Origin of the sequence: Halomonas sp. AOP22-C1-8 (assembly GCF_052378905.1) — a bacterium.
Lineage (GTDB): Bacteria > Pseudomonadota > Gammaproteobacteria > Pseudomonadales > Halomonadaceae > Vreelandella > Vreelandella citrativorans.
Map to the genome: position 1 here is coordinate 1 of NZ_JBQSYD010000027.1, position 56,469 is coordinate 56,469.

The following is a 56,469-nucleotide window of genomic DNA, read 5'->3' on the forward strand; positions in this document are numbered from 1 at the left end:
CGTGGGGAGGGCTTAGCGCCAGCCGACGCGGTCAAAAATACGAATGGCTTCGGGGTTATTCTCACCCAGCACATTAATATTCAGCTCATCCTTTTTGAAGTCACCCCATGACTCTAATACCGGGTCTTTCTTGACACCGTCGACGACCGGGAACTCATAGTTACGCTCGGCGAAGATTTCCTGGGCGCCGTCAGATGATAAGAACTCCAGGAATTTAATGCCGTTTTCCGGGTTTTGCGCATTGGCTACCAGGCCTGCACCGCCAACGTTAACGTGGGTGCCACGGTCGTTCTGGTTGGGGAAAATTACTCCCACCTTGCGCGCTGCTTCACGGTCAGACTCGTTGTCGGAATGGAGCATGCGAACATAGTAGTAGTGGTTGGCAACGGCCAAGTCACACTCGCCACTGGCGACCCCAAGAATCTGGTCAGTATCACCACCTTCCGGGTTACGTGCCAGGTTGTTAACCACGCCCTGGGCCCACTCTTCTGCACCCTCTTCACCGTGATGCTCAATCATGGAGGCAAGCAGCGACTGGTTATAGATGTTGTTGGAGGAGCGAATGCACAACTGGCCTTCAAACCGAGGATCGGCTAAATCTTCGTAGCTTTCGATCTGGCTGGGGTCGAAGTTATCGCGGTTATAGAAAATTACCCGTGCACGCTGGCTAAAGCCAAACCATAAATTGTCAGGCTGGCGCATTGACTCCGGCAGACGCTCGCTCAGTACCTCAGAATCCACGCTTTGGAACAGGCCGTCCTGCTCGGCGCGCCATAAACGGCCCGCATCGACCGTCAGCATGACGTCGGCGGGGCTGGCAATGCCCTCACGCTGCATGCGCTCCATCAGTTGGTCGGAGTCGCCTTCCAGAACGTTCACTTCGATGCCCGTCTCGTCGGTGAACGCTTTATAGAGGATTTCATCCGAATCGTAGTGGCGGGCAGAGTAAATGTTAACCGCATCGGCAAGTGCTGTACTTGATACAGCAGCGCCCGCAAGAATGGCGGCGATAGAGACTGAAAGGCGTGTTGTTTTCATATAGTTAGCGTCCTAAATGATTATGAGAATAAGTTGCATTAAGTTTTAGTATTGAATACTTTCACAGTACCCGCGTCAAGGGAAAAAAGAACAAGGTGTTCGTGGTTGTGCAACCCTGCGTGCATATCAAGCGAATGAAAAATACAATGGTGTTGATATTCAACGCATCCTGCCGAGCAGCACGCCAAAAGTGCTGGCTAAGTGAGACGCTGGTTAAATGAGACGCTGGTTCAACGAGAACATGGTGACATTATGGCAGTAACCGTATCAGCTCCCGATAACGCCACGCTACAGGCTCTTTCGCTACACGATGTCCACCATACGTATGCGGCAAACCAGGTGGTGAAGGGGGTCTCGTTAGAGATTTCCCCTGGAGAAGTCGTGTGCCTGCTGGGGCCATCGGGATGCGGTAAAACCACGCTATTACGTATTGCCGCAGGGCTGGAAGTCCTTCAACAAGGAAGCGTTAGCCTGGAAGGGAAGGCCGTCGCATTACCTGGCCAACGCCACCTTCCGCCGGAAAAGCGTAATGTCGGCCTGGCATTTCAGGACTCGGCGCTTTTCCCGCACTTAAGTGTGCTGGAAAACGTCACCTTTGGGCTCAAACAGATGCCTGTGCGCCAGCGTCGTGAGCGCGCGGTCGAGCTGTTGACTCAGTTGGGGATGGCGGATTACATCGATACCTACCCGCATATGCTGTCTGGCGGGCAACAGCAGCGCGTCGCCTTGGCCCGCGCGCTGGCACCCATGCCCAAACTGATGCTGCTCGACGAACCCTTTTCAAGCCTGGATGCACGGCTGCGTGATCGTATTCGCGACGATACGCTGCACGTGCTGAAAAAACTGGGGTCGGCCACGTTATTGGTAACCCACGACCCGGAAGAAGCCATGTTTATGGCTGACCGAATTGCCCTCATGCGCGATGGCCGAATTATTCAAACGGGCACGCCGCGTGAGCTTTACTGCACGCCAGTCGACCCGTTTGTGGTGACCTTTTTTGGTGAAGTAAATGAACTCAGTGGCACGGTAAAGGGTGGCCGTGTACAAACTCCGGTAGGTGAAATAGATGCCAGCTGGCTGCCCGAAGGCAGTAAGGCGCGGATTATGATTCGCCCTGAGGCGTTGCGGCTTCAGGAACGCGGCTTGCCCGCAGCCGCCCACCGCCATAGCCATGTCGTCATGGCAAAGCTGCTGGGGCGTTCCAGCCTCATTCATTTGTGCGCCCACGGGGCTGATGGTCAAGAGGCGCATCTACATGCCCGCGTGCCCGGCGTTTTTCTACCCCAGGAGGGCCAGCCGATTGATATCGACCTGGACCACTCTCAGGTGTTTGTTTTTCAGGATGAAGCCTAGGTAGACTTATTGAGCATGGCTGCCGGGCCGCGCCCGGCGCATGGCCAGGCTAAGCAGAATCACCGGCAAGATGCCGACCACCACAATAGCCAGCGACGCGGTGGAGGCCTCAGCCAAGCGCTCATCAGACGCCAGGCTATAAGCACGCACCGCCAGAGTATCGAAGTTAAACGGCCGCAGGATAATCGTCGCGGGCAGTTCTTTCATCACATCCACAAACACGAGAATTCCGGCGGCCAGCAGGCTGCTACGCATCAGCGGCGTATGAATACGGCGCAGCGTGCCACCTGCGGTTTGGCCCAAGGTGCGCGAGGCAGCGTCCATATTGGGGGTCACTTTGCCAAGGCTTGCCTCAACCGCATTAAATGACACGGCCAAAAAGCGCACGACATAGGCATAAATTAAAATAAACGCCGAGCCGCTAAACACCAGGCCGATAATTTTTCCGTAGTGGGCGTGTAGCCACGTATTCAGCGTGTTATCCAGCCAGGCAAAGGGAATCAAGATACCTACCGCCACCACCGAGCCGGGAATGGCATAGCCCATCGCGGCGACCCGGGTAAATAGCCGGGCACCGGGTGAGTTATGTAGCCGAACGCTGTAGCTCAGCAGTACCGCCAGGCCCACGGCAATCAGCGCCGCGACCATGGCAAGGCTTAAGCTGTTGGTAGCGAAGCGGATAAAGCGCGTGCCCAGCAGGGCGTCGCCCTGCTGAATGGCAAGGTTCAGCAAAATGCCGCTGGGCAATAAAAAGCCGATGACGATAGGCAGCAAACAGGCGAGCGTTGCGCCGAGGGCGCGCCAACCGTGCAGGCGATACTCAGGCAACTGCTGGTAGCGGTTGGTGGTATGAAAATAGCGCCGCTTCCCGCGCGAGAAGCGCTCCAGCAGCACCAGTACAATCACAAACGTCAGCAAACAGGCCGCCAACTGAGCGGCTGCCACGGGTTCGCCCAGCCCAAACCAGGTGCGATAGATGCCGGTGGTAAAGGTATCCACGCCAAAAAACTGCACCGCGCCAAACTCGTTGAGGGTTTCCATCAGTACCAGCGAAACGCCGCCCACCAGGGCGGGGCGCGCCAGCGGTAGAGCAACGCTTGCAAACAGATGCCAAGGGCCACGACCCAACGTGCGCCCTACATCGAGTACGCATACCGATTGCTCAAGAAAGGAGGCGCGGGCGAGCAAATAAACGTAGGGATACAGCACAAACGTGATCAGCGTTGCGGCGCCGCCTAGCGAACGTACATTGGGGAAGTAGTAGTCGCCATACTGCCAGTTAAACCATCCTCGAAGCGCACTCTGTAGCGGCCCTGCCACCTGCAAAAAATCCGTGTAAGCGTAGGCGATAACATAGGTCGGCACCGCCAGCGGCAATAAAAGCGCCCATTCAAAGATTCGTTTGCCTGGAAAGCGACACATCACCACCAGCCAGGCGCTGCCGGCGCCCAGGATTAACGTACCCAGCCCCACCCAGAGCACAAGCCAAAAGGTATTCGACAGATAGCGGCTCAAGACGGTGCTCGCCAAGTGCTGCCAGACGCCTTCAGTCGGCACAAAGATATAGCTCAAGACGACCAGAATCGGCAGTGCCACCGTCAGCGCAATCAAGAACAGCGCACATGACCAGGGTGTGAGTGATAGCCTAAAGCGGGATATACCGTCAGCGAGTAGCGCCAATCGTGAACGGCGAGCGGGAATGGGCACGTCGTTGTCTCCTAAGACGAGGCTGGCAGGCTGACTCGTCAATGCGAAAAAATAACAGCTGTAAATGGTATCACTTGAGTGAAGGAGTGTGGCTCATCAATATCGAGCAATGTCTGTTGAATAGGCAAAAAAATCCGGCATCCAATGAAGAATACCGGATTTTCTTAGAGCCTTCGGTCATAACCGAACAGCATTACGCCTAAGAGCGGGTTGGCCGGTTAATAGCCGACCATCAAGCTGGGTAAGCCCGTGACGAGCCAGGGGAAAGAGGCCATCAGCAAGCAGGCCAACAGGATAAGCGCCACAAACGGCACCACGGCTTTATACAGATCGACAATCTCCACACCGGGCGGAGCCACGCCTTTCAGGTAGAACAGGGCATAGCCAAACGGCGGGGTAAGAAACGAAGTTTGCAGCACCACGGCCACCATGACGACAAACCACAGCGGATCAATGCCCATCTGCTGGATGATCGGCAGCATGATGGGAAAGCTCAGCAGTACGATGCCGGTCCAGTCCAGGAACATACCCAGCACAAATACCAGCAGTAGCATCATGATCAACGCGCCGGTATTGCCGCCGGGCATGGCCAGCAGCAGGTCTTGAATAACCTGCATGCCGCCACCGCGCGAGAACACGCCGGTAAACGCGGTCGCGCCGACCAGCACCAGCATTACCATGGTGGTGGTTTTACCCGCCTCCAACAGCGTTCTAAAGCAAGTGGAAAGCCGTCTGTCGCCAAAGATTAAAAACAAAATGAATGCGATAAAAACGCCAATTGCTGAGGCTTCTGTGGCGGTGGCAATCCCGGTAAACAGCGCGCCAAGCACTCCAAGGATTAGCGACATGGGGGGCACCACGTACTTGCCTAGCATGATAAGAAGCTGCCGGGTGCTCACCTCGGCGCGTTCCTCCTTGGGCACTGGCGGGCCGTAAGACGGTTTAAAGTGGCAGATCAGCAGTACGTAAAGTGCATACATAGCGCCCAGCATTAACCCTGGCACCATGGCGCCCGCAAACAGTGCGCCTACCGATACCGGCGAGTAGCTAGCCATCAGGATCAGCATGATGCTGGGCGGAATCAAAATGCCCAAACAGCCGCTGGCCATGATTACGCCTGCGCTTAGCTCCTTGTTATAGCCGTACTTGAGCATCGGCACTAAGGCGATCATGCCCATTACCGCGATGGACGCGCCAACAATGCCGGTCGTCGCGGCCAGGAGTACCGACACAATTACCACGGTCAGCGCCAATCCGCCACGTAGGTTGGCCAGCAGCAGGCGCATGGCATCAAACATTCGCTCGGTAACCCCGGAGTCGTTTAGAAAGCGCGCCATGAGTATAAAAAGCGGTATCGCCACGAGTACGTAGTTATCCATGGCGTTACCATAGATATTGTTGATCAGCGTGCCCAACACCCGCTCTCCGGGGCCTAAAAACGCGCCAATCACTGCTACACCACCTAACACAAATGCCAGTGGGTGACCCATGAAAAGTCCCACCAGCAGGCCGCCAAACATCACCAGGGCGAGTAATTCAGGACTCAGGTTCATGCCGGAGCCTCCTGACGCAACTGTATAATAGCGCGCAGTACAATAGCGATGGCCTGCAGGAGCAGCAGCACTGCCGCCAGCACAATCACGCCTTTAATGGGATACACCGGAATCGATACCATACCGTAGGTGGTTTCGCCGCGGCTAAAAGCGCGCTCGAAAAACAGCCATCCGTACTTGAGCAGCATCCAGATAAAGGGCACAAAGAAAATTAAATACCCGAATAGAGTGAGCAGCGCCTGCTTTTTGCGCGATAACAGGCGCTTTAAAACGTCGACTTCTACATGGACGTGGTGGCGCAGACCATAAGCCGCCATCAGCATAAAGTGCGCCCCAAACAGCATTTTGGTGATATCAAATGCCCAGTCGCTGGGTCGGCCAAACAGGAAGCGCGAGGTAATGTCATAAAGCACGATAAGGGTAATGACGGCGATCAAGGGGGCTATCAGGCGTCCAAAGGCTTCGTTAATCGTATCAATGGCCTGGGCAATCGCATTCATGAAAGATCTCCGATCAGCACAACAAACGCCCCGGCATGGCCGAGGCGAAACATGAGCGCCTTACAGGCAGGCTTCGATCTCTTCCAATGACGGCAAATTATCCATGGTTCGGCTCATATTGAAGGGGGCGGAAGCGTCACGCCACGTCGCATAATCCTGCAAATAGGTAATCATGGAGTGATAGACCTTGGCATGATCGGGGTTTTCACAGGCGCCTTGCACGATCACCTGATTGGTCACTTCCTGAATGCGTGCAAGATCTTCTTCTGAAAACTGGTTAATGGTCACCTCGGCATCAATAAACTTCTGGGTAGCCGCGTTGGACTCAAATTCAGACCAGGCCAGCGACCAAGCCATTGTGGCATCCGCGGCGATACGTAATTTCTCTTGGGTTTCCTCGGAAAGTGCATCCCAAGCATCTTTATTAATCATTACGCCAAAGACGCTGGCCGACTGATGCCAGCCCGGCGTGGCCCAGTTATCGGCGACTTCGGCGAAGCCTGCATTGTAGTCAACACCGGGTGTTGAGAATTCACCAGCGTCAATCACACCGCGCTCTATCGCCTGGTAAATTTCGCCCCCTGCAAGCGTTACTTGAGAGCCACCCAGCTGTTCCAGTACGCGCCCTTGGTCACGGCCTGAAAGACGCAAACGCTTGCCCTCAAGGTCAGCAATACTTGCAATGGGGGTGCGGCCCATAAACCCGGACTCGTTGTTAGTAATACCGTAGGGCAGATACATCATGTTGAACTGGCCATAAATATCTTCATAGAGTTCACGCCCGCCCCATTGCTGAATCCAGTTAAGGTAATCAACGCCGTTAAATAGGCTTGTAGTAGTGGCTAGTGGTGAAAAAGCAGGATTTAAGCCTGCCCAGTAACCTGGCCAATCGCCTGCAGCTTCTATGCTGCCGGTTTCAGTCGCATCAAACACTTCGGTGCCAGGCATCAGAGTGCCTCCGGCCCGGAAACTAATTTGTAGTTCATCACCTGCCAATTTATTCACCAGCTCAACCCAATGCTGGTCAATCTTGATGAGATCAAGGTTGTCAGGCCATGTGGAAGTCATTGTCCACTGCTCTTGTGCTTGTGCTGTCGTAGCGAGTGCGGCTAACGTCACGCTTGCCGCCAGACTGGTAAGGCTGAATCGAGTGATCATTTTCATGTTATTTTTCCTGGTTGGCATAAGGCATTGTTAGTATTTGTTACCGTGATGCAGGAAAGCGTAGCTAAGAAGTTGACGCGTACGTAAAGTGGCGATGCTTCAAGAGTAAGTTAGCATACTCTCCCCGCTGCGGCGCAATATCAGTAAGCCAAGTAAATAAACACTAAATTTTTCATTTATTAAGACAATATTTTATTTTAAATCAATTGCTTGCTGTTTTTGTTTGCACATTTTGTAAAACGTGTTGAGGCTATAAACGTTGAAAATAGATATTTTGTTCAACCAAAGTCTTAACCAAGGGGCGTGTGCCAGGAGTCGTGATGCCAGGGTTGTCATCACCAGCCGGATTGACGAGAACGTTAAGCATGATTAGTGAGCGACCAGTTCAAATGCTAGTTGCCCATTCCAGGCGGCTGGAGAGGAGGCGTTGGCGTCAACTGGTATGGCTAACCGGTAGGCCTTGCGAATGCCGTGCCCACGCGCATCGGCTATGGCAGGCTGCTAACTGGACAGCACCTTTATGGGTTGCTCATCAGGCCGATGATGTGCCCGTTGCGCCTTGGATAACGCCCCGTAAGGCGCGCACGCGTTTAGGTGCAGAGCATCAGCTCATCGTGCTGGATGCCAGTGGCGAGGCGGGCTTTGATCCTGACGCGCTAGGCGCGCTGGCAGGCACGTTGATAGCGGGCGGCTTGCTGGTGCTTATGACTCCCAGGCCTTGGGGTAATCATCCGGATCCGGATTACGCGCGCTTTGCTGACTACCCTTGGCACTGGGAGCAGTTAACGTCGCACTATCTGGCGCGATTGGCTCGCCTGCTTCATGAGCGTACAGATGTCATCACTTGGCATGCCTCCGGAATGCCAGCGCTTCCCCGTTTACCCGCCAGCACGAATTGTCCACAGAGCGTTAGCGATAGCGCATGTCTCACGACGGATCAATCGGCTATCGTTGCCCAGCTTGTACGTTTAAAACGCCGCCGCCCGGTGGTGATTACCGCTGACCGCGGGCGGGGAAAAAGTGCCGCGCTTGGGATCGCTTGCGCACGGCTTTTAGAAAACGGAACCTCGAATATCATTGTGACGGCTCCCAGGTTAAGCGCCGTGGAGAGTCTGTTCGCTCGGCTTGAAGCCCTGTGCCCTGACGGAGCGCGCATCGCCCCAGGACGTTTTCAACTCGCAGATAACCGCGAGCTGAGCTTTTTGCCCCCGGATGTACTTACCGAGCAGGTTGCGGCCAAACAGTTGGGAGGTGATGGCAGCTATTTAATGGTGGATGAAGCCGCGGCGATTCCTGCTGCCTTGTTGGGTCAGTGGCTGGCGGCGTTTCCACGTATTGCGTTTGCGACCACCGTTGATGGCTACGAAGGTTCGGGGCGAGGGTTTGCCTTGCGCTTTAAAGACGTATTGACCCGGCTGACGCCGCAATGGAAAGCCTTGACGCTGGACACCCCCATCCGTTGGAATGCCGGTGATCCTCTTGAAGCCGCCATAAACCGGTTGCTGCTACTCAAGGCGCCTTTGCCAGCCTTGGGGCAACGTGACAATTACGCGGATAACTCATATACACTCGAACGTGCCTGCCTTGCCCAGGAGGAAGCTGCTCTTGAAGCGCTGTTTGGCCTGTTGGTGCAGTCTCACTACCGGACCTCTCCAAGTGACGTGCGTCAGCTGTTAGACGGACCCGGAACCACGCTGCGTCTACTGGGGCACAAACATGCCCCTCAAGCGGTTCTGGTGGCACGAGAAGAGGGCGGTTTTGATGCCTCGCTTGCCGAGCAAGTCGCACGGGGAGAGCGCCGCCCGCAAGGGCATTTGATGGCGCAGTCGCTGGCCGCCCACATGGGCAGCCGTACAGCACTGACCGCCCGTTGGCGGCGTGTCGTGCGTATCGCCACTCATCCAGAGCGCCGCCGGGAAGGACTGGGGCAACAGCTTATTGCCGAGGATGTTCAGGAGGCCGCGCAGCAAGGCATTGCGCTTTATGGCGCCACCTTCGGCGCCGAAGCGTCGCTACTACGCTTCTGGCTTGCCCAAGGGTTTCAGCCCGTGCGGCTGGGCATCACCCGTGAAGCGGCTACCGGGGAATTTGCGGTGATGGTTGCCAAAGCGCTGAACGTTGAGGGGCGCGCGGTACTGCATTCGTTAACGGCAGGGTTCAGCGCAGCGCTGCCCAGCTTGCTGGCCTTTGAATTAACCACGCTGCCCGCCGAGGTAGTCACACTGTTACTACGCGGGCTGCCTTCTGCACCGCTAACCGCAAAGGAGCGCCAAGCCATCAACGATGTCGCCTATGCGCATCGTGACCCGGCGCTGGCGCGGCCTGCGCTACAAGCGCTGGCGCGAGAAGCCAGCCACGTGCCCTCATCAGGCATGGCAACCGCGCATCACCAACTGGCGGCGTGGGCCTTTCAAAACCAGCCTTTAGCCGCTGCGCATAATGCGTCCGTTCGTGCACTACGCCAAGCGGTGGGGCAGGTGGCATCAATGCATGCTTTTCCCTCGTCGCCTTGAGGAGTAAAGTGGGTCGGTTACCGATAATGAAGAGCTTTTATGAACGCACATTTAGACGCGTTAACGCCGCCTATCGTTTGGCGCCATTTTCGTACGCTGTGTAATACGCCGCGCCCTTCTGGCCAGGAAGCTGCGTTGGTCGCGATACTAGAAGCCTGGGCCGATGCTCAAGGGCTTGCTCACGACCGCGATAGTTTTGGCAATTTGCGCATTTGTAAGCCGGCATCACCTGGCTGCGAACACGCCCCTGGGGTTATTTTGCAGGGCCATCTGGATATGGTGGCCCAGGCCAATGCTGACAGCGCCCATGATTTTTCGCGTGATCCAATAAGCACCTACGTCGCCGATGGTTGGCTGCATGCTGAGGGTACGACGCTTGGGGCTGATAACGGAATGGGCGTGGCGGCTATTCTTGCCGTGCTTGAGGATGCTGAGCTTACCCATGGCCCGCTTGAAGCGCTGTTTACTCTGGAAGAAGAGACCTCAATGGGAGGCGCGCTGAACCTGGCAGAGAACTGGCTGAAAGGCTCATTGCTGCTTAACCTGGACAGTGAAGACCGCGGTGAAGTGTATATCGGCTGCGCGGGCGGTGGCGATGTGGTGGTGGATGCCCAGCTACCCGTTGCCAAGCTACGCGACGATGAGCAACTGGTCGAGATTGCACTGACAGGCCTTAAAGGCGGCCATTCAGGCATGGATATCCACAAGCCGCTGGGCAATGCCAATCGCCTGCTGGTGCGTGCGCTGCGTACCCTTGAGGGGTTTGATGGGCGGCTGGTTAGCTACCACGGCGGCACGCTGCGTAATGCGATTCCTCGTGAAGCGTTTGCTCAGCTGGCCTTGCCCGCTGACGAAATGGATGCCGCCTTCGACGCGCTAAAAGCGCTGGAAAGTACCCTGCGTGCCGAGCTTGGTAGTGGCGATAGCGGTCTGGTGCTGACGGCAACGCGTGCGGTGAATAATGCGTCAGTAGACCCGCTAACCCTGGACGCCAGTGCCATGTTGGTGGCCGCGCTTCACGCAGCGCCCTGCGGCGTCGAGCGCATGAGCGCTGATGTGCCCGGTGTTGTTGAAACGTCCAATAATCTGGGCGTACTCAGCCTGAAAGAGGGGCGTTTGCATCTGTGTGCGCTGGTGCGCTCTTTGCACGATACCGCAATGATCGCTTTGGCCGACCGTTTTGAGGCACTGTTTGGGTTGATTGGCGCACGTGTCCGTGTCGAGAATAGCTACCCCGGTTGGGCGCCGAACCCTGGCAGTGCGCTGTTAGCGATTTTTAACAAACGCCATGCCGCGCTGTTTGAGAAAGAACCCGCTGTTAAAGTCATTCATGCGGGGCTTGAGTGCGGCATTCTGGGCAGTAAATATCCCCACTTGGATATGATATCGTTTGGCCCGCTGATTCGTGGGGCTCATTCCCCGGACGAGCGGGTGGAGCTTGCATCGGTCGATGAGTTCTGGCGTATGCTGCGCGCGTTGATGGAAGACCTCGCTCAGAAAGGCTAGTCTCAGCTAAACAAAAACGGCACCGAGAAGGTGCCGTTTTTGCATCTATCGCTGAGAAGAGCGCTTATCACTTACCGAGATAGGCATTCAGCATCCAGATGGTTTTTTCCTGCTCGCGAATGTAGTCGCTGACAAGCGAGGCCGTTCCTTCATCGTCAGCGTCAGAGGCGAGTGAGAGCACTTCGCGCTGTAGCTCAATCAGAGTTTGATAGCCTTTGATAATGCCGTTAACGCAGGCTTTGCCCTCGTGTACGTCTTTATCTTCCTGAATATGCGAAAGCGTGGCGTAGTCACTGTAAGCGTGCACCGGCTTGTGGCTCAAGGTGAGGATACGTTCGGCTACTTCATCGACCTTGGTCAGCAGGTCCGTGTAAAACTCTTCAAACTTGACGTGCAGTTCAAAAAAGTCGCTACCCTTCACGTTCCAGTGGTAGCCGCGCACGTTCATGTAAAAAATCTGATAGTTCGCCAGCAGGTGGTTGAGTTTCTCGGCAAGCTGGCTGGCACTGCCTTCATGAAGGCCGATGCTATTGGTATCGGTCATACTGTCTCTCCTTGTTGGAGCCGTGTAGCACGGCTATCAAATCGTTTGATTAGCATAAAACGCTGCTGGAACATTGCAAAACAGGTTTTTTGCATCGTACTCATAGCGTTATGACATTACCGTGACAGCAACACCGCCCAATTTTAATAACGGGATCTTAAAACGGACCATGTATCGACGTGGCGTTCACGAAGGCTGCCTAACTATAGTAATACTGCCGTTCGAGATATTTTTCAAGTGACCGCCGGGGTTACCCATAAACGAATAATTGTTTCACAGCGTGCCGCCAGCAACTCGGCTGTTCTGGGTAAAGCCTGCTCCAGCGTCATGGGGCCATCGGCCAAGGCAAAGGCCGCGGTTACACCTTCATCAAGACAGGCTTGCCAACCATTGCCCAAGCTGCCTGCTAAAATAACCACGGGTTTACCCAAGCGCTTGGCCGCACGAGAAACGCCAATAGGTGTTTTACCCGACATGCTTTGCCCATCCAGCCGTCCTTCACCGGTAATAATCAGGTCGGCGTTATTGAGCAGAGTGGGCATATTTGCGTGCTGCATAATCAATTCGATGCCCGGTTTCAGCGTCGCGTTAAGAAACGCGCTGGCTGCAAACCCCATTCCGCCTGCGGCACCTGCGCCGGGTAGGTCTCGGTAGTCATGCGCCAACGTGCTGGCGCAAATATCGGCAAAGCGGGCAAGCGCTTGGTCAAGCTGAGCTACCTCTTCAGGGGAGGCGCCTTTTTGAGGGCCAAATACCGCACTTGCGCCCCGCTTACCCAGCAGCGGGTTATCCACATCTACCGCTGCTTCCACGTTGAGTGAGGACAAGCGTGGGTCCAGCCCAGAAATATCCAGCAATTCAAGGCCTACAAGTGCAGCACCGCCTGGCGCAAGAGGCTTGCCATGTGCATCCTGAAACTTGGCGCCCAGGGCTTGTAGCATGCCAGCACCGCCATCGTTGGTGGCGCTTCCTCCTAGCAGTAGCAGTACGTTTTCGGCGCCCTGGTTAAGCGCTGCGAGAAATAACTCGCCTACCCCAAAGGTGGAGGTTTGTAGCGCGTTGCGCTCTTGAGGGCTTAAGTGTTGTAATCCGCTGGCTTCTGCCAGTTCGATAAACGCGGTACGCTGTTCGCTAAGCCAACCCCAGGCGGCATCGCGGGGTCGTCCAAGTGCATCGTGAACCGTTTGATAGCACCGCTTGGCACCGGTTGCGGCAATTAATGCATCCAGACTTCCTTCGCCACCATCAGCCAACGGGCAGCAGTGTGTTTGCGCGCCGGGGACCGCACTACGTACGCCTTTAGCCATCGCCTTGGCTGCTAATTCAGCGCTTAGGGCGTCTTTAAAACTATCGGGGCAAAGCAGGATATTCATCGCACAATCTCCGCAAATGACGGTCTCTAATCTATTGTAATGATGAGAGGAGCTTAACGCGCTGCTTGCTGATAGACCAGTTGCTGATAGACCCGTTGTGATCATCGCTTGAGGATCTAACATGAAGTCGATACCGATTAGCTTAACCTGCCTGCTGGCGCTGGCTGGATGCCAGGTGACGCCAGACCGTCTGCCCCAGGCCGAGCCTGCCCCCTCAGCGGCCTGCTATTTTTCTAACAGTGCTGAAAGAGACTCCCAGGAAGTGCTTCGCCAAAGCGTTGCGCTGCTCACCGAATCGGGATTTGAACTGAATTCGACGGATGCGACGTTAGGCCTGGTTACCGCTAGCCGCACTCAAGCGCTGCGTGGCTATTACGACCCTTATGATAACGCCTACGGTTATGGGCGCGGCATACGTGCCTTCGGCGGGTTTGGAGTGGGAGGCGGCGGCGGTATCGGCATCGGAATGGGCTTTGGGGGCGGGCTGCAACAGCAGCCAGTCGAGGTCGAGCGGGTCTCACTCCTGATCCACGACGACCATATTCGTATCTCGCGCGATATCCGCCGCTTCGACCATCTGGGCGATATGCGGGAGTCGTACAGTGCGAGCAACGATGATTTTTGTCAGCGTTTCCAAACGGCGCTTGAGCAATACAGGGTGCCAACCAGGAGAGGGTTATGAGGCGAGGCCGTTGGGATATCAGGTGGGTGGGCGTGATGCTTTTGGGGGCATGGCTTACCGGCTGTGCAACGACGTCGCCGTCTATCCCGCGTGAGCTTGTCTATCCAGCCTCGGTCGATACGACGTTTCGAAGCGCTGTGGAGCTGATGATGAAGCAAGGGTATGTGGTACGCCACGCCGATTTGACCCTGGGGCGTGCAGAAGCCTCGCTAGCCCGCTGGCCTGAATACCGTTTGCAACTGCAGGTGAGTGAAGCCGGGAGTGGTAGCCAGGTGAGTGTCATGGCTTGGCGTGGCAATCAACCATTGGCGCCTTATTTATTGGATCCGTGGCTAGTGGATTTACAAGCAACGTTGGGATTAGCACCGTGAAGCAGTGTGGTGATCAAAGAGTAAGTACTTTTTATAGCGGCAAATGTTGGGCGCTGGGCGCTGGATTGATCGGCTTGCTGATGAGCCCGCTTGCAACCGCACATCCGCATGGCTGGATTGATTTCAGTATCCGAGTCATGACCGACGAGGAGGGCGTTGTGCGCGGGTTGCATCACGCATGGCGGATGGACCCTTTTTATAGCCTGGTGGTGTTTGAAGAGCTCCAGCATGTGGATGGCGTTAGCCTGGAGGTTGGGCTTGACCGGTTAGGCACTGAAATACGCGATAATCTTGCGGGTCAGCACTACTTTACAGACGTTCGTCTGGATGGCGAGCCGTTGGCATTGGGCGAGGTAACCGAATACACGGCCAGGGAGCATGACGGGCGGCTTAGCTTTACGTTTATCCTCCCGCTACAAATGCCCCAACCCTTGGCGGGCCACGTGCTTGATTATCAAATATACGATCCAACGTATTATATCGAGATGGTTCATGAGTCAGAAAATAACCAGCCTAAAGACGACGCCTTGGTGCTGCACGGGGAACCTGCCTGCGAGCTAAGCATCTTAATCGCCGAACCTGACCCTGAGCTGGTCCTGCAAGCTGCTCTGCTGGACCAGGATGAGGAAGCCGAACCAGGGCTTGGACGGTTTTTTGCCGAAACAGGGCGTGTTGATTGCCGCTAATCACAAGCTGCAGACCCGACGAATTCTATGAATGTATGAAATAAGGTAGTGCTTTATGCGATCACTCGTTATGCGCAGGCCCATTATGCTGATTGCGCTATTAGCACTTGCTGCTGGGGCAGTGATATTTTTATGGGAAGGGGGATTACAGGGCACAAGCTACCAGATGCTGGCTTGGCAGCGGAGCTTTAACCGCTCGCTCACGCTGGCGATTACCGAGCTTGCCCGCGAACCTTCTCAAGCCACCTGGTGGGTATTATTGAGCGTCAGTTTTGGTTACGGCGTTTTTCACGCGGCAGGGCCTGGGCACGGGAAGGCGGTGCTGGCAACGTATCTGGCCTCTCATGGGGGCGCCGTGCGGCGAGCATTAGGGCTTTCGTTTGCCGCGTCTCTGTTGCAAGGCGTGACTGCCATTGTCATGGTGGCCATTCTGGTTCACGGCCTGGGGTGGCTAACGCGTCAGGCCATGGGCAGTGTTGTTTGGGTTGAGCAGGCCAGTTTTTTACTCATAACGCTATTGGGTGTTTGGCTATGCGTTCGGGCCTACAAGCAGCTGCGCCGCGCTTATCAGCCCATTACGTTTTATCCGGTTCAGCACGACCACGGCCACAACCATGGCCACCACGACTGCTGTGGCGGTGCGCATCATATTGAACCCGAGCAGGCGTTGGATTGGCGTACAGCCATTATGACGGTCGGCGCGATTGGTATGCGTCCTTGCAGTGGCGCGGTACTTTTACTCGGTGCCGCCAGCCTATTGGGGCAGTTTTATATTGGCGTTTTATCGGTACTGGCCATGTCGCTGGGTACAGGAATTACGGTGTCGGCGCTGGCGCTTGCCAGCGTGTTTGCACGCCGCTGGGCAACGCGGCGTTTAGCCAGGCAGCAGCACGCTTCTCAGTCGGCGCATAAAGCGGTGGGTTGGGCGGCGCTGGCCGGCGGTATGTTGATTGTTCTATTGGGCGTTATGCTTGTCACAACGAGTGTTTCTCAACCCGCCGGGGCGCCCTTGCTTGGCGAGCCGCCCGCAAGGCAAAGCAGCCCGCTTTTAAGGCCCTGACAGCAGCTAAGCGTTTAAGCGGTCAATATGCGCAATAAGTTGATCGCGCAGGTCGGCAAGTGGCTCCAACTCATACGGTTCGGCGCTGCCATTGCCCCATACCGGCGCAGGCCAAGTGGCATCAGCCTGGTGGCGCACGACCACATGGATATGCAGCTGTTTGACGACGTTACCTAAGGTGGCGATATTCAGTTTATCGCCCTCGAAGAGGGTTTTCATCACGCTGCCCAGTTGGGTTGCTTCCTGCCATAGCTGGGCCTGGTCAGTCTCGGAAAGCTCAAATACTTCGCTGATATTATTCAGCCGGGGCACCAGAATCACCCAAGGATAGCGCGCATCATTCATTAACAGCACACGACAAAGTGGCAGGTCGGCGATGGGGAAGGTGTCAGCATCCAGACGTTGGTCGAGAGTGAAATCGTTCAAAGGGCGCGCTCCAGGTAGTCTTCAATGGTGTATATGATAGCCGATGCTTTGGGTAGATGACGCGGTGTAGGGAGCAACCTTCGGGAAAACAGGCGAAATTACCCAAACACTGTTACGCTGAAAGTACCCCTTGGAAATGGTAGGCGCTACCAGAGGGGCTGTTGCTAGACACGTTAAGGAGAACTCAAATGAAAAAGCTTTTAGCGACTGGTTTTATTCTACTTATGACAGCAGGCGCGTTGGCCGGTTGTAACACGGTGGCTGGCGCAGGCCAGGATGTGGAAAGAGGCGGCCAGGCCGTTCAGGACGCCGCAAGCTAAGGTCCATGAACCCTTGACGATGTTGAGTGGGCCAGGCAATTGCCTGGCCCACTGTGTGTTTGGCCTGCAGGTTAATAATCATTCGGGGTAGGTTTATGAATACGTGGCGATCCACTTATGGGTTTCAGTACATGAAATTATTAGCCGCCAGCGGCGGCATTATTCTGCTTTCTGCATGCGCTGCCGGTTCTGACACGGCTAGAACGTCGGGTTCGGGCGATCAAAATGGCCAACCGGTATCCATGGACAGCTGCGATACCGCCTCAATTCGCTACGCCATAGGCGAGGCCTTCGATGAAGCGAACGTTTCGCAGTTGCAAAGCGAAAGTCAGTCGCGCCAGGTGCGCGTGCTACGTCCAGGCGATGTGGCCACTATGGACCACCGGCCGGACCGCTTGAATATCCATGTTGATAGTAATGAAACGGTCGAAGCTTTACGCTGCGGTTAGCGCAATATCAGCACTACACAAGCGGCGGTGAGCACTCCCATGGTGACGTTAAATATTCGCCAGGCACCGTCGCTTTTAATCCAATGACCGATCGCCATGCCAAACCCCGCCCATAGCGCCAAACAGGGGAAGGCAACCAGCTCTACAAAACCCACCAGGATTAACGCGTTTGCAACGGTTGAACCCTGATCAGGAATAAACCCCGCGATTAACGCAAGCCCCATGACCCACGCCTTGGGATTGGCGAATTGAAACGCGGCGGCCTGCCAGAAGGTAAGGGGTACGCTGTGTGCCTTGCTCTTTAAATCAGGCGGTGGCGCGCTGGCAATTTTCCATGCGAGGTAGAGCAAGTAAGCACTGCCTAACCAGCGCAGGGCGAACTGTAGGGAAGGATAGCGCTCAAACAGCACGCCTAACCCCAAAGCAATACTGAAAAACAGCAAAAAGCAGCCGCCGACAATACCCACCATATGCGGCAGCGTGCGCTTAAAGCCAAAGTTGGCGCCTGACGCGGTCAACATAATGTTATTAGGGCCGGGCGTTAGGGTCATCGACATCATGTAAAGGGCGGCTGGCCCAAGAATAACCCACTGACTATTCATAACGATCCTTCCAACGCTGGCGATTCACCTGCTCTTTAAGCATTTCAAGCATATCGTAAAGCACCAATTCTGTGATTCGTTGGCTGCCTTCATCGACGGTCAGCCAGCTGTTAAAGCCGCTCTCTGCGGTGCGTTCAACCACTTGCCTAAACTCGGGAGAGTGGATGCCCAGCGCAAGCTCATCCACTAACCGTTGGGCAACGCCGCTAATAGATGCCTGCATGGCATTCGTGGCGGTTTGGCCCATCGGCAGGCGGTGCAAGCGCTGAATCTCGGGGCTTTCACGTAGCGTGCGGCTTACAAGTTCATCAATGGCTTGCATCGCGTGCGTGCGATTTTGTTGGTACGCCTCGCCCACGGTACTTTCCAGACGCTGCACAATTTCACTAATCAACTGCTTTTTGCGCGGCATGATGACTCGGTCGACCACCCGCTCAGTTAGCGAGTCGCTGGACAGAATTTGCTGCTGTACATTGCCCAAAAGCCGTAGCGCGATACGATCAGAAAGCTCCTCAAGCAGGATATCGTAATATTTAAAGAAAAATTGATATATCGACCAGTGAGTAATGTTAATAAGCCGCAGACGATGTAAGCGATGAAGTAATGACACCACACGCAGTATTCTGAGTAGGCGAAAACCGCTTAATGGAATACAGCCCAGAACGTCATACCAGTGCACAAAGGGGTAGAAAAACCAGCGATGATAGCGCCTTTCGGCCACGGCGACGGTCCAGCCCAGCAGAACATCGGCAACAAAAAAAGCGACAAAGAACAGATCAATCGTAAAAAAGCGGCTATGGACTTGGGTGTCATAAAATGTATAAAAGGCGGGTGCCAGGCCTGCAATAGCCTGGTTAACAGGCTCGATTAAAAACAGTGAATCAAACAGCAAAAGCCCTAAATTAAGCACCACCGCGATGAGAATCAGTAAATCCCAGCCAATATGAGCGTACTCAACAGGCTTGGGCAATTGTGGGTAGCGCCGTCTGGTGGGCATGTAACCTCCTTGTGAATGGGTATTAAAGCAGCATCAAGCACTTAGCCCACCTGATTCGGCCGCTGCCTACGACGCCTCGTAATATCCGGGTTAGCCTATTAAGCCTGCGCCTGGCAGTTAAGCCTGCGCCTGATAGTGCTGCTGGGTAAGTTTTTCTTCCTGCTCTGCCTGTTTACGATGCTTTTTTCGCAGTGCTGCTTTTTCAAAACGGAGCTGTTGAATAGGGGTGGTAAGCGTCAAAGGGGGAACGCTGGCGGGTTTTCCGTCAGGGTCCACCGCGACCATGGTGAGGTAGCAACTGTTGGTATGGCGGATGAGCTTATTACGGATATCTTCGGCGACCACCTTAATGCCGATCTCCATTGAGGAGCGACCAACATGGTTAACGCAGGCCAAAAAAGTGACGAGTTCGCCCACGTGAATGGGCTGTTTAAATAGCACCTGGTCGACGGAAAGGGTGACGACATAGTGGCCCGAATAGCGGCTGGCACAAGCGTAAGCGACTTCATCCAGTTTTTTAAGAATAGCGCCCCCGTGTACTTTACCGCTGAAGTTCGCCATATCGGGCGTCATTAGTACGGTCATTGACAGCTCATGCTGTCCTGGTAAGGCCGTGTGTGCGGCATCTGACATAACGTGTCCTTGGTTAACGCTGCCCGCCCTGTGGGGCGGGCAGATAAAAGCTTAGAACCAGACCAAGCCTATGGAAATAATCACCCCGGTGACAAACAGCTGAATCAGGCAGAAGCCCATAATATCTTTGGCTTTTAGGCCTGCGATGGCAAGCACCGGCAGCGCCCAGAAAGGTTGCAGCAAGTTCGTCCAGGCATCGCCCCAGGCAACGGCCATAGCCACCCGTGAGATATCGGCACCCAGCGCCTGGGCCGCTGGCAGCATCACGGGCGCTTGCACTGCCCATTGGCCGCCGCCGGAAGGCACAAACAGGTTAACAATGCCCGCGCTAATAAACGACCAAAAGGGCAGCGAGGTTGCTGTCGCAAACGAGATTAGCCACTCCGACATGCTTTGGGCCAAGCCTGACTGCACCATAATGGCCATAATGCCGGCATAAAACGGAAACTGAATAACGATGCCAGCGCCGCCCTTAATGGCTTCGTTAAGGCTAATCAGCAAACTGCGTGGCGTGCGATGAAGTACGATAGCTAAAAACAGAAACAGAAAGTTCACGATATTCAGGTTTAAACCGCCACCCCGAAGAATAAAGTGATCAAGCAGATACAAAAGCCCTGGCACGCCCACCAGTAGCGAAAGTACCAGGCTATTTTCGAGTTTTTCCGCCGGGCGGGTAATACGCTCCTTCGACGCGGGAGCATCTTCAAGCAGCTTGCTATCGACATACACACTGTCTTTTTCGTCGGGCAGCATTAACCGATTAACCAGTGGTACCACGATAAACAGACACACAACAATCGCCAGGTTAAAAAAGGCGAAGATCGTTGAGCCGGTGCCAATCACGCCAATCGCATCGGCAGTGAAGTGTCCTTCGGTGGCGATAGTCAGCGGCACGGAACCCGCAAGGCCACCGTGCCACACGATGAAGCCCGAATAGGCACTCGCCACGAGCAAGCGGTAATCCACGCGTACCAACCGAGCTAACTCCTTGGCAAACAGTGCCCCCACCACCAGGCCAAACCCCCAGTTAATCCAGCTGGCCACAAGCGAGACCAGCGTCACCAGGATAATTGCGCCACCGGCACTTTTTGCCGTTCCGGCAAGCTTTTGCAGGATACGCTTCACAGGCGGTGAGCTTGCCAGCATAAAGCCGGTTACCAGGACCAGCAGCATTTGCATCGAGAAGGTTAACAAGCCCCAAAAGCCGTCTCCCCACATGCGCATCACCGCAAGGGGCGTTTGGCGCTCCACGGCAATGGCGGCAGCGGCCGCCACGATCGTCAGTAGCAAAACAAAAATATACGGGTCGGGGAGATAACGCTCAACCAGCTTAACCGCTGGTTTCGATATCATTTTTAGCATGACGGGCTCTCTTGTTTGTTATAGGAAGTACATGGCTAATATACGGCGATGCGCCATGGCTTTCACATTTAAAGTCGTACTTTAGAACGATAGCGCAGCTAGCCAATAACGGGAGGACGGGTTTAAACGCTTATTGCCAACGCGAGCGCCGGTAGCGTTGATAGTAACCAATCAATACACCCGAACGCACCGTAATAAACAGGGTAAAAGCGAACCATAAGCCATGATTGCCTAGCCCTTGGGTCAGCCACCAGGCCGGCAGGTAAACCAGCATGGCGATAAAGATACTATTGCGCATTTCACGCACGGCGGTAGCACCAATAAACACGCCATCCAGAAGATAGCTCCAAACGGCAATCAGCGGCATCACCACCATCCACGGAAGGTATACCGCGGCCGCAGTGCGTACTTCGTCAAGCCCGGTTAAAAGTGCCACCAACTGATTGCCGCCAAGGGCAAACCCCAGTGAGGCACCGGCCGCTGTCCAAAAGGAGAACTGCGCTGCCCTGCGAACAATGAGTGAAAGCTCCTGCCAGTCACGGCGACCAAAGGCGCGACCCACCAGCGATTCTGCCGCGTGGGCAAAGCCATCCAGGGCGTAGCTGGTGAGCATAATAAATTGCAGCAGCACCGCATTGGCGGCCAGCACCGTATCGCCTTGGCGCGCCCCTTGAGCCGTAAAGAAGGCCATGACGAACAGCAAGCCAAGCGTGCGTACAAACAGGTTGGCGTTGATATTGAAAAGGGCCGTATAGGCCGACAGTGCCAGCAGGCGTACACGCGATAAATGCCCAGAAAGCGTTTTAAGTTGGCGCGTCACCAAATAGCCGCCAAACGCTAGTGCACTGTAGTCGGCAATAACGCTTGCCCAGGCAACGCCATTGCTGGTCATTCCCAGGCCCACCACAAACCACAGGTCGAGCACGATATTGACGCTGTTGGTCAGCAACAAAATCATCAGCGTAACGCGAGAGTTTTGTTGGCCTAAAAACCATCCTAATATTGCATAGTTGGCCAACACGGCAGGTGCCGACCATAGGCGTATTGCGGCATATTCACGGGCCAGTGGCGTAGCTACCTCGCTACCGTCCAGCAACCAAAGCCCTAGGGAAATAAGCGGTGACGAGAAAAGAATCAGCAGTGCACCAATCGCCCCAGCAATGATCAGCGATTGGCCCAGTAACAGGCGCACATCGCTATCACTTTCACGGCCGATAGCCTGAGCGACCAGTCCGGTGGTGCCCATGCGCAAGAAACCAAAGCCCCAGTAGAGAAAGCTGAAAAGAGTGGCGCCCAGCGTCACCGCCGCCAGATAACGTGAATCGGGCAGATGCCCAACCACAGCGGTATCGACCAGGCCCAGCAGCGGGACGGTAATATTGGAAAGGATAATTGGCCATGCGATGGCCCATATACGCACGCGATCGTCGCTTAGGCAGCGGTAATAATGCGGTACTTCTCTAACAGCTGCTGCTGCGTTTCCTTGCGTGCCGGGTCAAGCGGAATACAGTCTACCGGGCAAACCTGCTGGCACTGTGGCTCATCGAAATGGCCAACGCACTCGGTGCACAGGTTTGGGTTGATGATGTAAATCTCTTCGCCGGGCGAGATAGCATCGTTCGGACATTCGGGCTCGCAGACGTCGCAATTAATGCATTCATCGGTGATCATCAGTGCCATGGGCATACCTCGCAAATGGCTGGCACACCCGGGAATAGCGGCAAGAAATACCCGAGTGTTTTACTCAACAATGTTAGTGGTTACGTAGTGTAGTGCTTACGCAAGGCTTCTGCGACCTGGGAAGGTACCAGTGGTGAAATATCGCCGCCCAATTTGGCAATTTCACGCACAATCGTGGAGGAAATATACGAGTTTTCTACGCCAGGCGTTAGAAAAACGCTTTCCAGCTCCGGGTTTTGAGCGCGATTCATGTTGGCAAGCTGAAGTTCGTACTCAAAATCGGATGCGCCACGCAGGCCACGTAGAATGATGGTGGCGCCTTGCTCGTGCATAAAGGTCGTCAGTAGATTGGAAAAACCCACTACTTCAACGTTGGAAAGCGACGCACAGACGTCTTTAGCCAAGGACATGCGGGCTTCTAAATCAAGGCTTGGCCGCTTGCCGGGGCTGGCTGCTACGGCAATGATGACCTTCTCGAACATCCTCGCGCCACGCGCTATAAGGTCCATGTGACCGTTGGTGATCGGATCAAAAGTGCCAGGGTACACGGCAATATTGACGCGTGGCGTGTTCATTCCGAGGGCTCCTCGTTGATGCTACCAAAGGGGTTATCACTGGTAAGCGATACCGCCTGGGCATAGCCTGGAATATGAATGCGGTCAGCGTGAATATCCAGCTCCGGCCCTTCCAGCACCTCTTCGCCAAACTGATAGCGCGGCGCATAGTGGCCTCTATCCGCTTGAGCCAGATAGGCATCTGCCTGGGCGCGTACGGTTTCACGACGCGTTTTCCAAGCATTGATGGCATCGGCGCCATGGCGCTGGAGCAACAGGCGCTCGGTAACATCGGGTGAAAGTACCACGCCGGTGGCGTTATTGCCGCCAAAGCCCTTGGCATTAATAAAGGCAGCATCTGCTTTAAAGGCGATAGGGGTTTGGAAAAAACGCAGCCGGTCGGCGTAGACATCGTCAGCCACTTCATTAAGCGTGGGGATGCCAGGCAATATGTCATGGGCAAAACTGCCGAGCGCGCTTACGAGCTGGTCGCCCGCTGCCGAGCCTTGGGAGTGGCCAATAAATGACTTGATGGCGACGACTGGCCAGTCGGTAATCCCATTCGCACGGGCAATTTCATCCAGCACATGGGACTCAGTCGTGCGATTTTTCGGCGTACTGGTGCCGTGAGCATGCAGAAAACTGCGCTCTCTTAGTGCTTTTTCGCCTAACAGGTCACGCACCAGCGATGCGGCCTTGCCCAGGGTAATGTAATTGCCAATACCCGGCGCGGAAATCGAGCGTTTAAAGCCGTCAGCGTTAACAAAGACATCCGGTACCGAGCCCAGAATGTCTGCGCCCAGTTCAAGCGCCAACGCGTCATCCATCAACAGGATAAACTGGCTGGCTTCGGCCATGGTAAAACCACAGTTAAGCGCAAACGGTCGGCTGGCGCGCTGGTAATCCGCATCTGTTAATAGCTCCAGGGCATCCAGCGCTTTTAAGCTAGCGTCGTCTGCCAGGGCGCCCATCGCGCGAAAACCTTCAATGATTTCCGGGGTGATCGGCGCATCAGCGGTGCCTACCATGACCACTTTTCGTCGCCCCGAACGAATGTCTTCAGTACCCAAGCGCAGGTTATAGAGAAAACTGGCGCAGGCGCCTAATACCGCCCCGGTACTGCCAACGCTACCCAGAACATAGGCATTTAAAAAGTCGGCGGGCATCTGCCCGTACCCTAACGGCATCTGTTTTGAGGTGGCGCGTTGACCGCTCACCAGGCTCTTCATCAAGCCGCCCCAGCCAGCATCATCCAACTGACCAATGGAGTTGCCTGCATAAACGGCGATGTGGTCAGGATTAAGCGTTTGGCGCAGCGTTTCCCAAGACAAACCGCTGGCACCCAAACAGTCACTAGCGCCAAAAATCGCCATCGAAAGTCCGCGAGGGTGATGCACACTGCGGTACAGGCTTGCCGGTTCAAAACCTTGAGGAAGCTGCGCCGCTGCGCGTACTTTGGGGCGCTGAGCATCGGGCAGCAGCGTCTCAAAAACGCCTGCCGGCACGGTGACCTCGACCTCACGGGCGCCCAGCTCGCGTACCTGCCAATTTTCCGGTAAATTTTCCGGAAGCTGGCGACGGCGCAGCGTAAAGCGCAGCGGCTCGCTCAACTGAAGACTGGCCTGACGATTGGCGGGCAGCCCCGGCTCCAGGAACCTGGGGTCCTCGTTGCGGCGAACCAATGTGTGGTTAAGCACCTGATCACGTAACGACTGAGCAGGCGAGTTTACGGGCTGGCCTGCGCGATCGTGCCACCCTTTTTCGGAGTGCTCGACAAGCTGCATAAGGGCCGCCAGGCCCTCCAGGGTCTGGCGCTGCTGGTCAGCGGGAAGGGCATCAAGCACGGTACGACGGAAGGCCTGATGGCCTGAGGTCCTGCCGGCGGGATTGATGCCGCCCATGCCGACAATCACCGGTAAGTGTGACAAGCCGGGTTCCTCGTGGTGCGGTGGTTTTTAATAACAGTTATCGCCAATGGCAGGGTAAAAAGTACGCGGCCATTGAGCTTAATAAATATCTCGGGCGTGATCATAGCACCGGGCACCTTATGACGTCATGCTGCAAGCGCAGGAGACTGATAGAATCACCTCTTTTTAAGTCTGAGGGATGGCATGCAGAACACTTCTCGCCCCGTTATATCCAATCAGCCAGGCCCTCACCATGATCTAGCGCGCCGGATCGATCGAGCGTTGGCGACGCCACTACGTAAACCCATTGCGGCTCATACTCAGGCAGCATTTGAGCAGGCTAGCCGCTGGTATCAAGCGCGTCATGCTCCGCTGATCATCGATGCCGGGTGCGGTGTTGGAATTTCGACCCGCCAATTGGCTGCACAGTTCCCTGACCATGCCGTGATCGGGGTCGACCGCAGTGAAGATAGGCTAGGGCGTGATCATGGCGCGCTACCGGATAATGCGTTGCTGGTCCGGGCGGACCTGGTTGACTTTTGGCGCTTGGCGGATCAGGCGCGGTGGCAACCTGAACGCCACTATTTGTTGTACCCCAATCCGTACCCCAAGGCCGCTCATTTAAAGATGCGCTGGCATGGGCACCCGGTTTTACCCACACTGTTGGCACTTGGTGGCCAGCTTGAGGTGCGCTCCAACTGGCCGCTTTATATTGAGGAGTTTGCCTTGGCAGTCGCGCAAGTAACGGGAAGGCAAGCAGACATCGGCGTATGGACGCCCGATAGTGAGTACTTAACCCCCTTTGAAGCTAAATACGATAAAAGCGGCCAAACGCTTTGGCGCTTACAGGTTCAACTCGAGCGCTTATAACGTTTGTGTTAGGTGAAAAACCTGGCCTGTCCGCGCGGATGGATATCGCCCTGATAGTGGTAGGTGTGGTGGTGATGCACGTGTTTTCAAAATGAATAGACATTGAGGCCGATAACAGTGACGTACTTCTTTAAAGCAACGGTGCGCAAGTGGCGTGTGACGATGACCGCCGGGGTAGCCGCCGCTTCACTACTGGCGAGCCCTGCGCTATTTGCCGATTTTAGCCGTTTGGGGCAGTTGCAGGATAAGGGGTTTTCGATAAGCGCGGAGGCGCGCCTGCTTGATACTGATGCGCCTGAGTTGCTGGGAAGCATCAACCCAGCGCGCCAGATGGCGCCCGCCTCTGTTACCAAGGCCTATATGGCGGCCGCCCTATTAAATCGCTTTGGCCCTCAGCATCGCTTTACCAGCCAGCTGGTAAGCAGTGGCGCTATCGATAACGGCATTTTGCGGGGGGACCTGGTGTTTGAAGGCGGCGGCGACCCTGGGCTTACGACAGAAAATCTGTGGCGCCTGGTACAGCGCTTACAAATGGCCGGTGTTGATGAAGTGGATGGTGCGCTCGTCGTAAGCCAGTGGCGTTTTGGCCCTGTCGACTGTATTACCAACGACCGCTGCAACGCCCGCACCCGTGTGACCAATGCTTATAGCGCGCCGCTTACCTCCGCGGGGGTTAATTTCGGCAGCTGGTGTGTCAACGTAGCCCCTTCTCAAGTGGCGGGTGAACCCGCTCGTACCACGCTTTGTGATAGCCAGTTACCATTAATTGATATCGATAACCAGGTCATCACACGTCCGGCCAATAGCGGAACCGAAATTAGCGCCGAGCGCGTAACCGATGAGCGTGGCGATGTAATGCGCCTGAGTGGGCAAATTTCAACCAACGCCATGGCTCGGGATATTTATCGAGGAGCCGGCGACGCCGCTGAAGAGACCGCGCAGATACTGCTTGGCATGCTAAACCAGGCGGGCATTGCTGTCAGGGACCCATGGCGTGTCACTTCCACTCAGCCTCTTGCCAGTGCGAAGCGCTTGGCGGCGGTGGATGGCCAGCCGCTACAAGAACTCCTGCTGCGCACCATGAACTACTCCAATAACTATATGGCTGATGTGCTGGCCTTAAACCTGGTGGAAACGCCGCAAGCCCAGCTGCGTCAGGCGGGTTCAGCGCTGGAAGTTTATGCCGAGAGCTTATCAGGCCACGGTCCTGTCACCTTATATAGCGGTAGTGGACTGACGACAGAAAACCGTACCTCGGCTCATGGCGTTAATGTAATGCTGGAGGACATGTATCTGAAGAGTTCGCTGTTTCCAAGCTTCGTGGCCGCCTTTCAGTCGCCTGCCAACGGCGTCATGCGATTTATTCGACGCGGTTCATCCACGTTTCAAAATAACGTCATGCTCAAAACAGGTACGCTGAATCAGCCTTTTGCCGTACGCGCTGTGGCAGGTTACTTTCGTACGGCCTCCGGGCGTTGGGGTGTTTTTAGTATATTGGTGAACGGAAGTGGTAACACTCCTTATATAAGCTGGTCTGAGGTGCTTGATCCGTTGTCGCTCGATTTGGACGCAATGATTCTGGCTAATTAATTTCCTCGACGCTTAAAGTGAGACGACTTGCATGAAACCAGAGCATACCGGTCTAACCCATTTGGTGTACTCAACACGCTACTCCTGGAAAGGATTAAAGGCTGCCTTTCGTAACGAAACGGCCTTTCGCCAGGAAGTGTGTATTACCGCTGTGTTGTTGCCTTTTGCCTGGTGGATCAGTAATGACTCGCTAAGCTGGTTACTGCTGGTGGGCAGCTTGTTTCTCGTGCTCATTGTTGAGCTGTTAAACAGTGCGATTGAAAACGTGGTCGACCGCATTGGTACAGAGCATCACGAACTTTCCGGGCGGGCCAAGGATATTGGGTCCGCCGCCGTCATGCTGTCGTTGATAATGGCCGGGCTTACCTGGGGGCTTTTGGGTGGGCAAAAAATCTTTGGCTAGCGTGTAAACGCTTGGCGGTGAGGTAGCTATGCAACTGGATAATTCGTTTATACCTTTAAACGCGCTGCCTGAGGCGCTTCAGCAAGAGGGCCAAAAGGTGGGTCAGCGGCTGAACGATGCGCTTGGCCAAGCGGATAATACTGCCTCAATGACCCAGCAGCCGCTGCCCTCGGGATGTTGGCAAGCGCTTACTCAACCACGCCGCGAGGCGCTGGCCAAGGTGCTAAGCGTATCCACCTTTGTGCTGGATACGTTCACCCGCTACCCGGGCTGGCTTGCAACGCTTGAAGCCAACGGCGAATTGGATGCGGCACCGGCCCGGAACGATCAACAACAGTGGCTGCACGACGCACTGGAAAGCGCAGAAGATGAAGCGGCCATGCAGCGTGTGTTGCGGCGTTTTCGGCGTGCACGAATGGTGGGCATCATCTGGCGGGATCTAAATCGGCCTGACGGTTATACCATGTGGGATACCACTCAAGCGGTTTCTCAACTGGCTGAGCTGTGTCTTGAGGCCGCGTTACGTTGGCTTGAAGGTTTTTATGCGCCTCGCTGGGGTATGCCAGCGCCCCGTGCCGATGGCGCTGCCCAGCGCTTGGTCGTTCTTGGAATGGGTAAGCTGGGCGCGGGCGAACTGAATCTCTCCTCTGATATCGACCTGATTTTTGCCTTCCCTGAAAAAGGTGAGACGCAGGGCGGGCGCAAGCCGCTGGAGCATCAGGAATACTTTACCAAGCTGGGCCAAAAGCTGATTGCCGCGCTGGATGCCATGACCGCAGATGGCTTTGTCTTTCGAGTGGATATGCGCTTGCGGCCGCTAGGCGATGGCGGGCCGCTGGTAGGCAGTTTTGCCATGCTCTCAAGCTACTACCAGGACCAGGGACGCGAGTGGGAGCGTTACGCCCTGCTCAAGGCGCGCCCGGTGGCGGGAGATATAGAGGCGGGCATTGAACTATTGGCTGGCCTGCGCCCGTTTGTTTATCGCCGTTACCTGGATTTTGGCGCCATTGAGTCACTACGCGAGCTAAAAGCCATGATTAACCGTGAAGTAAAGCGCAAAGGGATGCAGAGCAATATCAAGCTCGGCCCTGGCGGCATTCGCGAAGTGGAATTTGTGGTGCAGGCGTTCCAACTGATTCGGGGCGGGCGGGATACGGAGCTGCAGGTAACGTCGTTGAAAACGGCCTTGAATCGCCTGCCCGAACTGGGGCTACTGCCTCAAACGGTGGTCGATGAACTCATGCCTGATTACGCGTTTCTGCGCGACCTGGAGCACGTCATCCAAGCGCTTGAAGACCGCCAGACGCAAATGCTGCCGACGGATGAGATCGACCAGGCCCGGATTGCTTTTGCCATGGGCTATCAAGATTGGGCACTACTGATGGAGGCGCTTGATGATGTTCGAGAGCGTGTTCGGCATCATTTTGATGCAGTGATTGCTGACCCCGAGGGGGATGCGGAAGAAACCAACGACGCAAGCCGCTTGGCGCCTGCGCAGTGGCGGTTGATCTGGCGCAACGAGCTGGAAGCGGACGAAGCAACCGCTTACTTACACAGTGCAGGATTCGCCGAACCCGATAAAGTATTGAAGCGTCTGCAGAGTTTTTATCAATCGCGTCAGGTGCAAAGCATGCAGCGAATCGGTTTTGAGCGTCTTGATGCGCTAATGCCGCTACTGCTGGCCGCCGTGGCTGAAAATGAGACACCGGATATCGCGCTTGCCCGCGTACAGCCTTTGATTGAGGCGGTACTAAGGCGAACCGCCTATTTAGCGCTGCTGCGTGAAAACCCTCAGGCGCTTGAGCATCTCATGCGCTTATGCGTTGCCAGCCCATGGATTGCCGAGCGCCTTTCTCGCTATCCGATTCTGTTGGATGAGCTGTTAACGCCAGAAACTCTTTACACCCCAGCGGATAAAGCACGCTTGGCCGATGAGTTACGTCAAACGTTAAACCGGCTGCCTGAAGATGATGAAGAAGCCCAGCTTGAAGCATTGCGGGTGTTTAAACATGCCAAAATGCTTCACGTTGCCGCCTCTGATGTCGCTGGTACGCGTCATTTAATGAAAGTAAGTGATTACTTAACGTATATCGCTGAAGTGATTCTGGATGCCGTTTTGGCGATGGCCTGGAAACATGTGACCCGTAAGCACGGAGTGCCCAAGGGGCTCAACGACCATGAACCGGCTTTTCTGATTATTGGCTATGGAAAGTTGGGCGGTATCGAGCTGGGTTATGGCTCTGATCTTGACCTGGTTTTTCTGCATGATAGCGACGGTAAAGGGGCTACCGACGGCCCCCGACCCATTGATACGCCGCTGTTTTTTACCCGTTTGGGCCAACGCATTATCCATCTGCTAACCGCGGTGACGCCTGCGGGCAGCTTGTACGACGTCGATATGCGCTTGCGCCCCTCAGGCAATGCGGGGCTATTGGTGACCTCGCTTGATGCCTTTGCCGACTATCAACAGCAAAATGCCTGGACCTGGGAGCATCAGGCGCTAGTGCGCGCACGGGTCGTCGCCGGAAGCAGTGCGCTTGCCGAACGGTTTAACCAGATTCGTGGAGACATCCTGGGCAGGCAGCGTGATAAACACGCCCTGCGTGATGATGTAGTCAACATGCGCCACAAAATGCGTGACCACTTGGGCAGTAAAACGCAGGAAACGCGCTTTAACTTGAAGCATGATGCTGGCGGTATGGTGGACATTGAATTTCTCTGCCAGTACGCGGTGTTAGCGCTGGCTAACCAAACACCCACGCTGCTTACCTACAGCGATAATATGCGTATTTTAGAGATGCTTGCCGAGAGTGGGCACTTACCTTCAGAGGAGGCTGAACAGTTAAAAGAAGCCTATCTAGCCTACCGCAGCAGAACACACCGCGCAGCACTAACAGGTGAGAAACCCATTGGTGAGGTCGATGACTTTAAGGAGCATCGCGCTGCCGTTGAAGCCCTTTGGCAACGCTTTTTAGAGCCCTAAACCAAGGCTTGAAGGTTGGACCCTGGTAGTCTGTTCTGGATAATTGGCTCTGTGTCTTTCAGTCAAACGCAGCTATTCAGAACAGTGGAGCCGCCATAAAGGCTTCCTGATTGCTTTGGGAAGCCTTATGCCGATGATTAGCGGCGTGTGGTTAACGGCACATCTCGGAGTGACCCTTCGCTAAAAAGAACAGCGCCGTTAATCACGCGGCGTTGCCTTGTTATCTTCGTGTGTTTTTACCTCGTAACTTCCTTCCAGAACATCCTGCTGGCTTGACCGCGTATGAGGCTCTGCGTAACCGCCGCCAATATCCTGAGCTTGCTCGGCGCGCATCTGCTCCATCCGCTTTTTCATTTTATGGCGCACAAAAGGCATCATGGCCCAGCCAATTAACAGAAAGAACAGGCCTAGTATGACGCCGACCACCATTAGCACGCCAAACGCCAGCCACGTTAGCAGCAATTTTAAGCTACCCATTAGCCCGCCGGGCTGCGACTGCGCTGCGCGTGTACGCCATTGTTGAGCAGCTTGCCAAGCGGCGTTACGTTGATCGCGATTCATCTGTGGCATAAAAGCCTCCATCGTCGTGTGCCTTATTGGAACATAGTTTGTTAGCCAAGTTCACTGAAGGCTGGCCTATATCTTGCTACATTAAGAGTAATGGCGCCGCCAATAATCACATCATTGCCGATACGCAACAAAATACCGTTGGCAACCAGTATCCATTAACACGCGATAGAAGACCCTGCTGGATAGGATCGCTAGCACCAAAATGATGCGGCTTGGTTAAAAAGGGGACATTTGTTGTTTTATCTTGGTGCAGTGAGCGCGCTAAAGAAGGTGACGGAAAACAATTGTTTGCCCATTTAGATAACGGCGTTAAATACGCATGCCCTTCATGAATAAACGAAGACTGTACATAAACATCGTTAACCCGCTAGGGTTACAGCGTCTATGTATAGTTTCTTTCATTCAATTACTTATCTAACAAGGTGGTTGTATGGCAAATCATGGAGGAAAGTCGGTGTTTATTGCATCGGCTGTCATCATTTTCAGCCTGGTCGTAGTGGGCGCAGCCTTTCCCGAAGGGTTCGGAAGTGCAGCCGAGTCGGCTCTCGCATCGGTAACACGGCTTTTTGGTTGGTTTTATCTATTTTCTGTATTTGGGTTCGTTGTGTTCCTGTTTTCACTCGCCTTTAGCAAATATGGCAAGGTGCGTTTGGGGCCTCAGGACAGTACGCCCAACTACACTTTTTTCTCATGGATTAGCATGCTGCTGGCAGCCGGGTTTGGTGTAGGGCTCGTGTTTTATGGTATGGCCGAACCCATGACGCACTATATTGAGCCGCCCTATGGCGATGTGCCGGCCGAAACGGAAGCCGCTGCCCGCTACGCTATTCAATACAGTTACTTCAACTGGGGCGTTCACCAATGGGCGGCCTTTTCGGTGGTGGGCCTGATCATTGCCTATTTCCAGTTTCGCAAAGGCCAAGCGGGGCTTGTTTCATCGGTGCTTTCGTCCGTTACCGCTAAAAGGCCGCGACTTCGTCCTTATGCCTCGTGGTTGGATGTATTTGCGGTTGTCGCAACCGTAATGGGGGTGGCAACCTCGCTAGGGCTTGGGGTATTACAGATGAACGGCGGCTTGAACGCTGTTTTTGGCTTGCCGGAAAATGGATTTTGGCAGTTTATTATTTTGCTGGTGATGTTCTGCGCCTATATGGCGTCAACATGGTCAGGGCTTGATAAAGGTATTAAGCGCCTTTCAAACCTGAACATGGTGCTGTGCATCGGGCTAATGGTGTACGTATTGGTGACCGGCCCGACCATTGCGATCCTTGAAACGATTACGCTAGGCATTGGTGACTACCTTCAGAACTTTATTGGGATGAGTCTACGTATCTCCCCGTATAGTGATAATGAGTGGGCCAGTAGCTGGACGATTTTCTATTGGGCCTGGGTCATTGCATGGTCACCGTTTGTAGGTACGTTTATTGCGCGCGTGTCCCGCGGCCGTACGATTAAAGAGTATGTGTTTGGCGTATTGCTGGTTCCACCACTGCTGGCTTGTCTCTGGATTGGCGTATTTGGGGGAGCAGCGCTAAACATGGAGCTTAACGGCACAAATGTAGGGTTAGCGGCCGCCACTCAGGAAAATATCACCGTGGCGCTGTTTAAAATGTTCGAGCTGATGCCGTTCTCTAACGTACTTTCTGTTGTTGCCATGATGCTCATCTTTATCTTTTTGGTAACATCGGCTGACTCTGCTTCTTATATCGTGGCGCAGATGACCGACAACGGCTCTATTAATCCCCCGCTTTATAAACGTATCATCTGGGGTGTGCTGATTGCGGCAATTTGTTTAACGCTGATTGTGGCGGGAGGCCTTTCCGGGCTTCAGTCAGCAGCAGTGCTGTCGGCACTACCGTTTACCTTTATTCTGTATATGATGGTCATTGTGCTGGTACGTGAGCTACGCGCAGATCGTAAGGCTATGTTGACCCAGCTCTATCGTCGCCACGGTGAAACGCCTGTTGGCGCCGATGCCTTTGAAGCTGAGCAGATGGGCGAAGAGGAGCGCTTACGCCGTGCACCGAATGTTATCAATCGGCGTATTAATAGCTAGGTCAACTTAATCAGGTCTTCAGGAGCAAACACATGGAGCGAGGATGCTGATGGCTCGGCGGGGACGTCACGGCGCAACACGACGCCAGCCCAAGGGGCAGGCGCTTGAGCGTTGGTTGGACCGTTGGCTGGACCGCGTCGTTACGGTCGCCGTTGTAACGGCACTGGTGATTGGCCTGTCGGCTGTCTTGGCACATTGGCTTTTGTAGGCCAACCTGGTGTAACGCAGTCCTGATTGAAATGCAGTCAAAGCGCCCGGCGATAAGCCGGGCGTTTGCTTATACAGTAAGCTTTAAGCGTTTTGTCATACCTTACAGGCGCTAATGTGCAGGCTTGCCACTACCCCTAAAGAGAGACTCCCGATGTTGCTAAATGATGCTGCCAAGGCTGCTTCTTCCTACGCTTCACGCCGCGAAATATTCGGCTGGGCCATGTTTGATTTCGCTAATCAGGCGTACACCTTGCTGATCATTACGGTGGTGTTTGGTGAGCTGTTTACCACAGTGATTGTAGGGGACCGAGGCGATGGTTTTCGGTTGGCCAACTTTCTATGGAGCCTGGCGCTAGCGGTCAGTTATTTAATGGTGGTAGTAACGGCCCCACTTTGCGGTGCGATTATGGATTATCGGGCCGAGAAAAAACGCTTTTTGTTTTTTAGCTACCTAGCCACGGTCGCCACTACCGCGATGCTTTACTTTGTATCTCCCGGCTATGTCGTGCTGGGGCTTGTCCTGATTGTGCTGTCCAATTATGCCTACTCCATGGGAGAGTCCTTTATTGCGGCCTTTCTACCGGAACTTGGGCCGCCTGAAAAGCTTGGCAAGATTTCCGGGTTTGGCTGGTCACTAGGATATATTGGCGGGCTGTTTGCTGCGGGCTTTACCCTCGTCGTACTGGGGGAGGCAACCGTTGAAAACTATGAACGTATCCGTTGGGTGGGGCCCTTCGCGGCCGGTTTTTTCTTGATTACCGCTATTCCCACCTTCCTGTGGCTTAAAGAGCGCGGCACTCCCAAACCTTCTGGGGTGGCGTATTGGGATATTGCTCAACAGCGCGTACGTTCAACCCTGCATGAGTTGCGCTATTTCAAAGACTTGAGTGTGTTCCTTGTCTCGCTGCTGTTTTCCATGGCGGGGGTCTACATCATTATTGCGTTTGCGTTTATCTATGGCGCCCAGGTGATTGGCTGGGATGAAAGCGTACGCAATATCATGTTTATTATCGTTCAGATAACCGCGGCGGCCGGAGCGCTCGGGTTTGGCTGGCTTCAGGACCGGTTAGGCGCGAAACACACCTATCAAATAACGCTTGGCCTGTGGGTAGTTGCGATTATTGCCATTTGGGCAACGCCCGAAATAACCGCTTGGGCAAATATGCGTTTTGATTGGCAGTGGCAGGCACAGCATGTCTTTCTAGCGGTTGGCTGCCTGGCGGGACTCAGTTTAGGATCTAGTCAGTCGGCAAGCCGCGCCTTGGTGGGGTTGTTTTCACCGCTTGAGAAATCGGCTGAATTTTTTGGCTTTTGGGGTCTGGCGAATAAGTTGGCAGGCGTGCTGGGCATCGTGATGCTGGGTGTACTGCAAACGATCATTGGCCTACAAGCATCTATCCTTTTATGTGCAGGCCTGTTTGTTATCGCAATGCTGATTTGTGCAAACGTTAATGAGCGACGAGGGCGTGATGCCGCCATTGCGTGGCAGAGCGCTTAATATACCGCAAGCGGGGAGCACATAATGCAGACAGCACAGCGTGGCAGCATCGTGATGATGCTGCTTTTCTGGGTACTGTTAATCGGCTTGGGTACCTGGTGGCTGGATGGGGGGATGGAAAAAATACTGAACCCTAATGCCCATATCGTGCAGACTGCGACTGACGGCGGCCCTGTTACTTTACAGCGTAACCGTTCGGGGCACTTTGAAGCACCGGGCGAAATTAACGGTGAGCCGGTGACGTTTTTACTGGATACCGGCGCTACCTATGTAGCCGTTTCAGATGAGCTGGCCAATCGGTTGGGGCTCGAACGTGGGCGCAGCGCCTGGTTTAATACGGCCAACGGTCGCGTACAAGGAAACCTTACTCAGCTTGATGAAGTAACGCTGGGGGGGATCAATATCCGCAATGTACAAGGCTCCATCAGCCCCGGCATGGAGAATCATGTCGTGCTGCTGGGGATGAGTTTTTTGCATCTGCTGAATATTGAAATACGCAGCGGCGAAATGGTTCTGAGCCTACCCGATGCATAAGCGATACTTGTGAATAGTGTATTGGTGTGCTTAGCTAAAAGCCCACGGAAACAAATAGACAAGGAGTGGCTATGGGTATTGAAGTCGGTGGATTACTAGGTCTGATTTGGCTCATTATTATTATTTGGGCCATTGTCAAAGTTGCTAAAAGTTCAGCAGGCGGTCTGGCTAAAGTGCTGTGGATATTAGCGCTGCTGATCTTCCCACTGGTAGGCCTGATTGCATGGCTACTATTAGGGCCCAAAGGATAGCCAAGCGGGATAAAGGCTGCGCTGCCGGTTAGCGGTGGCGCTGCAAATATCGGCTTTAAAAAAGGCAGGCATCGCGCCTGCCTTTTCTATAAGTATGTACCATTACGCACTGTTTCCATTACTGGGCGGCGCTTTATAGTGGCCAGGGATGGTTACTCTTTCCCCATTGGGTAAATCGCGCACTTGAGTAGGAACATAAACACGCTTGATAACACTTTTAGCTTTACCATCTTTCATGGCTTACTCCTCCAGCCAGATTGTCGACAGTCCGCTGTCTACATTAGCCCTCTGTTTTGGAAGAATCAAGCGGTGCGCGACGGCGAGTAGAGAAAAGCGGCTGCTGCTCAGAAGAAGTGTTTGCTGGGTTTTGAGGTATCCTGTGAACAGGTAACCGGCTACCTTTTGAGAACGACTGACGACATGAATAACTAACTGCCTAAGCGGAGTGAAGGATAAGATGGATAATCACTTGGAACAGAAATTTCAGGCGCTTGGGTCACAAGAAACCGTTATGCCTGACTATCCCGCTCAGGATCATATTCTGATCATTGAGGATGATCAGCGCTTGGCTGAGCTGACTCGCGACTATCTGGAAGCCAACGGTTTCCAGGTCACGCTAGAGGCAGATGGGGTGAAAGGGATGGACCGCATTCTTACGCTACAGCCTGACTTGGTCATTTTGGATTTGATGTTGCCCGGCGAGGATGGTTTGTCGATTTGTCGCCGAGTGCGGCCCAATTTTGCGGGCCCCATCATGATGTTGACGGCACGTACTGACGACGTGGACCAAATCCTTGGGTTGGAAATGGGGGCAGATGACTATGTGCCCAAACCGGTGCAGCCTCGTGTGTTGCTCGCCCGTATGCGTGCCTTGCTACGGCGTGCAGATGGCCCAGCGCCCAATGGCGAAATGCGCCTACGGTTTGAAAATCTGGAAATTGATAATGCGACCCGAGAAGCGTGGCTTGCCGGTGAACGTATTGATTTAACCAGCGCCGAGTTCGACCTGTTGTGGTTACTTGCCCGCAATGCGGGCCGGGTATTGACCCGTGAAGAGATCTTCAATGAGTTACGTGGCATTAAGTACGATGGCCAGGATCGTTCTATCGATGTACGCGTATCGCGTATTCGACCCAAGGTGGGTGATGACCCCAACCAGCCTCATCGAATCAAGACAGTGCGCAGCAAAGGCTACCTTTTCGTGAAGGACAGCTGATCAACATAGGGAAGGAAAAGGATTTATGCAGCGGCTGCTTAGCCATAGCGCGTTTTTAAAATTCTATCTACTGCTAGGCTTGGCGCTTTGTGTCGTACTGCTCATCGCGCTCGGCGGCCGCTCTTTTATTGAACAAGTACGGCGTGAGGATTACCACGAGCAGCTGGCAGCACTGCCCATGTCATTAATGACCCAGCAACTGGCTGATGTCTCCGAAGAAGAAAGAAATTCGCTGGTTAATTACTTTGCCGAGCGGCTGGGTATGCAGCTTACTTTGCGGCGTATGAGTGAGGTAGAGCTTGGCTACTTCGCTGATAAACGTATTGAGCGTGGTAGCGTATTAGTGACTGAAGATCCTTGGCGTCTTCGTCAGCGAGTGCCTGAAAGCCAATGGTTTTTGGAAGCGACCCTGCCTGCCTGGAGCGAACGCCAATGGGAGGGCAGCCTGCTGCTGCTGGGCGAGTGGCTAAAAGCCTTGCCGCGTGACGAGCGAGAAGCCAACCTGACGTCGCTGCGTTCCGGCAACTGGCCGCTCACTCTGCTTAATACGCTGCCCGATAACATAACGTCTCAACAGCAAAGCCAACTGGCGTTAGGCAACGTATTAACGCTGCTCGTATCCGAAAAACTGGCCGTTAGCCTGCTTTATCAACTGCCCGATGAAGACGTCTGGTTAATGGCCGGTCCTGTCTCGCGCGGTGATACGCTGCCCATGAATTTACAATTGCCGCTGTTGATTGGTGTCATGGCTGTGCTGGGTTTAATTATCTATCTGATTATGCGCAGCATCGAAGCACGTATGGCGCGCCTTGAACTGGCGGCTACCCGGATTGCCAGCGGCCGTCTTGAAACGCGCGTAAAAATAGAAAGTGACGACTTTCTGGGCCGGTTAGGCATGGCGTTTAACGGCATGGCAAGCCAAGTGCAAACGCTGCTGCGTGGCCAGCAAGAGATGATTCGTGCTGTCTCCCATGAGCTTCGCACGCCGGTGGCGCGTATTCGCTTTGCCGTACAGATGGTCGAGGACATGACTGATCAGCCCGCTATTCGGCGCCAGTTGCAGGGAATTGATGCCGATATTTCGGAGCTTGACGAGTTGGTGGATGAAATCCTTACCTATGCTCGCTTGGGCGGTGAAACGGTGAACGGGGCCGAGCTTGAAATGGCGCTGGTGGACTGCCGGGCAATGGCCGAGCGTGTGATTGATACGCTGGCGCCACTCAATGAAGGGCTTACTATTGAACTGGCGGATGGGCCGGACATTGAGCTGTTAGCCGAGCCCCGCTATTTACAGCGGGCGCTGCAAAACCTGGTGGGTAACGCCTGCCGCTATGGCAAAAAACACCTTATTATCCGGCTTTGGAGCGAAGATCAGCTGGTGCGTATTGATGTTGAGGATGACGGCCCAGGCATTCCGGCAGATGCCCGTGTGGATATTTTTAAGCCGTTTACTCGGCTGGATGATAGTCGGGCCCGCAGCCTGGGAGGCTACGGCTTAGGCCTCTCCATCGTGCAAAAGATTATGGCGGGCCACGGCGGTAGCGTCACCGTGGATACCAGCCCTGCGTTGGGTGGCGCACGCTTTACGTTGCTGATTCCTCGTCGTGAGTCGCTGGTTTAATGCCTGTGAGTACCGCAAACGAGGTTTCACGTGCGGTACGTAGAAAATCCTTCATCCAGGGCGCTTCCAGCGTCTCTTCTCGAACGGCCGCATACAGCGTGCTCCAAATGCCGTTTTCACCCAGCTTAACGGCACTGACGTAATCGCGCTCCAGATACTCCGTTAGCGCCCAGTTGGGCAGGGCACATACGCCTCGGCCGCTGGCGACCAACTGCATCATCATGATGGTAAGTTCGGCGGTGCGAATCTCCTGAGGGCGTACGTTTGCGGGGTCTAAAAACTGCGTAAATACATCCAAGCGTGCCTGCTCTACGGGGTAGGTGATCAGCGTTTGGTCTGCCAAGGCTTGAGGCTCAATAAAGAGCTTCCCTGCATAAGCGTGCTGACGCGCTACGGCCAAAAGCCCTTCATAGCGAAACAGCGGCGCATAGTGAACACCCTCCAGTGCCTGAGGGTCGGCAGTAATGACCAGATCCAACTGCTCGCGTGCCAGTGCTGGTAGCGGGTCAAAGTGATGGCCGCTGGGAATATCAATTTCCACTTCCGGCCAGTGGTCGCGAAAGTAGTCGACGGTAGGCATTAGCCATTGAAAGCAGCTGTGGCACTCAATGGCCATGTGCAGCCGCCCCTGCTCGCTCCCCGCCAGCCGGGCCACATCGCGTTCGGCTTTGCGCACTTCCGGAAGTATCTGGTCGGCCAGGACTAATAGCCGTAAACCTGCCCGAGTAAACTCGACGGGCCGTGTTTTACGCACAAAAAGTGGGCTGTTAACCCGGCCTTCCAGGTCTTTGAGCTGGTGCGAAAGGGCCGATTGGGTAAGGTGAACGCGTTCGGCGGCCTCCACCAGTGAACCCGTTTCACGTAGGGCAAGCAGTGTGCGTAGGTGGCGTAACTCAATCATGGATAATATCTTTCAATTTGAAAGGATTTATCATGACAGTCTCTTATGTACTTGGCTATTGGCGTAGGCGCCTTTGCATGAGTTTAAAAGTGTGAGAAGCGTGCCTGCCAGCAGTAAAGCCGCTTATTAACGGCAATACTGCGCTTACTGGATTTTTCCGGTCATGCACATTGTGCTAGCTTTTGGATGCGAACGCGTAAAGCAGGGTTTCCTGAGCGCTGATCGCATCGCTATCACCGGGGTCCTGCAAGCGATAGGAGCCATCGCTTTGCAGCAGCCAGCTCTGGCAATTATCGACCAGGTAGGTTTCCAGGTCTTTACGCACTCGGGTGGCGAGCTTTTTGTCCAATAGCGGAAAGCAGGTTTCGACCCGGTGGAACATGTTGCGCGACATAAAGTCAGCGCTTGAACACCAGGTTTCCGATTTACCGTCGTTATGGAAGTGAAATACCCGGGTGTGCTCCAGAAAACGGCCAATAATCGAGCGCACACGAATGTTTTCAGAAATGCCCGGAAGGTTGGGTTTTAGGCAGCACATGCCACGGATAATCAAATCGCACTCAACGCCCGCCTGGGAGGCACGGTAAAGCGCTTTAATCAGCCTGGGCTCGGTGAGTGAATTACACTTGATAATGATATGCCCGCGCTTACCCTTTTGTGCCAGCTGTGCTTCACGGTCAATCATCTCCACCAAACGCTCATGCAGCGTAAACGGTGCGTGCAGCAGCGTATCAATTTTGCGCGCCCGGCCCATCCCTGAAAGCTGCTGGAAGACCTTGTGCACATCGGCACATAGCGCTTTGTTGGCGGTTAACAGGCTGTAGTCGGTGTAAAGCTTGGCGGTTTTAGAGTGATAGTTACCCGTACCCAGGTGCGCGTAGTGGCGCAGCTCACCCTTTTCACGCCGGACAATATGCAGCATCTTGGCGTGGGTTTTATACGCCATAATGCCGTAAATAACGATGGCCCCGGCTTCCTGTAGGCGAGAGGCAAGCTGAAGATTATCCGCTTCGTCAAAGCGTGCGCGTAGCTCGATAACGACGGTGACTTCCTTACCTTGACTCGCGGCATCCACTAGCGCGCTCACAATAGGCGATTCGGCGCCGGTGCGGTAAAGCGTCTGTTTAATGGCCAGAACGTTTGGGTCGCGAGCCGCCTCACGCAGTAGTTCCTCAATAGGTGAGAACGACTGGAAGGGGTGGTGAAGTAAAACATCGTTTCTGGCAATCGAGTCAAACATGGAGCCGATTTTAAGCGTCTTGGGCACACTCGGCGTATACGGGCGATACACCAGTTCGGGGCGATCAACGTCTCCCAGCACCGACATCATGCGGGTCAGGTTAACGGGCCCTTCAACGCGATAGAGATCCTCGGCATCAAGCTCAAACTGGCGCATTAAAAAGTTGGTCAAGTCGTCGGGGCAATTATCGGCGACTTCCAGGCGTACGCCTCTGCCATAACGGCGGGCCAGCAGTTCGCCTCGCAGCGCCGAGGCCAGGTCAGAAACCTCTTCCGGGTCGACGGTCATGTCGGCGTTGCGCGTCAATCGGAATTGATAGCAGCCGCGCACGCGCATACCGGGAAATAGCTCCTCAGCATGGGCGTGAATCATGGAGGAGAGGAAGATATATTCAGAGTAGCCTTCGGCGCAAAGCGCTTTGGGAAGCGCCATTAAACGCGGAAGCGAGCGAGGGGCAGGAAGAATGGCCATGCCGCCTGCGCGGCCAAAGGCATCTTTACCTTCCAGCTCAACAATAAAGTTAAGGCTCTTATTGACCAGCCGTGGGAACGGGTGCGAAGGATCAAGGCCTATCGGGCTGATGACGGGCATGATCTCGTTATTAAACATCTCATGTACCCACTGCTTTTGCGCTTCGGTCCACTGTGTGCGGCGCCGAAAACGCAGGCCCTGTTGCTCCAGGGCGGGAAGCAGCGTGTCGTTAAGAATTTTGTACTGACGAGCGATCTGCTGGTGGGCAATTTCGGAAATTTCAGCAAGCACCGCCTTGGGCAAACGGCCATCGGCCGCTGTTGTATCATCGCCCATGGCCATCTGGTGTTTTAAACCCGCCACGCGAATTTCAAAAAATTCATCCATGTTGGATGAGAAAATAAGCAGGAACATCAGTCGATTAAGCAGTGGATGCGCATCGTCCAGTGCCTGTTCCAGAACGCGAATATTAAATTGAAGGTGGGAAAGCTCGCGGTTTAAATAGAGTTGGGGATCGTCCAGATCGGTTTCACTAAGGGTATCCTTGGCGTGCACACCGTTGGGCGTACGATTAATGCGTAACGGTAATCCATCCATTTCAACGTTGGGTAGTTCGCTCAGTGATAGCGCTGTAGATGGTGTAACGTGATCGTCCATATAAGGCTCCCCCGCATTAATGGCTTCAAACTAGCATAGCGTGATACCTGCCGTGCAAAGCAGTATGCGGGAGAAAGATGACAGAAAAATGTCATATATCTGTCATCTTGAGGGCGGGCTTCTAGCGTTGGTTCTGCAATAGTCGAGCGGCTTCCAGGGCAAAATACGTCAAGATGCCGTCGGCCCCGGCACGTTTAAAGCACATCAGTGATTCCAGGATCACCGGCTCGGCTTCCAGCCAGCCGTTATCGAACGCGGCGCGGTGCATGGCGTACTCACCACTTACCTGATAGGCAAAGGTGGGCACTTTAAGCTCGGTTTTAACCCGATGCACCACGTCCAGATAGGGCATGCCGGGTTTCACCATGACCATGTCAGCGCCTTCACTGATATCCATGGCCACTTCGTGCAGCGCTTCATCGCTATTGGCCGGGTCCATCTGGTAGGTACGTTTGTCGGCCTTGCCTAGATTGGCCGCAGAGCCGACCGCGTCGCGAAACGGGCCGTAGTATTTGGAAGCGTACTTGGCGCTGTAGGCCATGATCCGCACATTGTGCAGAAGTTCTTGCTCCAGTACTTGGCGGATAGCACCAATGCGACCATCCATCATGTCTGAAGGCGCGACAACATCCGCCCCGGCTTCAGCATGGGAAAGCGCCTGCTTAAGCAGTGTTTCTACTGTGCGGTCGTTCTGAACGTAGCCTTGCTCATCTAAAATACCGTCCTGGCCGTGGCTGGTGTAAGGGTCCAGGGCGACATCGGTAATAATGCCCAGCTCAGGCAACGCCTCTTTAAGCGCGCGCACGCTGCGCTGAACCAATCCGTTGGCATTATAAGCCTCTTCGGCAAGCTCGCTTTTCTGCTCGGTACCTACCACTGGGAAGAGCGCCAGCGCGGGAATACCTAACGCAAACGCTTCCTTAGCTTGTTCAATCAATAAATCAATCGACAGGCGTTCAACGCCAGGCATGGAAGCAATGGCTTCACGCTGATTTTCACCCTCTAAAACAAACACCGGCAAGATTAAATCAGACGGTGTCAGGGTCACTTCCTGCATCAACCTACGGGAAAAATCATCGCGGCGCATGCGGCGCAGCCGAGTGTTGGGAAACTGGCGGGGAGTGAGTGTGCTCAAGAGATCTCTCCGTAATAAAGGGTCATAAATAAAGATGCCCATAGGCTTGGATTGAGTATATCAGGCATGTCTTACGGCGAAAGCCGTCTTGTGGCAAACCGCCACACTGACTAAAGTGAGCGATTGCTTTGCTGTATTGCATTCGGCAGACACTGCGATAAGGGAGATAGGCATGACCAAACAGGTGGCAGTGGTATTAGCGGGTTGTGGCGTTTTTGATGGTTCTGAAATTTATGAAACCACGTTAACGCTGTTGCGTTTGGACCAGTTGGGCATCGGTTATCGCTGCTTTGCGCCCGATATTGAGCAACATCATGTTGTTAACCATCTCACTCAGGAAGCTGTAGAAGGTGAGTCACGCAACGTGCTTCAGGAGTCAGCGCGCCTTGCACGTGGCGACATCCAGCCGATGACTGAGCTAAAGGCTGATGAGTTTGACGCGGTCATTGTGCCGGGTGGGTTTGGCGTGGCGAAGAATTTGTCTGACTTTGCAAGCGCAGGGGACGGCATGCAGGTGTTGGAGGCACTAAAAGACGCGCTTTCCGGCTTTCGGGAAGAGGAAAAACCGATTGGGTTACTGTGTATTGCGCCGGTATTGGTGCCACGGCTTTTGGGTGAGGGTGTTGCGGTTACCGTGGGCCATGACCCAAGTGTGTCGGGGGCTATCAGCGCCATGGGTGGCCTGCATCGCAGCTGCACAGTGGATGACATTGTGGTCGACCTGGAGCACCGAGTGGTCACCACGCCCGCCTATATGCTGGCAACGCGTATCAGTGAAGCCGCCACCGGTATTTTTAAGCTGGTAGACCGCATTGACGAAATGATGGGCTAATAAGCGGTAGACGCTGCGCTATAAAAAAGCCTCTGTCATGAATAATGACAGAGGCTTTTTAACGTGGTGATAACGTCAATAACGATGCGGGTTTCAGGTGGTAGAAGCGCCGTTTACGGCTACTGCTCCTCGGTAACTTGCTCATCACGCCGCTTGCGCACCAGGCGACCAAACAGCAGGCCTACCTCGTAAAGCAGGTACATGGGCAGTGCCAACAGGCTTTGTGATACCACATCTGGCGGCGTTAGCAGCATCCCTATGACAAAGCAGCCCAGAAAAACATAGGGCCGCTTTTTGGAAAGGCTCTCTACGCTGGTGGCGCCCGACAGGATTAGCAAAAAGGTCGCAATGGGGATTTCAAACGCCACGCCAAAGGCGAAAAAGAGCTTCAGTACAAAGTTCAGGTACTGGTTAATATCGGTCATGACCGTGACGTTTTCAGGCCCAGCCTGGGTGAAAAAGGCAAACAGTAGCGGAAATACCACATAGTAGGCAAAAGCCGCACCCGCATAAAAAAGCCCAATACTTGAGACCAGAATGGGAATCGCCAAGGCTTTTTCATTATCGTATAGCCCTGGCGCGATAAACGCCCATGCCTGATGCAGTACAAAGGGTATAGCGATAAAAACGGCGACCACCAGGGTTAGCTTAAAGGGCGCTAGAAAGGGCGAGGCTACTTCGGTCGCAATCATCTGCGAACCCGGCGGTAGCAGAGCCATCAGCGGCTCGGCCACAAAGCCATAGATATCATTGGCAAAAGCATAAAGGCCCAGAAAAACCACTAAAATGACCACCACCGCACGGACAAGGCGCATGCGAAGCTCAATCAAATGCTCAATCAATGGGGCCTGCTGCTGATCGTTCTGGGGTTCCCGAGCGTCGCCAGAGGTACTCATGGGTTCTGACTATCCTTTTTAGAGGTCGCCTTTAAGGGCTCGTTGGAGGTATGGGGCGCCGCTTCGTTCACTTCCCGCTGCGCTTCATCCAACTGGGCACTTGCCTGGGCTACACGTTGCTCCGTTTCACTCTGGCTTGTCGATGAAGAAGTGCTGCGCGAGGAGGGAGTGTCGAGAATACTCTCAACGTCTTTTTTAGCACTCTTCAGACTATCGTTAATGGTCTTTTGCTGTTCGTTCAGCGTTTGGCGCAGCTCTTCTGCTTCAAGCTGCGCGCTAATTTCGCGCTGCATGCCGGATATCGTGCGCTTGATTTTACCAACCCAAAGGCCTGCCGTACGCGCCGCCCGAGGGAGGCGCTCAGGGCCAAGTACCAGTAGTCCCACGACACCGACAAGCATCAGTTCAAGAAAGCCGATATCCAACATAAATTATTTGGGCTCTTCGTTACGGGCCTTGCGATTTTCTTCGGCCTGAACGTCATAAGTGTTGCCAGGTTCTTCGTGGCTAACCTTGGCATGCGGAGGCTCGGCGTCTTTCTTTTCGTCGTCTTTCTCGTCTTCATGCACCGCTTTTTTAAAGCCTTTAACCGCGCCGCCCAGGTCGGTGCCCACATTGCGTAGCTTTTTGGTGCCGAAGATTAAAATAATGATGCCTAATACAATTAGCAGCTGCCAAATACTGATGCCACCTAACATATGCGTATCCTCGTTAATTCAAATGCGTGTTATTTATTATGGCGTACGTGCGGCTTTTTCGTCATGGCCGGAAATGCCAAAGCGCCGCGCCAACTCGTTTAACACATCCTGATGATCCAGCTCCAGGTGAGAGAGCATAACCAGCGTATGGAACCAAAGGTCGGCGGTTTCCGAGACCAGTGCTTGGCGCTGCTCGTGGCTGCCGTGTTCTGCATCCTTTGCGGCAAGCAGCGTCTCGGTGGCTTCTTCACCCACTTTTTCGAGTATCTTGTTCAAACCCTTATGATGCAAGGAGGCAACGTAAGAATCTTCAGAAGAAGCGCTGCGCCGCTGCTTTAGTACCTCGGCGAGGGTGTCCAGCACGGGGGCGTGATTAGACGTTAAAGGGGTATTCATGAGTCTCCTTTACAACAGTGAGCATCATCATTCGTTAGTGAAAGTCCCACCACGTGCGAACGTCCAATCACGGTTATAACAATGCTATTGCCATAACAGTAGCAGCAAGCCAATGGCGGCTGCGCCTAAAATCGGCCAATCCTGAGTAGCGGCCCAACTGGCAAGCGGCTGCCAGGCCAGTGCAATTGCTACCAAGAGCAGGCCAATTCGTAAGCGGTGATGGCGTTTTCCTTGATCCGCCATTTGGCGCTGCATGTGATGAATCGAGTCGACCTGTTGGTGACGCTGGCGATGTTCAACTTCCATCCGGGTCAGCGCCTGGTGGGCAAGAACGGGCAGTTCAGGCAACTGATGAGAAAGCTCAGGCGCTTGGCGCTTTAACGACTCCCACAGCCCGCTAATGCCCGCGCGGTCTTTCATCCACTGTTCAAGATAGGGCTTGGCAGTGCTCCATAGATCAAGTTCCGGGTAGAGCTGGCGGCCAAGGCCTTCAATATTGAGCAGGGTCTTTTGCAGCAGTACCAACTGAGGCTGGACTTCCATATTAAAGCGCCGAGCCGTTTGAAAAAGCCCTAACAGTACTTGGCCAAAGGAAATGTCTTTTAAAGGCTTTTCAAGGATCGGCTCGCAAACGGTGCGGATGGCCGCGGCAAACTCATTCGCGCGAGTATTCTCGCCCACCCAGCCGGACTCGATGTGCAGCGCGGCGACTTCATAATAGTCTTGATGGAAAAATGCCAAAAGGTTACGCGCGAGATAGTCCTGATCCTCGCGGGTTAAACTGCCCACAATCCCACAGTCGATCGCAATGTATTGAGGATCTTCGGGATTATCGCAATTAACAAAAATATTACCCGGGTGCATATCAGCGTGGAAGAAGTTGTCGCGAAATACCTGGGTAAAAAAGAGTTCTACGCCGCGCTCAGCGAGTTTCTTTAAGTTGACCCCACGGGCGGTCAGCGTCTCCATATCCGCGACGGGTACACCGCGAATACGCTCCTGAACCATCACGTGTCGACGTGTGAAAGGCCAATAAATAGTCGGTACAAACAGCAGCGGTGAATCCTTGAAGTTACGCTTGAGCTGTGAGGTGTTGGCCGCTTCTTTATAAAGGTCCAGTTCGTCGAATAGCGTGGCCTCATAGTCGCGAATCACTTCGACCGGGCGCAGTCGGCGGGCTTCAGGCACCTTGGCAAACAGTTTGGCAACCTGATACATCAGCGCCATGTCCTGGCGCATGATGCGGTCGATACCGGGGCGGATAATTTTAACCACCACCTCTTCGCCGGTATGTAGCTTGGCCGCATGTACCTGAGCGATGGATGCCGAGGCAAGTGGCGCCTGCTCGAATTCAGCGAACGCTACATCAAGTGACATCTCCAGCTCTTTTTCGACCCGGGCGGCGGCAAGTTCGCCCGGAAAGGGCGGCACCTGATCCTGTAGGCGCCTAAGCTCGTTGGCGACATCATCCGGCAAGAGGTCTCGACGCGTGGAGAGCATCTGGCCAAATTTGATAAAAATAGGCCCCAGCGCTTCCAGCGCCAGGCGCAATCGCTCGCCACGACTGCGATGACCAACCGAAAAAAGTCGCAGCGGTGAAAACCATAAAAGCGCTCGCAGCCAAAACGGCAGCCGCTCCATGGGGATCAGAGTGTCTAGCCGGTGGCGCGCAATAATCCAAAGAATTTTGAACAGACGCAGGCTCATGCCGACGGCTCCTGTGAGGCAAGCGATGAGTCACGCACCAGACGGCGATGGAGTCGGTTAAAGCGGGCTTCCAAACGGTCAGTTGCCACTTCAAGTTCGGTTAAGTGGTCACGCAGCACATCACGCTGCTGGCGGCCTGGCAGTAAACGCGCTTCTTCAAATACATACTCTGAGACATCCTGAAGAAGCTCATTTTTGGTACGTAGCCCCCAGCGCGTCAGGCGGCGCACGCCTTCCGCCAACGAGTGAGCGGGGATATCGCCCAACCAGTTGGCAAGCTCGGCTTCCCAGTCGATATCCAGGTCAAACAGCAGGTCGCGGGTAGCTTCCAGCAGATGAAGGCGTCCGCGCACCGCGAGCTTGCCGTCAAACATGAGCCGCTCAATGGAGGCGCCGCTGATCCATTCAGAGAAGGTTTCAGGCGTGAGTTCTACCACTGCGTCGACATCGGCTTCGTCTACGTCATCGCCACGGAGTAGGTCAATACCCGCCAAATGGTAATGCAGTACCAGTTGCAGATGCGGCTTTTCCAAACGCACCAAAAGCCGACTGCCCGCCAGGGCCGCTAAGCGAGCCGGTGCGGCAGGGTCGCGAGCGAGCAGGGCATTAAGCGTACGTTCACAACCGGCCAACACAAGTGTCGGGGTTAACAGCATGCTGACCTCGTGATCGTTGATACCACTATCGACGATAACGTCATAACTTGATGCCACGGTGCAGGGCCACAATGCCGCCTGTCAGGTTGGTGTACTCCACCCGCTCAAGGCCTGCTGCTCCCATCATCGCTTTAAGCGTTTCCTGATTCGGGTGCATGCGAATGGACTCCGCTAAATAGCGGTAGCTTTCGCCGTCTCCAGCGACAAGCTCGCCCATTTTAGGCAGCAGGCGGAAAGAGTACTCATCGTAGGCTTTAGAAAGCAGCGGGTTATTGGGCTTGGAGAACTCCAGCACCAGCAAGCGGCCACCCGGTTTTAGCACGCGGGCCATGGAGCGTAGCGCGGCGTCTTTGTTGGTCACATTCCGCAAGCCAAACGCAATCGTAATACAGTCAAAGCTATTGTCAGGGAAGGGCAAGCACTCAGCGTTGGCCTGAACGTATTCAACATTGCCACCGACGCCATTATCCATCAGCTTGTCGCGGCCAACCTTCAGCATGGAGGCGTTGATGTCGGCAAGCACGACTTTGCCGCGTGGGCCAACAATACGTGAGAACTTAAGGGTTAAATCACCGGTCCCCCCCGCGATATCTAAAACGTGGTGGCCGGGGCGAACGCCCGCACGCTCAATGGTGAAGCGTTTCCAGACACGGTGGATGCCCATCGACATTAAATCGTTCATAACGTCGTAACGGGCGGCGACCGAGTGGAATACATCCGCTACACGTGATGCTTTCTCGTCGACCGGGACTTCTTGATAACCAAAATCGGTGGTGCGCTTTTCCGTGGGGCTCATGGGGCTTTAGCTCCCGAGTTCGAGGCGGTAACAATCGACCAGATGGTCGTCGTATAAAAAGGTTGGCGATATTGTAGCCTTGTCTGCCCCAATTTGTCTGCGCTTGGTCGGATGCGCTGGGTCATGGTTTTTGAGTTTGGTTCTTGGGTTATGGTTCTTGAAGCATGCTTCTCGAATCACAGCTGCTTGAATTGGATACCTGCCGGCTCGCGCGATGCACCGGCTTCTTTTAGCCGCTGCAGGTAGTTCTCCCAATAGGCTTTTTGATGCGTGGCGAGTTCAAACAGGTATTCCCAGCTATAAATGCCGCTGCTATGCCCGTCATCAAAGTAAAGCTGTAGCGCATAGTTGCCTGTCTGGACGATGTTTTGTAGCCCGACATCCTTTTTACCGACTTGAAGCACAGCGGTATCACCGCCATGACCACGTACCTCCGCAGAGGGCGAGTAAACCCGCAAAAACTCTATCGGCAGCCGGAAGCTCTCACCGCTGGCATAGCCAAGCTCAAGTTCGCGGGCCTTTTTATGATAGTGAACCCGGTTGGGGGCGGGAGCGTTCATGCACAAACCTCTTGGCTCATTGCCGAGATAGCTTGCCCACCTTCTGCGCCCCATTGAAACAGGCATCAGTGGGCAAGCGATTTAAGCGATCATTACAGGATATAGCGCGACAGGTCTTCGTCGACAGCCAGTTCACCTAGTTGGGCATTCACATAATTGGCATCAATGACCAGCGGGCTGTCCATATCGCCGCCCTTGAACGAGGCTTCTTCCAGCAAACGCTCCATCACGGTGTGCAAGCGGCGAGCGCCGATATTCTCGGTGCCTTCGTTAACCTGCCAGGAGATCTCGGCGATACGCTCAATCCCGTCAGGGGTGAACTCAATATCCAGCCCCTCGGTTGCCAGCAGCGCCTGGTACTGCTTGGTCAATGATGCGGATGGCTCGGTCAGAATGCGCTTGAAGTCGCCCGGCGTTAGCGCATCAAGCTCCACGCGGATCGGCAGACGGCCCTGTAACTCGGGGATCAAGTCAGACGGACGCGCCAAGTGGAAAGCGCCGGATGCGATGAACAGGATATGGTCAGTTTTCACCATGCCGTACTTGGTGGAAACCGTAGAGCCTTCGATCAACGGCAGCAGGTCACGCTGAACGCCTTCACGAGACACTTCACCACCGCTGGATTGTCCGCTGCCCTTGGCAACTTTGTCGATCTCATCCAGGAACACGATGCCGTGCTGCTCTACGGCCTCAACGGCACGCGCTTTGATTTCATCTTCATTCACCAGCTTGCCGGCTTCTTCATCGCGCAGCAGTACCAGCGCTTCTTTGACCGTTACGCGGCGCTGCTCGCGTTTCTGCTGGCCCATGTTGGAAAACAGGCTCTGCAGTTGATTGGTCATCTCTTCCATGCCAGGCGGCGTCATGATGTCGACACCTGTGCTCTGGGAAGATACCTCTATATCGATCTCTTTATCATCCAGCTGGCCTTCGCGCAGTTTTTTGCGAAAGCTTTGACGCGTGCTGGAGTCTTCACGAGGCTTGTCTTCCTGGCCGCGGGGCGGCGGCAGAAGCGCATCAAGCACGCGATCTTCAGCGGCATCGTCGGCACGATGGCCGACTTCCTCTTTGGCATGCTCGCGTACCATTTTCATGGCCGATTCCATCAAATCGCGAATGATGGATTCCACATCGCGGCCAACGTAGCCTACCTCGGTAAATTTAGTGGCTTCTATTTTGATAAACGGTGCACGGGCGAGTTTCGCTAAGCGACGCGCAATCTCGGTTTTACCCACACCGGTCGGCCCGATCATCAAAATATTTTTCGGGGTTACTTCAGGACGCAGGTCGTCGTCAAGCTGCATGCGGCGCCAGCGATTGCGCAGCGCAATGGCAACGGCGCGCTTGGCGTCTTGCTGGCCGATGATGTATTGATCAAGCGCGTGGACGATTTCGCGGGGTGTCATCTGAGTCATTAAGTCAGCCTCAACGTTCGTTGATATTCAGCTCTTCGAGCGTCACGTGATGGTTGGTGAATACACAGATGTCACCGGCAATTTGGAGCGATTTCTCGGTGATTTCACGCGCGGAAAGCTCGGTGTTCTCAAGTAGTGCTCGGGCGCTTGCCTGGGCAAAGTTGCCGCCTGAGCCAATCGCGATAATGCCGCGTTCAGGCTCCACTACATCGCCGTTGCCGGTAATGATCAGCGAGGAGCTGTGGTCAGCGACGGCAAGCAGCGCTTCCAGCCGGCGCAGGGCACGGTCGGTGCGCCAGTCTTTGGCTAGCTCAACGGCCGCCTTGGTCAAGTGACCCTGATACTTTTCAAGCTGGGCTTCAAAGCGCTCAAACAGCGTAAATGCGTCAGCGGTGCCGCCCGCAAAACCGGCGAGCACTTTGCCACGGTAGAGGCGACGCACCTTGCTGGCGTTGCCTTTCATCACGGTGTTGCCAAGTGATACCTGGCCGTCGCCTGCCAGGGCAACCTGATTACCGCGACGTACGGATACGATAGTGGTCATGGAGATAACTCCTTGGGGGAGGCGTGCTCCCGATAACTGAACGGCCGCTTAAACGATGATAGAGCGACCGCCTATAAAAGACGATGAACAATAAAATGCGGGCGGCTGATAAAAAATCAACCGCCCGCTGGGTAACGCCTACCGCTTTATTCGTTTGAGGCCCGGTTCTTAAAATCAGTTTTGCAGCTGTATCAACAAGGGTTCAATGCCTTGCGTGGTCATTAAATCCTGGGCGCGGTTCAACTCGCGTGTGTCTTCGTAAGGGCCTACCTGGACACGGTGCCACGTATCGCCGCCCGCTTGCACTTCGCTGATTTGCGCCAGTAGGCTCAAATTACGTAACCGGCTGCGTAGTTGCTCGGCATCGCTTAGCTCACGAAACGAAGCGGCCTGCAATACGTAACGATTAGGCGCGCTGGTGCTGGCGGGGGCTGTCGGCTGCGCGGTACTTGCCTGCTCTTCCGGCCGCGTGTTGGCCGCAATCACCTGAGCGATAGGGTCGTCAGTTGATGACGTTTGGGTTGAGGCGCTCTCGGCGGCTTGCACATCAACTTGCTCGGCAACTTCCGGGCGGGTAACGCTTGAAGGAAGCGTGACGCCTGGGGCAATGACCTCGGTTTCAGGCAGCAAGGTATAGAACTCGAACGTGGGCATCGAGGGTTCGCTTGCGGTTTCGTTTTCCCTGGCGGCGGCACGCTCGGCACTTTCGGGTTTGGAGAGTACCGTTGCCTGCGGCTGGTCACTTGGCGTGTCCTGCCAGGGCGCCGTGCCGTGCTGGTGCTGAGCAAGGAAAAAACCTGCGGCCATACCGGCAAGACCCCATACCCAGCCCGGCAGGCGAAATCCTCTGCCTTTGGAGGAGCGAGGGGCTTTACGCTGCGAGGTAGCGCCCTGGCGAGAGCGAGCAGGCTTTTTGCGCGGGCTGGCCATGGCTTACATCTCCTCGGGGGCACTAACGCCCATCAAGTCCAGGCCATTACGCAGTACCTGACGGGTTGCCAGACCCAGCGAGAGACGCACGTTACGCAGCGTATCGTCTTCGACCATGACTTTGACCGCGTTGTAGCAGGTATGGAAATCCCCCGCCAGGTCCAGTAGATACTGAGCCACTTGCTGTGGTTCGCGGTTTTTCGCCGCGTTTTGAACCACTTCTGGGTAGCGCGCCAGGCGGTTAAGCACGGCTTTTTCCTGATCGCTTCCCAGCAGCGCGAGATTGGCAAGCGCCAAGGCATGATCAAAAGGCTGACCCGCTGCCTCAGTTTTACGCAGCATGCTGCTTACGCGCGCGTGGGCGTACTGAATGTAGTACACCGGGTTGTCGTTGGACTGCGAGCGCGCCAGGTCAATGTCGAAAGTTAGCTGGGAGTCGGCGCGGCGTGCAGCGAGGAAGAAGCGCGTGGCATCACGGCCCACTTCATCAATCAGGTCGCGCACCGTAACGTAGCTGCCTGCCCGCTTGGAGAGTTTTACTTCAACGCCTGAGCGCGTGACCATCACCATCTGATGCAGTACGTAGTCGGGCCAGCCTTTGGGGATGCCCACTTCCAGCGCTTGAAGGCCCGCTCGCACACGGGTAACGGTCGAATGGTGGTCGGCCCCCTGCTCGTTAATGACGGTGGTAAAGCCGCGCTGCCATTTATCCAGGTGGTAAGCAACGTCGGGCAGGAAGTAGGTATAGCCGCCTTCACGCTTGCGCATGACGCGGTCTTTGTCATCGCCAAAGTCAGTGGTACGCAGCCACATGGCGCCATCTTCTTCGTAGGTGTGGCCGTTGGCGACGAGTTTTTCAACCGCTTCGTTGACCTTGCCGTCCTGATAAAGCGATGACTCCAGGAAGTACACGTCAAATTCAACGCCGAAAGCTTTTAGGTCCAGATCCTGTTCGCGGCGCAGCCAGGCAACGGCAAACTCTTGAATGGCCTCCAGGTCATCAGCGTCTGCCTTGGCGGTTACTTCGCGATCATCAGCGGTAACCGTTTTACCCGCCACGTAGTCGTTGGCGACATCGGTAATGTATTCGCCGCGATAGCCGTCTTCCGGCCAGCTTTCATCATCAGGGCCCAGGTTTTTGGCGCGCGCCTGTACCGAGCGGGCCAGGTTGGCAATCTGTGCGCCTGCATCGTTGTAGTAAAACTCACGCGTGACATCGTAACCGGTTGCTTCCAGCAGGCGGCACAAGCAGTCGCCAATCGCGGCACCTCGGCCGTGGCCTACATGTAACGGGCCTGTTGGGTTGGCCGATACAAATTCGACCTGCACTTTTTCCGCCTTGCCCATCATGCTGCGGCCAAAGGCGTCGCCGCTATCCAGCACTTGCGCCACAATTTGGGCGGCGGCATCAGGGGCGGCAAAAAAGTTGATAAACCCGGGCCCAGCAATTTCGGTTTTTTGAAGTGCATCGCTTTCTGGCAGTGCGGCAATCAACGACTCGGCCAGCTCACGAGGGTTTTTACCGGCAGGCTTGGCCAGCATGAGTGCCAGGTTCGTGGCGTAATCGCCGTGCGCCTTGTCTTTGGTGGGGTCAACTTTGATGTTGGGCTGAAGGTCATCAGGCAGCACGCCTTGGTGCTTAAGCGCATCAATGGCGCCGTTGAGCAGGGAAACAATCGTGTCTTTCATTTAGGTATCCGGGTAACGTCGGTGGCGGCGTGTGCAAGTGCGCACTTACGAAGTGCATCAGCAAAGCGGCCATTATCAGCATTTGGCGCGCAGTTTCAAAGGTGTTGATGCGATCCTTGCATAAGTGCCCTTGGCAATCCTGGCTATTTCAACGGGCGCGACGCAGACTAGGCAAGCGTTTGAGGGTCGATATCAATCGACCAGCGCACCTTGCGCGCCTCGCGGTTGGCCTCAAGCCATTGCACCAGCCAACTGGCCGCCACGTGCAATTGACTGCGTTTATTGGCGGTCAGCATTAAGTGCATGTGGTAGCGATTTTGACGTCGCTCCATGGGCGCAGGCACGGGGCCCAAGCAGTAAGTGGTAAGGCCTGACGTTTTCAGCCACTCGCGCAGCGCCTGGCCCGCCTGTTGCGCTAAGGCAAGGGCAGCCGGTTCCTGGGGGCTTTCGATCCTTAGTAGCGCCATAAACGTGAATGGCGGCAGGTGTGCCTGGCGGCGCTCTTCCAGCAAGTTTCTCGCCAATGCTCCGTAGCCCTGTTCGGCCAGCAGCCCTAAGTGAGGGTCATCCGGATGCAGTGTTTGCACCAGTACCCGCCCCTGGTCGGCTGCACGTCCTGCGCGCCCGGCAACTTGTTCCAGCAGCTGCGCGCTATGCTCCAGGGCACGGAAGTCGGCGGCGTAAAGACCGCCGTCAGCATTCACCACAACCACCAACGTGACGTGGGGAAGATGGTGCCCCTTGGCAAGCATCTGCGTACCCACCAGCAGGCAAGGTTCGCCACGCTGAATCTCTTTTAGAATCTGCTCAAAGCTGTCTTTCTTGCGGGTGCTGTCGCGATCAATACGGTGCACGGTGACCTTGGGGAAAAGGCCCTGGAGCGTCTCTTCGGTACGCTCGGTGCCGCTTCCCAGCGCGCGTAAGTCACCGCTGCCGCACTCGGGGCAGGCATCCGGCAGGGCACGACGACTATCGCAGTGGTGGCAGGCAAGTAACGGCGGCTGGCGGTGCAGCGTCATGCGTGAATCGCACTGGCCGCATTCCGCCATCCAGCCGCAGGCGTGGCAGGCAAGCGTCGGCGCAAAGCCGCGCCGGTTGATGAAAATCAGCACCTGCTTGCCCGCACTCAGGGTGCTTTTGATCGCTTTAATAGCACCCGGTAGCAGGCCCCCTTGACGGCGCTGGTGGCGTAAATCAAGAAGCTCCAGCTTGGCGGGCTGATGACGGCTGGGCCGCTGAGTAAGGCGCAGGTGGCGATAACTACCGGAAAGCGCCTGCTGTAGGCTCTCAAGCGAAGGCGTGGCGCTGCCCAGCAGTAGTGGAATGCCGTGATAATGAGCGCGTGCAACGGCCAAGTCGCGGGCGTGGTAACGCAGCCCGTCGTGCTGCTTGTAAGAGCCGTCGTGCTCTTCATCGACAATGATCGCGCCTGGGTTGGCAAGCGGGGTAAAGATCGCCGAGCGCGTTCCGATGATAATCAGCGCCCGCCCGTTTGCCGCGGCTTCCCAAACGTCCAGCCGTTCGGGGTCGGTTAAGCCGGAGTGGAGTGCCACTACGGGCACCCGAAAGCGGCTTCTAAAGCGCGCCAGGGTTTGCGGCGTCAGGCCGATTTCCGGCACCAGTACCAGCGACTGCTTGCCTTTGGCGGCAATCGCTTCAATCAGCTGAAGATACACTTCTGTCTTGCCGCTGCCGGTAACGCCTTCAAGCAGGCAAGGGTGGTAGCTTTCAAGCTTTTCGTGTAGCGCCGCAAGGGCGGTGGCCTGCTCACGATTGAGCGGCAGTGCCGGTGTGGCAAGCAAACTGCCACTCGGCGTCTCGGGGGCGGTTAGGGTGATTTCCTGGTGGGTGACCAGCCCCTTCTTGCCCAGTGCTAGCAGTTGGTCGCGGCTAAAGCCGTGGGCGCTGACAGCTCGTGAAGGCAGGCCGTGCGGATGCTGACATAAAAGCGCATATAGCTCGGCTTGTTTGGGCGCTCGGCTTAAATCCGGCTGGGTATGCGTTACGGCAAACCACAGCGTTTGCGTGCGCCCAGCCATTGGGTGGCCCTGGCGCAGCCGTGCAGGCAGCGCATGATGGAGCGTATCGCCCAAGCTGTGTTGGTAGTAGCGTGCGGCAAACCGGCATAGCCACAGCCAGTCATTGGGAAGTGGTGCATCATCCA

55 protein-coding genes (1 of these 55 only partly in view) are annotated in these 56,469 nt (G+C 54.9%); 21 read left to right on the top strand and 34 right to left on the bottom strand.

Annotated features, from left to right (window positions below):
• Positions 1-12: 12 nt before the first annotated feature.
• Positions 13-1,038 carry a Fe(3+) ABC transporter substrate-binding protein gene (locus ACT3TY_RS13970; RefSeq protein WP_172117349.1) on the bottom strand — a complete coding sequence of 342 codons (1,026 nt, stop codon included), beginning with the start codon at positions 1,036-1,038 and terminating at the stop codon, positions 13-15.
• 252 nt (positions 1,039-1,290) lie between these two features.
• On the opposite strand from ACT3TY_RS13970, the gene ACT3TY_RS13975 reads away from it, so the two are divergent.
• The gene (locus tag ACT3TY_RS13975; protein ID WP_444628640.1) at positions 1,291-2,391 is read left to right on the top strand and encodes an ABC transporter ATP-binding protein; all 1,101 of its coding nucleotides are present in this window, start codon (positions 1,291-1,293) and stop codon (positions 2,389-2,391) included.
• 6 nt (positions 2,392-2,397) lie between these two features.
• Here ACT3TY_RS13975 and ACT3TY_RS13980 read toward each other — a convergent pair whose 3' ends face one another.
• From ACT3TY_RS13980 to dctP, 4 genes are all read right to left on the bottom strand, one after another.
• On the bottom strand, positions 2,398-4,098 hold the full coding sequence (locus ACT3TY_RS13980) for an ABC transporter permease (RefSeq protein WP_444628642.1): 1,701 nt from the start codon (positions 4,096-4,098) through the stop codon (positions 2,398-2,400).
• 218 nt (positions 4,099-4,316) lie between these two features.
• Positions 4,317-5,651: a TRAP transporter large permease gene (locus ACT3TY_RS13985; RefSeq protein ID WP_193056822.1), complete on the bottom strand. Its 1,335-nt coding sequence runs from the start codon at positions 5,649-5,651 to the stop codon at positions 4,317-4,319.
• Entirely contained in the window at positions 5,648-6,151 is a 504-nt protein-coding gene (locus ACT3TY_RS13990) for a TRAP transporter small permease subunit (RefSeq protein ID WP_193056823.1), read from the bottom strand. Before ACT3TY_RS13990 ends, ACT3TY_RS13985 begins: the two co-directional genes overlap by 4 nt.
• Before the next feature lie 60 nt (positions 6,152-6,211).
• Complete coding sequence (dctP, locus tag ACT3TY_RS13995; protein ID WP_193056824.1) at positions 6,212-7,315, bottom strand: TRAP transporter substrate-binding protein DctP; 1,104 nt, start codon at positions 7,313-7,315, stop codon at positions 6,212-6,214.
• Between the two features lie 389 nt (positions 7,316-7,704).
• Here dctP and ACT3TY_RS14000 point away from each other — a divergent pair, with 389 nt between their 5' ends.
• Together ACT3TY_RS14000 and ACT3TY_RS14005 are read left to right on the top strand one after the other, a co-directional pair.
• Positions 7,705-9,828, top strand: a complete 2,124-nt coding sequence (locus ACT3TY_RS14000) for a tRNA(Met) cytidine acetyltransferase TmcA (protein WP_444628643.1) — start codon at positions 7,705-7,707, stop codon at positions 9,826-9,828.
• A 39-nt stretch (positions 9,829-9,867) separates the two neighbouring features.
• A complete protein-coding gene (locus ACT3TY_RS14005; protein WP_441677307.1) occupies positions 9,868-11,334 on the top strand; it encodes an aminoacyl-histidine dipeptidase in 1,467 nt (488 codons plus the stop codon).
• Positions 11,335-11,401: 67 nt separating this feature from the next.
• On the opposite strand, the gene ACT3TY_RS14010 is transcribed toward ACT3TY_RS14005, so the two are convergent.
• Both ACT3TY_RS14010 and ACT3TY_RS14015 read right to left on the bottom strand, forming a co-directional pair.
• The gene (locus ACT3TY_RS14010; protein ID WP_441677305.1) at positions 11,402-11,878 is read right to left on the bottom strand and encodes a Dps family protein; all 477 of its coding nucleotides are present in this window, start codon (positions 11,876-11,878) and stop codon (positions 11,402-11,404) included.
• A gap of 233 nt (positions 11,879-12,111) precedes the next feature.
• On the bottom strand, positions 12,112-13,251 hold the full coding sequence (locus tag ACT3TY_RS14015; protein ID WP_444628645.1) for a glycerate kinase: 1,140 nt from the start codon (positions 13,249-13,251) through the stop codon (positions 12,112-12,114).
• Between the two features lie 121 nt (positions 13,252-13,372).
• On the opposite strand from ACT3TY_RS14015, the gene ACT3TY_RS14020 reads away from it, so the two are divergent.
• From ACT3TY_RS14020 to ACT3TY_RS14035, 4 genes are read left to right on the top strand one after another with little or no spacing between them, the layout of a single operon-like run.
• Complete coding sequence (locus ACT3TY_RS14020) at positions 13,373-13,933, top strand: hypothetical protein (RefSeq protein WP_444628647.1); 561 nt, start codon at positions 13,373-13,375, stop codon at positions 13,931-13,933.
• Positions 13,930-14,304, top strand: coding sequence for a hypothetical protein (locus tag ACT3TY_RS14025; protein ID WP_444628648.1), 375 nt, complete (start codon positions 13,930-13,932; stop codon positions 14,302-14,304). Before ACT3TY_RS14020 ends, ACT3TY_RS14025 begins: the two co-directional genes overlap by 4 nt.
• Positions 14,305-14,357: 53 nt before the next feature.
• Positions 14,358-14,990, top strand: a complete 633-nt coding sequence (locus ACT3TY_RS14030) for a DUF1007 family protein (RefSeq protein WP_444628679.1) — start codon at positions 14,358-14,360, stop codon at positions 14,988-14,990.
• A gap of 55 nt (positions 14,991-15,045) precedes the next feature.
• Positions 15,046-16,050: a nickel/cobalt transporter gene (locus ACT3TY_RS14035; protein WP_444628650.1), complete on the top strand. Its 1,005-nt coding sequence runs from the start codon at positions 15,046-15,048 to the stop codon at positions 16,048-16,050.
• A gap of 6 nt (positions 16,051-16,056) precedes the next feature.
• On the opposite strand, the gene ACT3TY_RS14040 is transcribed toward ACT3TY_RS14035, so the two are convergent.
• Positions 16,057-16,476: an HIT domain-containing protein gene (locus tag ACT3TY_RS14040; protein ID WP_192527586.1), complete on the bottom strand. Its 420-nt coding sequence runs from the start codon at positions 16,474-16,476 to the stop codon at positions 16,057-16,059.
• Positions 16,477-16,664: 188 nt separating this feature from the next.
• Between ACT3TY_RS14040 and ACT3TY_RS14045 the strand changes: the two genes are divergently transcribed.
• Positions 16,665-16,796, top strand: coding sequence for an entericidin A/B family lipoprotein (locus ACT3TY_RS14045; RefSeq protein WP_087105855.1), 132 nt, complete (start codon positions 16,665-16,667; stop codon positions 16,794-16,796).
• A 131-nt stretch (positions 16,797-16,927) separates the two neighbouring features.
• The gene (locus tag ACT3TY_RS14050; protein ID WP_226913400.1) at positions 16,928-17,245 is read left to right on the top strand and encodes an I78 family peptidase inhibitor; all 318 of its coding nucleotides are present in this window, start codon (positions 16,928-16,930) and stop codon (positions 17,243-17,245) included.
• Here the strand turns inward: ACT3TY_RS14050 and ACT3TY_RS14055 are convergent.
• The 8 genes from ACT3TY_RS14055 to ACT3TY_RS14090 all read right to left on the bottom strand — a co-directional run bounded on the left by ACT3TY_RS14055 (position 17,242) and on the right by ACT3TY_RS14090 (position 24,974).
• Complete coding sequence (locus ACT3TY_RS14055) at positions 17,242-17,847, bottom strand: LysE family translocator (RefSeq protein ID WP_172117361.1); 606 nt, start codon at positions 17,845-17,847, stop codon at positions 17,242-17,244. The two genes, ACT3TY_RS14050 and ACT3TY_RS14055, sit on opposite strands and share 4 nt — an antisense overlap.
• Positions 17,840-18,844 carry an ion transporter gene (locus ACT3TY_RS14060; RefSeq protein WP_441677295.1) on the bottom strand — a complete coding sequence of 335 codons (1,005 nt, stop codon included), beginning with the start codon at positions 18,842-18,844 and terminating at the stop codon, positions 17,840-17,842. The genes ACT3TY_RS14055 and ACT3TY_RS14060 overlap by 8 nt, the downstream gene beginning before the upstream one ends.
• A 117-nt stretch (positions 18,845-18,961) precedes the next feature.
• Positions 18,962-19,477 carry an acyl-CoA thioesterase gene (locus ACT3TY_RS14065; protein ID WP_172117363.1) on the bottom strand — a complete coding sequence of 172 codons (516 nt, stop codon included), beginning with the start codon at positions 19,475-19,477 and terminating at the stop codon, positions 18,962-18,964.
• 51 nt (positions 19,478-19,528) lie between these two features.
• Positions 19,529-20,839, bottom strand: coding sequence for a short-chain fatty acid transporter (locus ACT3TY_RS14070; RefSeq protein WP_444628652.1), 1,311 nt, complete (start codon positions 20,837-20,839; stop codon positions 19,529-19,531).
• Between the two features lie 130 nt (positions 20,840-20,969).
• Positions 20,970-22,259 carry an MATE family efflux transporter gene (locus ACT3TY_RS14075; RefSeq protein ID WP_441677291.1) on the bottom strand — a complete coding sequence of 430 codons (1,290 nt, stop codon included), beginning with the start codon at positions 22,257-22,259 and terminating at the stop codon, positions 20,970-20,972.
• Between the two features lie 11 nt (positions 22,260-22,270).
• Positions 22,271-22,519: a YfhL family 4Fe-4S dicluster ferredoxin gene (locus tag ACT3TY_RS14080; RefSeq protein ID WP_087105869.1), complete on the bottom strand. Its 249-nt coding sequence runs from the start codon at positions 22,517-22,519 to the stop codon at positions 22,271-22,273.
• Between the two features lie 80 nt (positions 22,520-22,599).
• On the bottom strand, positions 22,600-23,094 hold the full coding sequence (coaD, locus tag ACT3TY_RS14085; protein ID WP_193053311.1) for a pantetheine-phosphate adenylyltransferase: 495 nt from the start codon (positions 23,092-23,094) through the stop codon (positions 22,600-22,602).
• Positions 23,091-24,974, bottom strand: coding sequence for a beta-ketoacyl synthase (locus tag ACT3TY_RS14090; protein ID WP_444628680.1), 1,884 nt, complete (start codon positions 24,972-24,974; stop codon positions 23,091-23,093). The genes coaD and ACT3TY_RS14090 overlap by 4 nt, the downstream gene beginning before the upstream one ends.
• Before the next feature lie 210 nt (positions 24,975-25,184).
• Here ACT3TY_RS14090 and trmB point away from each other — a divergent pair, with 210 nt between their 5' ends.
• From trmB to glnE, 4 genes are all read left to right on the top strand, one after another.
• A complete protein-coding gene (gene trmB / locus ACT3TY_RS14095) occupies positions 25,185-25,850 on the top strand; it encodes a tRNA (guanine(46)-N(7))-methyltransferase TrmB (protein ID WP_444628654.1) in 666 nt (221 codons plus the stop codon).
• A 162-nt stretch (positions 25,851-26,012) separates the two neighbouring features.
• Positions 26,013-27,440, top strand: coding sequence for a D-alanyl-D-alanine carboxypeptidase/D-alanyl-D-alanine endopeptidase (dacB, locus tag ACT3TY_RS14100; protein ID WP_444628681.1), 1,428 nt, complete (start codon positions 26,013-26,015; stop codon positions 27,438-27,440).
• Positions 27,441-27,471: 31 nt separating this feature from the next.
• Entirely contained in the window at positions 27,472-27,843 is a 372-nt protein-coding gene (locus ACT3TY_RS14105) for a diacylglycerol kinase (RefSeq protein WP_444628656.1), read from the top strand.
• Positions 27,844-27,871: 28 nt separating this feature from the next.
• Positions 27,872-30,826, top strand: a complete 2,955-nt coding sequence (gene glnE / locus ACT3TY_RS14110; protein WP_444628658.1) for a bifunctional [glutamate--ammonia ligase]-adenylyl-L-tyrosine phosphorylase/[glutamate--ammonia-ligase] adenylyltransferase — start codon at positions 27,872-27,874, stop codon at positions 30,824-30,826.
• Positions 30,827-31,024: 198 nt separating this feature from the next.
• Here glnE and ACT3TY_RS14115 read toward each other — a convergent pair whose 3' ends face one another.
• Positions 31,025-31,396, bottom strand: a complete 372-nt coding sequence (locus tag ACT3TY_RS14115; protein ID WP_087106025.1) for a hypothetical protein — start codon at positions 31,394-31,396, stop codon at positions 31,025-31,027.
• A gap of 430 nt (positions 31,397-31,826) precedes the next feature.
• Here ACT3TY_RS14115 and ACT3TY_RS14120 point away from each other — a divergent pair, with 430 nt between their 5' ends.
• From ACT3TY_RS14120 to ACT3TY_RS14140, 5 genes are all read left to right on the top strand, one after another.
• A complete protein-coding gene (locus tag ACT3TY_RS14120) occupies positions 31,827-33,452 on the top strand; it encodes a BCCT family transporter (protein ID WP_172117372.1) in 1,626 nt (541 codons plus the stop codon).
• A 43-nt stretch (positions 33,453-33,495) separates the two neighbouring features.
• Complete coding sequence (locus ACT3TY_RS14125; protein WP_172117332.1) at positions 33,496-33,660, top strand: hypothetical protein; 165 nt, start codon at positions 33,496-33,498, stop codon at positions 33,658-33,660.
• Between the two features lie 153 nt (positions 33,661-33,813).
• Complete coding sequence (locus ACT3TY_RS14130) at positions 33,814-35,160, top strand: MFS transporter (protein ID WP_192527597.1); 1,347 nt, start codon at positions 33,814-33,816, stop codon at positions 35,158-35,160.
• Positions 35,161-35,184: 24 nt separating this feature from the next.
• Positions 35,185-35,694, top strand: coding sequence for a retropepsin-like aspartic protease family protein (locus ACT3TY_RS14135; protein WP_172117374.1), 510 nt, complete (start codon positions 35,185-35,187; stop codon positions 35,692-35,694).
• Positions 35,695-35,765: 71 nt separating this feature from the next.
• Positions 35,766-35,945, top strand: coding sequence for a PLDc N-terminal domain-containing protein (locus tag ACT3TY_RS14140; protein WP_172117375.1), 180 nt, complete (start codon positions 35,766-35,768; stop codon positions 35,943-35,945).
• A 102-nt stretch (positions 35,946-36,047) separates the two neighbouring features.
• On the opposite strand, the gene ACT3TY_RS14145 is transcribed toward ACT3TY_RS14140, so the two are convergent.
• Positions 36,048-36,182, bottom strand: coding sequence for a hypothetical protein (locus ACT3TY_RS14145; RefSeq protein ID WP_254908543.1), 135 nt, complete (start codon positions 36,180-36,182; stop codon positions 36,048-36,050).
• Positions 36,183-36,402: 220 nt separating this feature from the next.
• Here ACT3TY_RS14145 and ACT3TY_RS14150 point away from each other — a divergent pair, with 220 nt between their 5' ends.
• A complete protein-coding gene (locus ACT3TY_RS14150) occupies positions 36,403-37,161 on the top strand; it encodes a winged helix-turn-helix domain-containing protein (protein ID WP_319643853.1) in 759 nt (252 codons plus the stop codon).
• Between the two features lie 25 nt (positions 37,162-37,186).
• The gene (locus ACT3TY_RS14155; protein WP_444628660.1) at positions 37,187-38,782 is read left to right on the top strand and encodes an ATP-binding protein; all 1,596 of its coding nucleotides are present in this window, start codon (positions 37,187-37,189) and stop codon (positions 38,780-38,782) included.
• Here the strand turns inward: ACT3TY_RS14155 and ACT3TY_RS14160 are convergent.
• The 3 genes from ACT3TY_RS14160 to hemB all read right to left on the bottom strand — a co-directional run bounded on the left by ACT3TY_RS14160 (position 38,745) and on the right by hemB (position 43,186).
• A complete protein-coding gene (locus ACT3TY_RS14160) occupies positions 38,745-39,683 on the bottom strand; it encodes a LysR family transcriptional regulator (protein ID WP_444628662.1) in 939 nt (312 codons plus the stop codon). The two genes, ACT3TY_RS14155 and ACT3TY_RS14160, sit on opposite strands and share 38 nt — an antisense overlap.
• 175 nt (positions 39,684-39,858) lie before the next feature.
• Positions 39,859-42,051, bottom strand: a complete 2,193-nt coding sequence (gene ppk1 / locus ACT3TY_RS14165; protein WP_444628664.1) for a polyphosphate kinase 1 — start codon at positions 42,049-42,051, stop codon at positions 39,859-39,861.
• A gap of 121 nt (positions 42,052-42,172) precedes the next feature.
• Positions 42,173-43,186: a porphobilinogen synthase gene (gene hemB / locus ACT3TY_RS14170; RefSeq protein ID WP_444621495.1), complete on the bottom strand. Its 1,014-nt coding sequence runs from the start codon at positions 43,184-43,186 to the stop codon at positions 42,173-42,175.
• A 172-nt stretch (positions 43,187-43,358) separates the two neighbouring features.
• Here hemB and elbB point away from each other — a divergent pair, with 172 nt between their 5' ends.
• Complete coding sequence (elbB, locus tag ACT3TY_RS14175) at positions 43,359-44,018, top strand: isoprenoid biosynthesis glyoxalase ElbB (protein WP_444628665.1); 660 nt, start codon at positions 43,359-43,361, stop codon at positions 44,016-44,018.
• Between the two features lie 119 nt (positions 44,019-44,137).
• Here elbB and tatC read toward each other — a convergent pair whose 3' ends face one another.
• The 13 genes from tatC to ACT3TY_RS14240 all read right to left on the bottom strand — a co-directional run.
• On the bottom strand, positions 44,138-44,914 hold the full coding sequence (gene tatC / locus ACT3TY_RS14180; RefSeq protein ID WP_444628667.1) for a twin-arginine translocase subunit TatC: 777 nt from the start codon (positions 44,912-44,914) through the stop codon (positions 44,138-44,140).
• The gene (gene tatB / locus ACT3TY_RS14185; protein WP_444628668.1) at positions 44,911-45,342 is read right to left on the bottom strand and encodes a Sec-independent protein translocase protein TatB; all 432 of its coding nucleotides are present in this window, start codon (positions 45,340-45,342) and stop codon (positions 44,911-44,913) included. The genes tatC and tatB overlap by 4 nt, the downstream gene beginning before the upstream one ends.
• Before the next feature lie 3 nt (positions 45,343-45,345).
• Positions 45,346-45,612 (bottom strand): Sec-independent protein translocase subunit TatA, encoded by a 267-nt coding sequence (tatA, locus tag ACT3TY_RS14190; protein ID WP_193053297.1) that lies wholly within the window; start codon positions 45,610-45,612, stop codon positions 45,346-45,348.
• A 36-nt stretch (positions 45,613-45,648) separates the two neighbouring features.
• The gene (locus ACT3TY_RS14195) at positions 45,649-46,008 is read right to left on the bottom strand and encodes a phosphoribosyl-ATP diphosphatase (RefSeq protein ID WP_441677263.1); all 360 of its coding nucleotides are present in this window, start codon (positions 46,006-46,008) and stop codon (positions 45,649-45,651) included.
• Between the two features lie 84 nt (positions 46,009-46,092).
• On the bottom strand, positions 46,093-47,715 hold the full coding sequence (gene ubiB / locus ACT3TY_RS14200) for a ubiquinone biosynthesis regulatory protein kinase UbiB (protein WP_444628669.1): 1,623 nt from the start codon (positions 47,713-47,715) through the stop codon (positions 46,093-46,095).
• Positions 47,712-48,371: a ubiquinone biosynthesis accessory factor UbiJ gene (locus ACT3TY_RS14205; RefSeq protein ID WP_087105919.1), complete on the bottom strand. Its 660-nt coding sequence runs from the start codon at positions 48,369-48,371 to the stop codon at positions 47,712-47,714. Before ACT3TY_RS14205 ends, ubiB begins: the two co-directional genes overlap by 4 nt.
• Positions 48,372-48,411: 40 nt before the next feature.
• Positions 48,412-49,167, bottom strand: coding sequence for a bifunctional demethylmenaquinone methyltransferase/2-methoxy-6-polyprenyl-1,4-benzoquinol methylase UbiE (gene ubiE / locus ACT3TY_RS14210; RefSeq protein ID WP_444628670.1), 756 nt, complete (start codon positions 49,165-49,167; stop codon positions 48,412-48,414).
• 176 nt (positions 49,168-49,343) lie between these two features.
• On the bottom strand, positions 49,344-49,727 hold the full coding sequence (locus ACT3TY_RS14215; protein WP_172117387.1) for a gamma-butyrobetaine hydroxylase-like domain-containing protein: 384 nt from the start codon (positions 49,725-49,727) through the stop codon (positions 49,344-49,346).
• A gap of 92 nt (positions 49,728-49,819) precedes the next feature.
• Positions 49,820-51,142: an ATP-dependent protease ATPase subunit HslU gene (hslU, locus tag ACT3TY_RS14220; protein ID WP_444628672.1), complete on the bottom strand. Its 1,323-nt coding sequence runs from the start codon at positions 51,140-51,142 to the stop codon at positions 49,820-49,822.
• Positions 51,143-51,152: 10 nt separating this feature from the next.
• Positions 51,153-51,686, bottom strand: coding sequence for an ATP-dependent protease subunit HslV (hslV, locus tag ACT3TY_RS14225; protein WP_444628673.1), 534 nt, complete (start codon positions 51,684-51,686; stop codon positions 51,153-51,155).
• 174 nt (positions 51,687-51,860) lie between these two features.
• The gene (locus tag ACT3TY_RS14230; RefSeq protein ID WP_444628675.1) at positions 51,861-52,616 is read right to left on the bottom strand and encodes an SPOR domain-containing protein; all 756 of its coding nucleotides are present in this window, start codon (positions 52,614-52,616) and stop codon (positions 51,861-51,863) included.
• 3 nt (positions 52,617-52,619) lie between these two features.
• The gene (gene argS / locus ACT3TY_RS14235; RefSeq protein WP_444628676.1) at positions 52,620-54,305 is read right to left on the bottom strand and encodes an arginine--tRNA ligase; all 1,686 of its coding nucleotides are present in this window, start codon (positions 54,303-54,305) and stop codon (positions 52,620-52,622) included.
• A gap of 167 nt (positions 54,306-54,472) precedes the next feature.
• Positions 54,473-56,469: the 3' portion of a primosomal protein N' gene (locus ACT3TY_RS14240; protein WP_444628678.1), read on the bottom strand. It continues 223 nt past the right edge of the window; only the last 1,997 of its 2,220 coding nucleotides appear in the window; its start codon lies off the right edge, out of view; its stop codon occupies positions 54,473-54,475.

Excerpts from the sequence above, each read along its gene's own strand:
- tatA (WP_193053297.1), bottom strand. The coding sequence starts at position 45,612 with ATGTTAGGTGGCATCAGTATTTGGCAGCTGCTAATTGTATTAGGCATC.
- ACT3TY_RS14125 (WP_172117332.1), top strand. The coding sequence starts at position 33,496 with ATGCTGATGGCTCGGCGGGGACGTCACGGCGCAACACGACGCCAGCCC.
- ACT3TY_RS14000 (WP_444628643.1), top strand. The coding sequence starts at position 7,705 with ATGCTAGTTGCCCATTCCAGGCGGCTGGAGAGGAGGCGTTGGCGTCAA.
- elbB (WP_444628665.1), top strand. The coding sequence starts at position 43,359 with ATGACCAAACAGGTGGCAGTGGTATTAGCGGGTTGTGGCGTTTTTGAT.
- glnE (WP_444628658.1), top strand. The coding sequence starts at position 27,872 with ATGCAACTGGATAATTCGTTTATACCTTTAAACGCGCTGCCTGAGGCG.
- ACT3TY_RS14145 (WP_254908543.1), bottom strand. The coding sequence starts at position 36,182 with ATGAAAGATGGTAAAGCTAAAAGTGTTATCAAGCGTGTTTATGTTCCT.
- ACT3TY_RS14005 (WP_441677307.1), top strand. The coding sequence starts at position 9,868 with ATGAACGCACATTTAGACGCGTTAACGCCGCCTATCGTTTGGCGCCAT.
- hslU (WP_444628672.1), bottom strand. The coding sequence starts at position 51,142 with ATGACTCAGATGACACCCCGCGAAATCGTCCACGCGCTTGATCAATAC.
- ACT3TY_RS14060 (WP_441677295.1), bottom strand. The coding sequence starts at position 18,844 with ATGCCCACCAGACGGCGCTACCCACAATTGCCCAAGCCTGTTGAGTAC.
- ACT3TY_RS13970 (WP_172117349.1), bottom strand. The coding sequence starts at position 1,038 with ATGAAAACAACACGCCTTTCAGTCTCTATCGCCGCCATTCTTGCGGGC.
- ACT3TY_RS14140 (WP_172117375.1), top strand. The coding sequence starts at position 35,766 with ATGGGTATTGAAGTCGGTGGATTACTAGGTCTGATTTGGCTCATTATT.
- ACT3TY_RS14025 (WP_444628648.1), top strand. The coding sequence starts at position 13,930 with ATGAGGCGAGGCCGTTGGGATATCAGGTGGGTGGGCGTGATGCTTTTG.
- tatB (WP_444628668.1), bottom strand. The coding sequence starts at position 45,342 with ATGTTGGATATCGGCTTTCTTGAACTGATGCTTGTCGGTGTCGTGGGA.
- ACT3TY_RS13985 (WP_193056822.1), bottom strand. The coding sequence starts at position 5,651 with ATGAACCTGAGTCCTGAATTACTCGCCCTGGTGATGTTTGGCGGCCTG.
- ACT3TY_RS14055 (WP_172117361.1), bottom strand. The coding sequence starts at position 17,847 with ATGAATAGTCAGTGGGTTATTCTTGGGCCAGCCGCCCTTTACATGATG.
- dacB (WP_444628681.1), top strand. The coding sequence starts at position 26,013 with ATGACCGCCGGGGTAGCCGCCGCTTCACTACTGGCGAGCCCTGCGCTA.
- ACT3TY_RS14080 (WP_087105869.1), bottom strand. The coding sequence starts at position 22,519 with ATGGCACTGATGATCACCGATGAATGCATTAATTGCGACGTCTGCGAG.
- ACT3TY_RS14130 (WP_192527597.1), top strand. The coding sequence starts at position 33,814 with ATGTTGCTAAATGATGCTGCCAAGGCTGCTTCTTCCTACGCTTCACGC.
- ACT3TY_RS14195 (WP_441677263.1), bottom strand. The coding sequence starts at position 46,008 with ATGAATACCCCTTTAACGTCTAATCACGCCCCCGTGCTGGACACCCTC.
- argS (WP_444628676.1), bottom strand. The coding sequence starts at position 54,305 with ATGAAAGACACGATTGTTTCCCTGCTCAACGGCGCCATTGATGCGCTT.
- ACT3TY_RS14230 (WP_444628675.1), bottom strand. The coding sequence starts at position 52,616 with ATGGCCAGCCCGCGCAAAAAGCCTGCTCGCTCTCGCCAGGGCGCTACC.
- ACT3TY_RS14010 (WP_441677305.1), bottom strand. The coding sequence starts at position 11,878 with ATGACCGATACCAATAGCATCGGCCTTCATGAAGGCAGTGCCAGCCAG.
- ACT3TY_RS14115 (WP_087106025.1), bottom strand. The coding sequence starts at position 31,396 with ATGCCACAGATGAATCGCGATCAACGTAACGCCGCTTGGCAAGCTGCT.
- ACT3TY_RS14065 (WP_172117363.1), bottom strand. The coding sequence starts at position 19,477 with ATGTCAGATGCCGCACACACGGCCTTACCAGGACAGCATGAGCTGTCA.
- tatC (WP_444628667.1), bottom strand. The coding sequence starts at position 44,914 with ATGAGTACCTCTGGCGACGCTCGGGAACCCCAGAACGATCAGCAGCAG.
- ACT3TY_RS14020 (WP_444628647.1), top strand. The coding sequence starts at position 13,373 with ATGAAGTCGATACCGATTAGCTTAACCTGCCTGCTGGCGCTGGCTGGA.
- ACT3TY_RS14215 (WP_172117387.1), bottom strand. The coding sequence starts at position 49,727 with ATGAACGCTCCCGCCCCCAACCGGGTTCACTATCATAAAAAGGCCCGC.
- ACT3TY_RS14135 (WP_172117374.1), top strand. The coding sequence starts at position 35,185 with ATGCAGACAGCACAGCGTGGCAGCATCGTGATGATGCTGCTTTTCTGG.
- dctP (WP_193056824.1), bottom strand. The coding sequence starts at position 7,315 with ATGAAAATGATCACTCGATTCAGCCTTACCAGTCTGGCGGCAAGCGTG.
- ACT3TY_RS14090 (WP_444628680.1), bottom strand. The coding sequence starts at position 24,974 with ATGGGCGGCATCAATCCCGCCGGCAGGACCTCAGGCCATCAGGCCTTC.
- ACT3TY_RS14015 (WP_444628645.1), bottom strand. The coding sequence starts at position 13,251 with ATGAATATCCTGCTTTGCCCCGATAGTTTTAAAGACGCCCTAAGCGCT.
- ubiB (WP_444628669.1), bottom strand. The coding sequence starts at position 47,715 with ATGAGCCTGCGTCTGTTCAAAATTCTTTGGATTATTGCGCGCCACCGG.
- ACT3TY_RS14105 (WP_444628656.1), top strand. The coding sequence starts at position 27,472 with ATGAAACCAGAGCATACCGGTCTAACCCATTTGGTGTACTCAACACGC.
- ACT3TY_RS14035 (WP_444628650.1), top strand. The coding sequence starts at position 15,046 with ATGCGATCACTCGTTATGCGCAGGCCCATTATGCTGATTGCGCTATTA.
- ACT3TY_RS14050 (WP_226913400.1), top strand. The coding sequence starts at position 16,928 with ATGAAATTATTAGCCGCCAGCGGCGGCATTATTCTGCTTTCTGCATGC.
- ACT3TY_RS14045 (WP_087105855.1), top strand. The coding sequence starts at position 16,665 with ATGAAAAAGCTTTTAGCGACTGGTTTTATTCTACTTATGACAGCAGGC.
- ACT3TY_RS13990 (WP_193056823.1), bottom strand. The coding sequence starts at position 6,151 with ATGAATGCGATTGCCCAGGCCATTGATACGATTAACGAAGCCTTTGGA.
- ACT3TY_RS13975 (WP_444628640.1), top strand. The coding sequence starts at position 1,291 with ATGGCAGTAACCGTATCAGCTCCCGATAACGCCACGCTACAGGCTCTT.
- ACT3TY_RS14150 (WP_319643853.1), top strand. The coding sequence starts at position 36,403 with ATGGATAATCACTTGGAACAGAAATTTCAGGCGCTTGGGTCACAAGAA.
- ACT3TY_RS14155 (WP_444628660.1), top strand. The coding sequence starts at position 37,187 with ATGCAGCGGCTGCTTAGCCATAGCGCGTTTTTAAAATTCTATCTACTG.
- ubiE (WP_444628670.1), bottom strand. The coding sequence starts at position 49,167 with ATGAGCCCCACGGAAAAGCGCACCACCGATTTTGGTTATCAAGAAGTC.
- ACT3TY_RS14070 (WP_444628652.1), bottom strand. The coding sequence starts at position 20,839 with ATGCTAAAAATGATATCGAAACCAGCGGTTAAGCTGGTTGAGCGTTAT.
- hslV (WP_444628673.1), bottom strand. The coding sequence starts at position 51,686 with ATGACCACTATCGTATCCGTACGTCGCGGTAATCAGGTTGCCCTGGCA.
- coaD (WP_193053311.1), bottom strand. The coding sequence starts at position 23,094 with ATGAACACGCCACGCGTCAATATTGCCGTGTACCCTGGCACTTTTGAT.
- ppk1 (WP_444628664.1), bottom strand. The coding sequence starts at position 42,051 with ATGGACGATCACGTTACACCATCTACAGCGCTATCACTGAGCGAACTA.
- ACT3TY_RS14160 (WP_444628662.1), bottom strand. The coding sequence starts at position 39,683 with ATGATTGAGTTACGCCACCTACGCACACTGCTTGCCCTACGTGAAACG.
- ACT3TY_RS14205 (WP_087105919.1), bottom strand. The coding sequence starts at position 48,371 with ATGCTGTTAACCCCGACACTTGTGTTGGCCGGTTGTGAACGTACGCTT.
- trmB (WP_444628654.1), top strand. The coding sequence starts at position 25,185 with ATGCAGAACACTTCTCGCCCCGTTATATCCAATCAGCCAGGCCCTCAC.
- ACT3TY_RS14120 (WP_172117372.1), top strand. The coding sequence starts at position 31,827 with ATGGCAAATCATGGAGGAAAGTCGGTGTTTATTGCATCGGCTGTCATC.